Source organism: Paenibacillus sp. An7 (assembly GCF_009870785.1).
Classification (GTDB): domain Bacteria; phylum Bacillota; class Bacilli; order Paenibacillales; family Paenibacillaceae; genus Paenibacillus.
The window spans coordinates 1-57,671 of record NZ_WTWX01000014.1 but is presented as its reverse complement, the minus strand read 5'-3'; the positions used below and the strand labels follow the sequence as shown (position 1 = coordinate 57,671).

Here is a 57,671-nt window from a genome sequence, read left to right as displayed (position 1 = left end):
CGATGAAAACCGATGATAACCGTCCCCCTCTTACAAATAGGGAAAGAGAAATTTTGAACTGGGTTGCCTCTGGAAAAACAAACCGAGAGATAGCAGATGCGCTTGGGATATCCGATCAAACCGTTAAAAACCATTTGAAAAACATTTTACAAAAATTACAGCTAGAAAATCGGGTCCAGCTTACCCGTTATGCCATTGAACAAGGACTGGTGGAGCGAGATTTCCCCAGGTAAACCTTCAAAAAACACAATAAGAAAGCAGACCTCATTCATTCGTTGAGATCTGCTTTCTTTATGTTATCTATATAGCGGATCCTTGATCCTTCTCCGCTATCATAATATAAATTCCTTTTGAAGCCAGATTTTGCGTACATTCTTCCATATAGTCATCATTATGTTCTTCGTAACGACCATACTCATTCAGTGAAGCAATATACTCCTCTTCCCATCGCTCGCTCTGCTTTCCGCGATACAACGGGTCTTCCCATAGTATATCGACGTTGTACCCTCGGTTTTTCATTTCTTCAATGATAAGCAGATGGTATCTAACTAATTTCATGGGATGATATTCAAATACATAATTTACGGTAGCATGCTTCTTCCCCCAGCCCTTTCCGCGGAGAGCACAGCACTCACGATGCTGACCGAGCAGCTGAGCTCTGGGGAGTTTACTAATCAAGTCTTCATGCCATAGTCGCATAATATGGACCCCTTCCTTTATACTAGAAGGATTTGAAGAACGGTAAGTACAACACCAATCAAGAATCCAGTAACTGCCCCGTTTATTCGAATCCACTGCAAGTCCTGACCCACTTTATCTTCAATCATTTCAATCAGCGTTTCATTATCCATTCGATCAACATTTTCTCTTACCAATGTTCCGATCTTGGAATGATTGCGTTCTACAAGATGTGTGACGCTGTTTACGATTTTCTCATTAATACGCTGTATCAATTCATCGTTAGCCTTCACTTCGGAAATAAGGGATTCAATGATAGGCAGAACGTGCTCGGATACATATTTTCCATCTTCCATATATACAAGTGCCCGATCGCGCAGCTCCTGCATTTTATGTAACACGGTCATCTCCGCATCCCAATTTTCAAGAAGCGAGTCTTTCCAATCACTTAGTCCAGCGATTACTTTATCTGAGTGTGCCAGTCTGATCAGCTGGCCTCGTATACCGGCTAATACTTGATGACGATTCGGGTGTCCCTCATATTTCAGATCATGAACCTGTTCGTATAAGAAACGTTGCAGTATTCCGCCAAGGCGCTCTTCATTGAGATACCCCATAAGTGCATTCATGGCAAATTGCATAAGCCCGTTCACTTGCACAGAGTTCAGAGCCTTCATACCGATTTCACCAAGTGTATATAATGCTTCCGGTTTTGTAAGCCATGCCTCAGCTTGGTCCAGTCCGTAATCAAGTGCGATTTTATCATAACCCTTGCTGGTAATCTGCTGTTCTGCTTTGGCTAGCAATGAGGATACGTCGATTTCACCAATCTGACGTTTCATTTCATTTGCTACGAGTGGAGCAATACGTTCAAGAGGAAGTGTAGCTACAATCCGTTTAGCGATGATATCAATTGCACCCTTGGTTCCTTCTGACTGCAGCTCTTTCTCTGCCATTTCAAGGATCATTTCACTGATCGGCATCCCAGATATTTTAGCGGAGATACTTTCCTTGTTCAGTAAGTTATTCTCCACAGCGGACACCAGGCCATCGGTCATCTTGTCCCGGTTCTTGGGAAGCAGTGCAGTATGCGGGATCTTTAAACCGAGGGGATGACGAAATAATGCGGTGACTGCAAACCAGTCTGCCAGTCCCCCCACGAGGCCCGCTTCAAATGCCCCAATAAAGATCTTCCCAGCTAAGCTTCCATGAAAAGGCAAGGAGGCAGCAAACCCAGCTCCCATGATGACTAAGGACCATGTCGCTGCTTTTTTTGTCTGTTTAACCATATTTCTAGACTCCTTTATATATATCTTAACTTTCATTTACTGACATTATTTACTTAAATGATTCCACGATATGCTAAGGTTAGTATTCATCTTATCACCACAAACGTTATATTCCAAACCTGCAATAGTAAAGCTCAATAAAACGATGCTACTTTCAGCTCTATACGAAATTAATAATCCTACTTAAGCCCTCAGTTCCCATTTTGTTTTATGTATGTAAAGTACGATTTATCTAAAAAGACAACGCTTTCACTAGACGTGTAAAGGAGGGGAACCCTATAATAAGCTCAAGAAAGGATTCTTAAGAAAACTTTCCTTCTTTTCTCATTAAATTCTAATGTTGCTCTTTCTCTATTCTCATTTAGCAAAGGTAATATGAATTTGTAAGCAAATGAGACATGAAGAAACAAACGTGTTGTTGAATAGGATTCCTGATTCTTAGTGAATTCCTACATTTTCTGATTTGCGGCGATTCGTTGATCAGCATTTGGTGTTATGTGATTACATGAATTTTCATTGAGAGGGGAATATTATTATGCCTGATAATAAAATTGAAGAGTTTGAGGTAGAGAAAGTATTCGAAAACCGTTTGCATGAGCGTCTAGCCTTTACTTTTAAGGTGAAAGAACAAGAATTCAAAGGTCATTATCATAATGAAGAAATTCAGTGGCTTAACCCTAGCCCTATACAATTACTTGATGAAAGTACAGTAGAACGTATTGAAGCAACTGTACATTCCTTTATGCAGCATTATCTCGTTTTACATGACATTCAGGATATTGAAATTACACCTGTATTTGAGGATACTCCGCATGAACGTCATAAAATTTGCATTCATGTACAAGGTGAGGATTACAAAGGTTTGGTACATAATGGAGAGATTCAGTGGTTCCACCCACAACCATTGCAGAACCTCACTAAAGACACCGTTGAGGCCTTAGAGTCTGAAATCCATGAAATAGTAGAACAACATGAACAAGAAAAAAACGAAAAATAAATCAGATTCAATAGGATAAATATCAAAAGAGGAGACCTCTCTAGAGAGCCTCCTCTTTAATCATGTTATATAGTCTTAAGAAGCACAACTTTCGCACTCTTCAATATGGCCTGATGCATCCATTATTTTTAGGAGATTCCCTACAATCACATCTTCTATTTCCGTAAATTCGAGGTCAGCAATCCGATCACGAATCGCATCTCTTGCCTTCTCTTCTGATTCGGCAACCCAGCTGAATTCACTTATAAATCCAGTAGATATTAGTTCATATTCGAACAAATAACGGTTCATGTAAGTCCCTCCATTCTATATAATCCTACCCTGATTCACATCATGAATAAAAATAAGATAAGCTTCATTTTATATGGTTCACTCTACCTTGTCCACTTTTAAAAAGACCTCTTAATTATGCAATTATGCAGGAGGTCCTTTCGTTGTACTTTCTTTACTTATATGTTTTGGAATGATTCCTGCTGGGAGGGGTCCTTCCATACCCAGATAGTAGTGACGAATAGGCTTTAGCTTTTCATCTAGTTCATAAACCAGCGGTATTCCCGTTGGAATATTTAAATTGATTAGGCCATCCCCTTCTAGGTGATCTAAATGCTGAATTAAAGAACGCAGTGTGTTTCCATGAGCTGCAATAATAATATGCTTGCCGGAGCTTAGATCAGGCGCAATCCGTTCCTTCCAGTAATCCAGCACCCGCTCCTCGGTATCAAGTAAATTTTCGGTGCGTGGATATTCTCCTTCTTTCATTGCTCGGTACTGCGGAAGAGATGCTTCATATCTAGGATCATCAAGGGAAAGCTCAGGAGGACGCACATCAATCGATCGACGCCAGGATAATACCTGCTTCTCTCCATACTTCACGGCTGTTTCTGCTTTATTAAGTCCTTGTAAAGCTCCATAATGCCGTTCATTCAGTTTCCATGTCTTATAGACAGGAATCCACATCATATCCATTTCGTGAAGAATGATCCCTAATGTGCGAATCGCACGCTTGAGATAAGATGTATAGGCTTCATCAAATACATACCCGTTTTGCTTCAAAATGAGTCCTGCCTGCCTTGCCTCTTCAAGCCCAGCCTCCGATAAATCGACATCAGTCCATCCTGTAAAGCGATTCTCCAAATTCCATACACTTTGACCATGGCGGACCAGTACAATCTTAATCATTCCTTCCCCTTCTTTCTGGCTATACGTATATACTCTATACAAATTACCCTATTCAGATTCGTTCATAACTTACCCCGGATGATACGGTCGTATAAAATGAAAGGAAGCCCCCAACTATGTTTGATCATACTTGACATAAACATTGCTCTGATCCCAAAAGGTATTGTATGATCTTAGTTATATTTACTATATAATCCCTATTTGGTTCAGTACCTTTTCAAACAAAAAAATGATTTCGCTGGTTCCTGAGCCGGCTTATTTACGAAGCATAATCATAAGGAGCTGAATATCATGGTAAAGAACAAAATAACAGCACCATTCTTGTTCATGTTCCTGCTTTCTTTTACTATACTTCTCTCAGGATGCAATAACTCGGATTTATCTGATGAAACCATTGATCCAGCAGAAGTATATGACACCGTTGCCGTCATTAAAGAACGCGGAAAAGTAATTGCCGGGGTTCGATTCGATACACGCCTGTTCGGACTAAAAGATTCTAAGTCGGGTAAGGTAGAAGGTCTCGATATCGACATGGCGAGAATATTAGCCAAAAAGATTCTAGGGGATGAAACAAAAGTAGAATTAAAAGAGGTTACTTCCAGCACTCAAATCCCCCTGTTAAAGGACGAACAAATTGATGTCATCATTGCGGCAATGTCGGTTACAGAAGATCGTAAGAAGGAAGTCGATTTTAGCGATGTTTACTTCTATGCTGGTCAATCTCTCCTTGTACCAAAGGGCAGTCCGATTACGGGGTTAGAATCTTTGTCCTCCGATACTACGGTGATCGCTGTCAAGGGCTCTACTTCCGTGAAGAGCATAAAGGATAAGGCCCCTGAAGCAAAAGTTACCGAATATGATGACTATCAACAAGCATTTACTGCTCTCCAGTCTGAAGAAGGAGATGTACTCACAGCAGATAATTCTATTCTGCTTGGGATGATGCGCGAGGATGCTAATTATGAAATGGTTGGCGGGCTTTTTACAAACGAGTCTTACAGCATAGCCGTTCATAAAGGTGATCAAAAGATGGTGGATATCGTGAATGAAATGTTAAAGGAATTGAAAGAAAGTGGAGAGTATACGAAACTCTATGAGAAATGGATTGAATAGCCCTTAGTGAAGCCAATTAGTATGCTTATCCATGAATCTGTCCATACTTCTAACAAAAAGGAGGACTTAGTCACATGAACACACTTATGATTGCTGGCTTTATTCTTTTTCCCTTTGTACTGAGCGGACTTTCGTTACTATATAAACCGTTGCAACGCCTGCTGCACTTTATCGCGTTATTCTGCATTTATCTTGCGGGTATTTCACTTCTGCTTGCTGTTTATCATACCAATGCGAGCGGAACAACGTTTACTACTCAGGTCCATCATATACTGCTAGACCCAATGCTGCTTATTCCTGCTGCCTTTTTAGGAATCTACATTCCCTTTCTCATCATTACTTATTTACTTCTTCCTAAAAAAACAAGAAAAAATAACGATTAATGTTTGCATTTCCAAGGGAAACCGTGCATAATAAAATTATTGATAATGATTATCATTATTGCGAGTTATCTACCGTAGATAACCTGCACATTTTATTATAAAGGGGACTTAAGGACAGAATGAACATATCGGCAACCAAAACGGATTTGAAACTTGACGATTACTTGGACCTTCTCAATCTGGCAGTGTCCATTGGCGATGAAAAATGGCAAAAAGAAATTGTACGTAAGTTGTCCTATACTTATCCTTCCAGTAAGCTGGTCTCAAATAAATAATTCTTTTCTATTGTAGAAGAGCTAATGCTCTTTCTAGGATAAAACATAGAGAAAGACACCAGCTGGTGTCTTTTTTATTTGCGCTATGATTCGCTAAGTTACATCCGGCAAATTTTTGGCGAGCATAGATTTCCTGCCTGGCAGCCGCAAATCTGATGCAGCTCACTTATTTCACGAACAAGAATCCGTCCCTGCGATACTTCTACGATCCCTTGCTCTTTCCAGCCGCTAAGCGTCTTCGTTACATTCTCTCTCGTTGCTCCAATAAGCTCAGCTATATCTGCATGATTTAATTTTTTAGTAATCAGAATTCCTTCGGGTGTCATTTTTCCATAACTATTACATGCTCTTACGAGTACCGAAGCGAGCGCGCCCGCTTTACCATTCATTAAAAGGTCGCGCAGTTTATACTGGAGTATACGCTGTGCAGTTCCCATCAAGCGGATAAATTCGAGGGCCATCTCTCCATTTTGGCTGAGGTAGACCTCCAGATTCCGAACCATAATGACACCGACCATACCCGCTTCTACCACCTCTGCTTCAAATCCGTGAAATTCTCCTTCGATTCCTCCAAATTCACCTACTAGATCATCTGCCTGCATAAACGAAAGAATAATCTCTTTTCCGTCCTCATTCGTCTTTGTCAGCTTCACCCGGCCCGACTTCATGTAGTACAGCGCCTCTACCTCGTCACCTTCATAAAACAGTCGATCCCCGACATTGATCGATTTAAGCTGCATCAAACCTTGGAGACCCTTTTTCAGTTCAGCTTCCCCTTGGCTAGTCTCATTCCCTCCGCACATGGTCACCTCTACCTCACGTCCTCTTCTGGCTAATACTAATGTCATCTTAAATCGCCCCTCGCTCTTCTAATATCTCTATTGTACTTAATCCCCCCATATTAAGGATCAGGGAATTACCTGATAAAAGTGCTAAAATTCCCCTAACTTTCTAATTTAGCTAAGAACTAGTGACATATTTCACAGCCTGTTTCTCGAAAACGAGTAATCATAGTTGCATAAATCAAAATCAAAGGATGTGATGATGATGCAACGCTTATCCCCTGCAGAAGAGTATATTGTAGAGCGGCTGCAACATAGTCTACACGCAGACTTCACCGCCATCTTGCTCCTCTCCAAAACAGACGGAAAGCTGCATGTCATCTTTCAGATGGGAAGCCGCAGTAAGCGCACATCAAAACTCGCTTTTAAAACAAATGAAGGTATTGCAGCCCCTGTCTTTAAGTCAGGCCGCAGTTTTATCTCAAATATGAATTCAGAACCTGCATCTCTGCTGTTTCATACCTGTCCCCTCTTACTTGCAGAGCGGCTTACCAGCATTATTTCTGTTCCACTTCTGCAGGATCAAACCCCTGTTGGGATTCTCATTACCGGTCTAAGAAACCACTCTCGCACCTTTCATCCGAGTGAGATCCAGGCGGTACAACGAGAAGCCGATCAACTCTCCTCTTCTATGACAAACATACTGAATGTAATCTGACATGGTGAACCATTTATGTAAAAAAACCAATGCTTAGCTCTCTTTTTTCTTAAAGATCGGGTGCAGCCCTATTCTAACTGTAGTAAAATGTTAACTACATCACACCGGACCTTGAAGGAAAGGGAGGAAAACCATTTGATTCGTATTGTGATTGCTGACGACCATATTGTCGTACGATCAGGACTATCTGCTTTGCTGCAAGGAAAGAATGATATTGAAGTCATTGGAGATGCAGCAGACGGAGACGAAGCGATAGCCAAAGCAGAAGAATTAGACCCGGATGTTGTACTCATGGATTTCAGTATGCCTCCTGGCAAGGATGGACTTACTGCAACCGCTGAACTTAAACAAAAAATGCCTCATGTCGGCGTATTGATTCTAACAATGCATGATGATGAGGAATATTTGTTCCGAGCGATTCACGCAGGTGCTTCCGGCTACATACTTAAAAGTGCTCCTCATGAGGAGCTCATTGCGGCGATTCGCTCTGTGGCTGATGGGACTGCCTATTTATATCCAAGTGCAACAAAGAAGTTAATGAAGGAATACTCTGATATGATTCGCCGGGGAGAATCCGATGGTCCTTATGAAACACTATCTGATCGCGAAAAAGAAATTATGACCTGGATTGCCAAAGGGTATTCCAATAAGGAAATTGCAGAGCAACTTATTATCAGCGTCAAGACGGTTGAATCCCATAAGAGTAATCTCATGGATAAACTTGGTCTAAAGAGCAGACCTGAGCTCGTCAAACTTGCAATGAAGAAGGGGCTCATGACTTATGACTGATACACAAAGCTTTACGTCTCCTTTTCAGAACTATTCCATTGATAAACTCATAAATGAAGTAGAGCACCACATCGAGAACGATACGGTGAAGGATGAAGTGAAAAGTGCGCTCCAGGAGCTCACCGATCTTAAGATTGCTCTAGATGAATCCTCGATTGTCGCTATGACAGATACAAAGGGTAAAATTCAGTATGTGAATGATAAATTTTGCGAAATATCCAAGTACTCAAGAGAAGAACTGCTCGGACAGGATCATCGCATTATCAATTCAGGATATCACGATGTTGCTTTTATGAAGGAGCTCTGGACGACCATCCGTGAGGGGAAGGTTTGGCAAGGCGAAATTCGCAATACAACCAAAGATGGAAAGTTCTACTGGGTAAATACCACGATCGTGCCGCTGATGGATGAACAAGGAAAACCTAAAAAGTATTTGGCGATTCGTAACGAAGTAACGAGACTGAAGCAGACTGAAGCAGAGCTACAATCCATGATGACCAAAGTCATACGGATTCAAGAAGAGGAACGGAAACGATTCTCAAGAGAACTGCATGACGGGATTGGGCAAAGTCTCTACTCTCTCGTAATTCAGCTGGATCAGCTCACTTCAAATGAATCGGTTGATCAATCTGACTTACAACCTTTGCGTGAACAGGTGACTGCGATTATCGAGGAGGTAAGAGGTCTAGCCTGGCAGCTTCGTCCCTCGGTATTAGACGACCTTGGTATCGTTCCTGCGATCCGTACCTATATTGAGAAGTTCATAGGTTATTATGGAATTGATGTCTGCTTTGAGTGTCACTTACGTCGCAGATTGCCCCATAACCTGGAACTGGCGATCTATCGGATCATTCAAGAAGCACTGACTAACATTGCCAAACATGCCGATGCAGAGGAAGCAAAGGTAACCATTGACGACCGTGGAGCGAAACTGCTCGTCACGATTAGTGATAATGGAGAAGGCTTTACCATTGGAGCAGCTGGCAGTGAAGCTGGCGTCGGCCTTTTTAGTATGGAAGAAAGAGCAAGAAGTGTTGGCGGCACGCTGACCATCACATCTACTCCAGGAGAAGGAACAAGCATCACCATCATTTTTGCTAAAGAGTAATATCCATGCGATAAAAATAAAAAACCAAGGAGTCAACCGATTTTAGGTGACCCATTGGTTTTTTATTTTTTAAACAATATTTGTATTAATCCGTTCTATGATTTAAATACTCTTCAAATTCTTTAAACAGTTGATCTTTCATTGTTCTTGCTTTCACATTATCTAGGGAGCTAATATCCATATAATCCATAACTTTCTTTGTTTGTTCCATTAGAAATTCACGATCATCGGTCGTATTGAATCCATCATTAACCATTGAGTTAAAATTGATTTCAAGCCCTTCTAACATGGACCTTACGAATCTTCCATAATCCGCATATTTATCATTATTGGCCAAGCTAATTAAACCTTCGTTCAAGCCCAATAAATTAGTGATCGAACCGTATAATTGGTGCAATGGCTCCGTAGTATTATTCAGCTTAATCTGTATATTAGCCATGTATTCTTTTTGTTTATCAATTATCTCCTCTGCTTCAGAGCTGTTATTAAAGAAATGATACGATAATACCAGAGCTACTACTCCCACTAGAACAACAAAAACAATGGATCTTACATTTTTTCTAATCATCTATTTCTCCTTTATAAGGACTAACTGCCGGAAATATTTAGTTTTCAGCTCACTAATATTACATATTAATGTTAATTTTTCAAGAAATAATATGGGTTTTAAATTTGATTCCCAAATCTCTGCACTCCAAAACTCTAGCTCTTCGGTCCATTGGATCGGGGGGCTGATTTGCTTCACAGATGTTTAACTATACAAATAGAAAGAAATATATTATATAAATAGACAAATCGGTCTGAAATGATTGACTCATCTTACGAAAAGTTATAAATATAGATATATAAATTACGTAAAGTTTGTTTCGAAATAATGAAAGGTGGTCTAATGATGAGTGAAGATCGGATAGATCAGGTTTTCTCACCTGAGATCCCCCGCATGCATAACCTCGATGAGATTGATCGCAAAATACTAGCAGCCCTGCATCAGAACAGCCGTATATCCTATACAGAGCTTGGTCAGCAAATCGGCTTATCCCGCGTTGCCGTACAGGCACGAATTAACGCATTGTCCGAGAAGGAAGTCATCGAACGCTTTACGGTTGTGATTAATCCGGTGAAAGTGGGCTTATCTGTATCCGCCTTTTTTAATGTAGATATTGAGCCGCAGTATTTGGATGAAGTGGCAGAGAAGCTTGATCAAGAGCCGGCGGTTACCAGCCTGTATCACATGACAGGCCCGAGCACGTTACATATGCACGGTATTTTTGCAGATATTGAAGAGATGGAACATTTTCTACTAGAGAAAGTATATAAAATGCCCGGGATTGTAAAAGTAGAATCCCAGCTGCTGCTTAAACGCTACAAGAGCCGTATGGGCATGCGCTTATAGGAGGAGACATCAATAATGAACCTACAGCCTTACAAAGAACTGGCCATTGGGATGGTGAGAACCGGTATTTTGGGATATGGGGGCGGACCCTCTGTTATTCCCCTCATCCGCTATGAAGCAGTGATCCGCTATAAGTGGATGGAAGATGAAGAATTTGGAGAAACCCTCGCACTCGCCAACGCCCTTCCTGGTCCGATTGCAACGAAAATGGCAGCGTATCTTGGTTATAAGCAAAAAGGAGTCTCCGGTGCCATTGTCTCGGTGCTTGCTCATATCTTGCCATCGAGCATTGCCATTGTTGCTCTGCTCGGGGTGATGTACACCTTAAAAGACTCCAAATATATTGCAGGAATGATCGCGGCGGTAAGACCTGTCATCGTTGTCATGCTTGGTATTATGGCCTATGAATTTGCCCTAAAGGCCTGGAAAGGTCTTGGAAAAGGATTTGCTGTCTTATTTGGAATTCTTGCCTTTATCCTGCTTCAGTTGCTGCAAATCCACCCAGGAATTGTGGTGATGCTCTTCCTTGGTTATGGCATGTTCCATCTAAACCTCGTGCAGCGCTACAAACGGGACAAACAAAGCAATAAAGGGGTGTCATAAGCCGTGGAGCAACTACAAACATGGTGGGAACTTTTCTGGGGATTTTTCGTAGCTAATGTACTCGGTTACGGCGGCGGCCCTGCCTCTATTCCACTTATGCAGGAAGAAGTCGTAAATCATTACGCTTGGATGACGAATGAACAATTTGGTGATGTGCTCGCGGTAGCAAATGCTCTTCCTGGTCCGATTGCAACTAAAATTGCTGCGTTTGTCGGGTACCAAGTAGCCAGCTGGCCTGGATTCATCATCGCTACCATTGCTACTGTCGTTCCTTCTGCAACTGCACTCATTCTACTGCTTAGCTTACTTAATAAATACCGTACGTCCAACGTCGTAAAAGGAATGACACTGCTTGTTCAGCCTGTCATTGCTGTCCTCATGCTCCTATTGACATGGGAGATGGGAATTGTATCCATACAGATGATTAATGTGTGGCAGACTTTACTTATTTCAGCGATTGCACTCTTTATGCTCACGAAAACAAAGATTCATCCCGCATTTGTTATTCTCATCGCTTTTGCCTATGGAGCGATCGTCTTGTCTCATACATTTGTCTAAATGACATCTAAGATAGAAAAAGGCCGCTACACCCTTAATGGGATAGCGGCCTTCTTCTGCTCTTTATATTGTTAGGTGCTTACTCTGTAACGACAAGACTCACTTTTGATTTCTTACCGGCAAAGCTAACCGTAATCGTTGCTTTTCCTTTTCCAGTTGCCCGTATGGTACCGTCTTTTACGCTAGCCACCGTGATCCTCGAAGAAGTCCACATCGCTGGCTTCGATACGTCTGCCTCAGAACCATCCGCATAGGTTGCTTCTGCTGTAATCTTTACAGTTTGTCCTTTTTTCAGTGTCAGACTCACTTCATCCGTTTGCAAGTACTTGAGTGTATCTACATCAACGGGAACACTTACTGATTTACTGCCGTATTTCGCTGTAATCTTCGCTTTTCCGTAATCTACTGCTTTCACTTTCCCTTTGTTCACCGTAGCCACTTTGTAGCTATTCGTTTTCCATTCTGCAGCGCTTGTCACCTCACGTGTAGAACCATCACTGAGCATTACATTCAGCGCTAGATCTACGACATCGCCTGATTTCAGAGAAAGAGAGGACTCCGAAATTTCCATACGCTCAATAACGTCAACTTCTACTGCAATCGTCACCTTTTGGTCGCCGTACTCGGCTGTAATATTAGTCTTACCACTGCCGTAAGCGGTGATAAATCCTTTTTTCACATCTGCAACACGAGCACTGCTTGATTTCCACGTTGCATTGCTGCTTACATCCTGCTCATTTCCGTATTCATCAGATGCGGTCAACTTCAGTTGATACGTTTCTTTGGAGAGCAGCGCTACGATCGGAACGTCAGCTTGCAGGCCGCTCGCGAGTCCTACTTCTACCGCCATGGTAAGGGTTTTACCTTGATATTTTGCAGTAATGGTCGCTTTACCTGTCTTTATTCCAGTAATTAAACCACCTGATGTAACCTCAGCAATCTTCTCATTGCTTGAGCTCCATTCTGCTTTATCGGTTACGATTTCCTCGCGATCCTCTGTGTAAGTTGCGATTACATTCGCTTGAAGGGTTCCGTCTACAGGAACTACCCCTTTTTTGCTTGCCAGTGCTACTTTGGTCGGAATGTCTACGCTAACTGCTGCCTCAACCGTTTTACCGCCATAGGTTGCTTTTACCGTGGTCTTACCTGACTTATATGCCGTCAGATTTCCATTCTCTACATAAGCAACACTTTCCTCGCTTGATGTCCAGGTTGCCTTGCTCGTTACCTCTTCTGTTACACCGTTTGCGAAGGCTGCCATCACTTTAAACGTGTGCGTTCCGCCTACTTTGAGTCCGAGTTCTTCCTTATCGATATCCAGATGACGAGCAACTTCAACATCCACTGGAATTTCAACTGTCTGATTGCTGTATTTCGCTGTAATTGTCACCGATCCAGACGCATTCGCATACACCTTGCCATCAATGACATCTGCAATCTTTATATTACTGGAAGACCATACCGCTTTAGTGGTTACATCATCCTTGGAATCATCAGGATAAACAGCCGTTAAATCAATTTGTTTGGTTTCGTTTATATTCATGAAAAAGCTTTGTTCGCTCGCAACCAGCTTACGCGTCTTATCTACATCCACTTCAAGTGTGGTTGTCTTCGTACCGTATTCCGCTGTAATGGTTGCTGTACCTGCCTTGTAGGCTACAATATTCCCTTTAAACGCATCAGCGACTTTCTCATTACTCGAAGACCAGACGGCTTCTGCTGTAACATCTTTCGTCTCTCCATCTGGATACGTTGCTGTCAGGATTACTTTCTGTTCGTCCTTTTGTTTTCCATCTTTTAAGAGTAGAGATACCTGCGTATGGTCCATTTCAATTCGTCTTACGACCTCTACGCCAACTTCAATGGTCACACTTTGTTTGCCAAGCTTTGCTGTAACAATTGCTGTACCCGCTGACAAAGCACGTACAGAACCATTAACTACAGTAGCTACTTTATTGTCGGAAGAAGTCCACTCGGCGATGCTGGATACATCCTGTTCTGTGTTATCTGTATAAATCGCTTTGAGAGCAACACTTGCTTCATGTCCTATGCGCAGATCAAGTGCTTGTTTATCCTTCGTTAGTGCCTTTACTTTCTTTGTTACTTTTACATTCACAGCCTGTGACTCGCCATCAAATGCAGCGACAATTGTTGCCGTACCTTCGCCTTTCGCTGTAATTGTTCCGTTATATACGGAAGCTACCGAACTATCATTACTAGTCCAGTTTGTGCTAATGGTTACATTATTAGATTTACCATCACTATAGACGGCTGTTGCTGTCAGTGTACTGCTATCCCCGATCTCCAAACTTAGTGAATCTGTGGACAAAACTAGTTTGCTGATCTTCGCATCTGCAGCGGACACCACGTTTACGGAAACAAGCCCTGTTGTCGTCATGACGAGAACGAGAGCCATAAACGCTGCCATTACTTTTGCCAATCTTTGTTTTATCATGATTTCCCCCCATATCTGCCTCAGTAGTCTTCTTCTTTTGTCGGTTAGGGAACTATTGATGTTTAGATTTTAAGGTCTTTTTATTTATTAATTTGGTAAAAATGACGCAATATTTCCTCATTTTTTTCATAAAAAAATCTACGATCTTAAAAAAATCTAATAAAAATTATAATTTTGTTTCTTATATCTAACATTTGATGTGTATAATAGCTAATGGTGCCATTTATTAATATCGTAAAAAGGGAGTTTTAAAAACATGATTCAAAAACTGGTATTCTGGACTGTTGGGGCTGCTGTCCTTGTCAGTATCGTTATCTTGTCTATTATTTTCTCAAGCGGTGTTCTGCCACCTTTACGTTAAAGACAATTCATAACTAGATATAAGACATAAGTAAAGAGCAGCGATGAACTGCTCTTTTTTAAATGAATTCTTCTTTACCGCTATGTAGTCACCGGATGATGTACTTATCTTAATCCGTAAAAAAAATCAATATACGTTCAACACAAATACACATACATTTACGTATGTGTATTTGTGTTGAATAGATGAGCTGAAACTCTTATTTTCATCAGATGTGAATGACATATACTATCTTAATAGATAGTATATGTCATAAAAGTACATACTTGTCCGTATAACTATACCAACCATATAATACACTCAGTCCCCTGAAAAAAAGACATACAGAAAGGAGAGTGATATATAAGAAGAACTAGCATAAACCGGCTATGAGGTGGATGAGCGAGAGTTTCGCCTCTTATCTACTACATTCAGAACAGTTCCCCCCCATTGTGTCATGTTCTGAGTTTAGATGAAAAGTGATTATAAAAGTTTACTTACAATTTGAAATGAGGTTTTATGAAGATGAAAAAGTTTAAAAAGCCAGCTATGCTTACAATGACAGCGGTATTGATGAGTGCATTACTAGCTGCTTGCGGAACCACGCAGGAAGCTAAGCCTGTAGAGGACCAAAATACTTCTCAACAACAAGAATATGAACTGAATTTTCAACAAATCCGAAATGCGACAGTTACCTTAGAATACGGTGGTCAAAAGTTCTTAGTTGATCCGATGTTATCAAAAAAAGGGGAATTTGATCCTTTCCTTCCTGCAGCAAGAGATGATCGAAATCCGATCGTTGAATTACCAATGTCCGTTGATGAGATTCTTGATGAGGTAGATGCTGTCATCATCACTCATACACATGAGGATCACTTTGACCAAGCAGCAAAAGACCAGTTGCCTAAAGACATTAAGATGTTTATGCAAGATGAAGAGGATGCCAAAATGGCCAAAGAAGCAGGATTCACGAATATTGAAGTCATGGAAGAAGGAGTAGCCATTGACTTTAATGGCGTTGAACTTACTGAAGTTGATGGTCGCCACGGACATGGAGAAACGGCAGTAATCGCTGGAAATGTGATGGGAGTTGTGTTCCAACACTCGGAAGAAGAAACCGTGTATTTGGCTGGAGATACCGTTTGGTATGAAGAAGTAGAAGAAATCATTGAAACCTATACACCAGAAATTATTTTGCTAAATGGTGGCGCAAACCAATTTACTGAACCTGGCCCTGCCGGCGAACTTATTATGGGGAAAGAAGACATCTATGAAGTATACAAGGCTGCTCCTGAAGCAACCATCGTTGTTAGCCATCTAGAAGCAGTTAACCATTGGGGACTATCTAGAGAAGAATTAAAGAACTTTATTAACGTAAAAGGAATCCAGTCTAATGTGTTGGTACCCGATGATGGAGAATCCTACTCATTTGGAGAAGACGCAGTTAATAACTAGGCACTGCTAGTACATTCTAGTTGTTCCAATAGCAAGATAGGTATAGTAACTTCGAGTTATTATACCTATCTTTTTTATACTTGTAACATACTAGTCAGTGGATTGTGTTTCTTAATGTTTTGTATAGATAAATACATTTTGTAATTCCCATAATCAAGAATTTTAGTAAGAAGAACATTCAAATGTTCTTGAGAATTCACCTTTATTTTTAAATGGTAACAACCTTCACCCGATACTCGGTGAGCTTCTACTACCTCTTTTTGTTCATTAATAAAAGATATAAATGATTCGTGATCCGCTGTTTTCATATAAATAATGACAAATGCGGTATAAGAAAGCCCTAATTTCAATTCATCTACGATTAGAGAGTAGGCTTCAATTACACCACTTTGCTCCATTTTTTTAATGCGATTCCCTACAGCTTGTCCGGTCATATGGATTTGCGCTCCTAGGTCCTTCCATTGAATACGTGAGTTTTCGGATAATAAATGGAGAATCTGAACATCGATGTTATCAAGTTCCATAGTAACTTCCTTTCATCATGAAATGATTAGATGCCAAAGTCTTTCATCAAAGTATCGATAAAAATCATGAACTTATTTATCATTGATTATACTTAAACTATTAATGAGGTGGAAAAAATGAGCACAGCTTTAATTATTGTAGATATCCAAAATGACTATTTTCCAAATGGAAACATGGAATTAAGTAACCCTGAAAAAGCAGCAGCTAATGCAGCTGAAATCCTGGACTGGTTCAGACAGAATAACAAAGATCATATTTTTCATGTTCAACATATCGCAAGTGACCCAGCAATGGGCTTCTTTGTTAAGGATACAGAGGGAGTTAAGATAAATGAATCTGTTCAACCATTGGAACACGAAAGTATCATCATCAAACATTTCCCTAACAGCTTCTTAAATACAGAATTAGAGCAACAATTAAAAGAAAAAGGAATTACCAAGTTAGTCGTTGTAGGTATGATGACACATATGTGTATTGATGCAACAGTTAGAGCTGCCGTAGATCTAGGCTATGAAACTACACTTATTGAAGATGCTTGTGCAACAAAAGAATTATCTTATCAAGATAAAATCGTACCTGCTGAACAAGTTCATTATGCATTTGTCGGCGCTCTTCACGGTATGTACTGCAATGTAGTTTCGACTGCGGACTTCCTGCGACTGAACAACTAATTAAAAAGAGTGGTTAAAGAATGAACCCTCTCTATTAGGTAAACATAAGCCCCAACTGGACGATCGCTGTGAACAGCCAGTCCAGTTAGGGCTTTTTTTGTCCTTCAATTGCCATGAAAAATGTACCCTAATCACCCACTAGAATATGGGGTTAACCAGAGGGTTCCAATGTCTACTCTAACGGTTAGGTACACTGCAATATCTAGTTAGAGCTGCTATGTTCATTAATCTTCTTTATATTGTTCTCCCCATTGGCACATCTCCTGAATGAGCGGCCAAAGCGTTTGTCCCTTTTCAGTTAGACTATATTCCACTTTTGGAGGGATTTGTGGATATTCCTCCCGATGAATTAAACCATCATTTTGCATTTCTTTTAGGGTGGTACTAAGGGTTTTATAAGTAATTTTCCCTAACATACGTTGAAGTTCGTTATACCGAACAGCACCGTTTTGTGATAAATGATAGATAATAAGCAGTTTCCACTTACCACTAATAATCGATAAAGTGTATCCAAAAAACGGCTCCCTGGACTCATCGTTATTCGTAACTGAGTTATTTATATTCATATTCATATTCATGCTATCCTCCAAGATAGTATAAGTTAATAAGTTATATACACATTCTTTATTATGTATTAACTATATTATATGTCTATAGTCTAGTAAAGCGGGTCTCTTAAATGAAGATACATCTTATCCCCAGATTTTAGTATGTACATAGATAGCTTATCAATGCGTGGATTTGCCAGTAAAACTGTGATCATTTTATAGTGGTTATTTGTTAGTTGTACACTATCTTATTAGATAGTATATGTCTTAAAAGTGCATACTTGTTTATAAGAACATACGACTTATATAATACACATAAATCCCAGAACATCAGGATAAGAAATTGACGAAGCCTATTAGGAGGGCAAATTAAATTATGTTATTACAACAGAACAATATAGATATATTGCTACAAAAAATGGAAGAGGCTGACGCGATCGTGGTTGGCGGAGCTGCCGGTATGTCGGAAGCTGCTGGATACAGCTATTATGAGACCGGAGAGTTGTTCAATAAGCATTTTGGAGAATTCGCAAAAAAATACGGAATCAAAAATTTATTTTATGGATTTTATCATCCTTTCCCAACGAAAGAGGAACGCTGGGCTTACCTAGCTACATTATATCAGAAGGGTATATACGATCTCGAAGCTGGTCAACCCTACCTTGATTTAGAAAAATTGCTTGAAGGCAAAAATTATTTCATTGTGACAACGAATCAAGATGCACAGTTCTCCAAAGTTTTCCCTCAAGATAAAGTTGCACCGATTCAAGGGGATTCCCGTTATTTTCAATGTAACGATCGTTGTCATGACCAAGTTTATTTTAATAAAGATATGGTTGAAAAAATGTATGAAAACATCGAAGGAACAAGTATACCTACCGAGTTGATTCCAACCTGTCCAAAATGCGGAGGCGATATGGAGCCATGGGTTCGCTCTTATGTATTTTTAGAAGGTACCGCTTATCGAACCGAACTTAAAAAATATAATGAGTTTCTCATCAAAAACAAAGATAAGAAGGTACTGTTTTTAGAATTAGGTGTTGGAAAAATGACTCCGATGTTCATTAAAGAACCTTTCTGGAATATGACATATCACTGGCCGGATGCCTATTATATTACGATTAATCCAAACGATGCAATATTGCCAGTAGAGCTTATGGATAAAGGACTCGCGATTCATGAGGACATTGCTCAAGTATTGAAAACGGCGGTGAACAAACAAGAAAAACGAGCAGAAAACATCAAATAAGTACGGTTTTGTATCTATAATCAAGTATCTTAATTGGAGGAACGTATGAAAGAAACATATGCAACAGTTTTAAAAAAAATCGAAGAAGCTGACAGCATTGTCATCGGTGCCAGTAACGGCCTTGCTATTTCAGGAGGTTATAATATTTTCGCGGAGAATGCGGCGTTTTCAGAAAATTTTAGTGATTTTCGTGAAAAGTACGGCATTCGCAGTATCCTGCAAGGCGCTTTTTATCCCTTCCCTTCTCAAGAAGAAAAGTGGGCATTTTTTAGCCGGATGTACATGTACTTTTTAGAGAACGAGGAAGTTAGTCCTGCAATGAAAAATCTTTATGAACTAGTGAAAGATAAAAACTATTTTGTTATTACATCCAATACGGATGCTCATTTTGAATTGGCAGGTTTTTCAAAAGAACGTCTTTTCGAATTTGAAGGGAATTGTCGTAAGTTACAGTGTTCTAACCGCTGTCATGATGATATTTATTCGGGTGATCATATATTACGTGAAATGGGACAAAAACAGCAAAATGGAAAAGTACCTTCCGACCTGATTCCACAGTGTCCAAAATGTGGCGGTCCGATGCAAATGCATGTAGAAGTTGACCGTAATTTCTTAAGAGATCCATCTTGGCAAGCAAGCTATGAAGCGTATCAGAATTTTATTGAGACCGCTCATGGTAAAAAATTAGTGTTACTGGAACTAGGCGTAGGTTTTAGAAACCAGTTAATTAAAGCACCATTTATGAATATCACGAACAACGAGGAACACGCAACGTATATTACGCTGAATAAAGGAGAAATTTATATTCCGCAAGAAATTGCCTCCAAATCAATTGGAATCGATGGGGATATTTCCGCCGTATTAGAGCAATTAGTTCAGCTGAAATAAACCAATAGATGGGAGAATAAATATGCTGTTAGCAAATGTTCTAAACGAGCCAATTTTCCATCCAATTAAAGAGTATTACGAACGCTGGTATACATTCATGGAGGAAAAAGTCGAGTTTTGGTTACCAGATAGTGAATGGCATAAAACGAATTACCCTATGATGAAAAAGCAGTCAAAAATTTTACGGCGATCGATTTGCACGAAGTGATTTTGAAGAATGGCAAACTTGTGTATGAATGTCCAAAGGTCCAAGAAATCCAACTTTTTGCAAAACAACAGCTTGATCTTCTATGGGAAGAATACAAACGTTCCTTATATCCAGCCGAATATCCTGTGAATTTAAGTCAGACTTGCTGGAACAACAAAATGAAAAACATAGAAGAAGCCAAAAAATCAAGCAAAAAACCTGTAACGATATCCGTTTAACTCGTTTTAAACAGACCTTATCTAATGAGATAAGGTCTGTTTTTTTATTAATCTCAGGCCTATTTAAACGATTCTACTGACCAACCATCCAGCTACTTTTAAGAAGGACGCAATTAAATTTGGAGTTAACTACGAGAAGCAGCGAAGTTAGAACAGGTCAATCTTCCGTATCCAATCCCTCCAAGTTACATTTGATTGGTATCTCATGACTGCTCTGTGATGCCATATCTTCTATCTCAAACTGGAGCTGGCACTTGGTTTGTTTGCCCTCTTGCTCCTTGCTTACAAGTGAAGTCGTATAAAAAGTGTATGGTTCTCCTTCATGTGTGAAGTGTGCTGTTGCTATACATGATGCTGCCCAAAGGGCTGAATCATAGCGGAGGATCAGCCTTGCTCTGCTGCCGTTCCATATCACCGTACCTCGCTCAAAAATAGGTTCGATTCGGCTAATCAGCCTCTCTTCTATAGACTCTGCTCTCCCCCTCCACTCGAACACATCTTCCAGTTGTAATAAGGTTCTCTTTCCATCTTCGAGACATTGGAAGAGAACAGAGCGGGTAAAGCAGTGAATTGGAGCTTCACCATAAGCTTTCGTTAGATCAAGCACTACCTGAATTTCCTTCTCCCTGCTCTTTGTCTTAAGAACCTTTGCCGAATACGAAGGACCTGACTTCTGCATATGCCCACCGATCACTGGGACACTATGACCTCCCGAAGAGATATTAATAATCGACTCTCTGCCTTCTTGAAAATAAGCTTTGGAATACATCCCTGCACCTAAGTCGCAGAGAAGATTTTCCCCGCCGCCATGAATAATAAACTGTCCAAGATCATTGTGGTTATGTGGTTCTCCGTTATGTCCGCCTTTTAGTGCGAAACCGCTGGACTGCCCTCTACTCACCCACCAACTGAGATCTGGGAGTATAGCTGTTCGAAGACCCCCTTGCTCAGAAATGTCGGATATAGCTGCAATTTGATTCTCAATCTGCTTCTCACCCTTATTCTGATCCGTATCACTCCATAGGAAATTACGAATCAGATGCGCCCATCTCCGCACAGGATCATCCAGCATACCAGGAATAATAAAAGGAATATCATGAATGCATCCCGTTCGTTCTGCGATTCGGTTCAGAAGTCCTGACGGAAGCACCTCCCGCTCACTGCTATCCGAAAAGTTAACATACACTCCATCCGAAAGATGGATCGATGAGGGAAAGCGAGCGAGCGACCGCACATGCTCGGATGCAAGCAGATCTATTTTTCCATGCGAATATTCCCTCAACATCTCAGCAAAATAGGTATAATAACCAAATCCGTATACCCAATAACCCAGCCCTTCTGCACACCCTCCATCCGCTCCATAGCCGCTCAGAAAAGAGTTCATAGATTCCAGCGTCTGCATCATCGCATCTGTCTTCTCTTCCGAATCATTCATCAGAATAAGCGCAGCCATCCCGCTCCCGCCAGCACATACTGCCGACCAGTTATGATCTGCATATCGCCAAGAGAAGGGTCTTTTTTCAGTAAAAACCGGGGTAAGCACCCGTCTTCTCACCTCAGTTCGTATGCGCTCAGCAACCCTTGTATCTAGTACGTCTTGGTGCATCGCATAGATTTCGGCAAGCATCTGTGCTGTCTCGGCCGCAAACAAATCCACCTCTTGAGAAGGGTCTCCTTGCCTTGGAAGATGTGCGGTTAAGCACCACGTATACTCACCGCATATATCCCAGATCACATCTTCTAATGAAGCTAGATACCGTTGGTGCTCTTGCTTATCTGTAATAACGGCAGTTACCACTGCAAGTGCGTTCAACCTCGCTCTCCGTTCAAAATAAACATCCTCGTACGCTTTACGCTCTCCTGTCTCGGCAAATTGCCTGAAGATCTCAAAGGAAAGTTCAGGAAGTGTTTCATTTATAGCCTGAGAAGCTTTCCATCTAATCTGCTCCCAGCTCTTAGTGAAATGAGGATCTTCTTGAGTGCTGCATAACCTTTGTCTCCAATTTGTGATCCCAAAAGCAAAAGCGGCTGAATCTGTCTCAGATTCTTCAACCTTTGCTGACAAAGCCCATTTTACATATTGCCGATCCATATACGGGCTACTTCCTTTATCCTTGTCCGTTCTACTTATTTCCATGGGGGACTCAAACCACCTTCAAGAAATTTTATGTGCGCTTTCATTGTACCCTAAGTGTGGAATTTGTTGAGGTGTTTATTATCTTTTTTGAATAATAGGGAACAGAATCCATCTTAAATGCGTCAAAAGATTTATAGAGGTATATGAGAAGGAGCCATTGTCATGATGAAATCAAAGGTTATTATACTTGTATTTCTGGTACTTGCCATGATTACCGGATGTATATCAAATGAATCGACGACAAAAGTAGAAACTGACTCGGCACGAGATGTTCATGAATCCATATCTAAGTCCATTCATGCCCCCGTATACGATAACCTTTTCCATTTGCGATTTGAATTTGGTGTGGATAATGACACTCTATTAGATACCAAAGAAATGACGCTTCGCGTAAAAATGAGCAGTGATATTGCTACCCAAGTCAGTGATTTTCAGCTAAATGAAAAAGACATGTCTCTCATTTATGAAGAGGCTATCAATCAAGGCTTGCTGCGAGATCAAGACAAGATCGAGGAGTCCGTAACATGTAATAAAAAACCGCATGAGAATTATAAACTTTCACTTTACCATGAGGGCAGTACGTACCACTATGAATGGAATGAATGCGATAAAGACAAGCAGAACCTTACAATCTTGAAGGACGTTATCATGAATACTTTGCAGAAAAATGAGACTTACGTACAGCTTAAGGAGGATTTGCCCTATGCCGAATAACAATAGAGTCTTAAAACATAGAAAACAGCTGCTTTATTGGCTGCTTGTCACCGGGATCATGCTCCTGCTAGTCTCCTGTCAAAAGGACGTATCTACAACGGGTTCCGATATCAACTCTAGTGAATTCCAGCAAGGAAAAGAGTCTACCAACCCATCCTTCAAAGATCGAATCGAAGAAGCAGAAGGAGTCAGTCTTGGTGAGCCATCTACACTTACTCGTTCAGAACGAGAGGAACTTAAACTTAATCTCATAGGTTCAGAAATCGTGAAGTGCGGGTTGTCGGAAAAAGAGTATCTCGAGGGCAATGTGGTTTCATTCCATCTAAAAAATAATACAGACATGGAACTCTATTATGGTGCCCCTACAGGAGTTGAGGCCGACATCAATGGGGTGTGGACGAAAGTGTATGCTGACCTTAGCTACAATGACATGGCATATCTACTAGAACCGAATAAAAAAGTGGAACTTGATGCTTATATCATGGAGAAACTGCCGACCGGTAGATATCGTTTGACAAAGGAAATATCACTTGTTAACTCAACAGACAGTAATAATCAGGAGGAAGTTGTACTTATCAGCGATCCATTTATCATCAGGTAAAACAACCTTTATAGAAGATAACCCGCTCCCTATACATTAGACGTAAACTGTTCTTAGCGGTTAGAAGATGTTTGCTTAATTCATCTCATATGTACAGCAATCAAAAAAGAGCCTTTCTCTTATCCTGAGAAAGGCTCTATTTGCTTATACTAAAACACCGTTACTTATAAAATTAACCCTGATTTCGAATTGTGAATTGGAAAGACAATTCACCTGATGGATCAATTGTAAATTCGTCTAGCACAGGCGCTCCCCAGCTGTCATCTCCGCCTACACCCATTTGGCAGCCCGCAATCGTAACTACGGTATGATGCACATTTGGCAGTTCATAATGATGGGTTGCTTGTTCCAGTTCAAACGCCGTGTACGGCGATATTACTGCTTCGACTGGCTGAGTTGCCGGAGCCGTAATCAGAATTCCTTTTCCAGTATCATTCGTAATCGCAACCTGACGTACTCCCATACGATTACCTGATTCTTGCGGAACGAGATAAGCAGAGACATTGTCTTCGGCACGGTTTTTGAAACGTGTGAGTCTCGCTCCCTCCGCACGGTCTGCATAGTTCTCTTCTGGTCCTTTTGCATACCAATCCAGATTCGCATAATCTGCTGGCACTTTAAAGGACAATGCGAAGATTGGGAATTTCGGTAATCCAGACACCCCTTTATACGAGGAATCCACCTGAATACTTCCGTCTGTAAATACGGTATAGGCTACCTTCACCCTTACATCTTCATGAACACTCAGCTTATAGGTATACGTGATCGTTGCTTGTCCTTCTGATTCTGCTAATTCAAAGCTTAGTGTCCGGCGAGTAAGACTTGCTGCATACCAAGCAGAAGAATCAAAGTGGAACCCTGCTCCTTTATCGTTATCCGTCATCGCTCTCCAGAAGAGCGGAGCCGGCGGTGCCGAGATCATCTCACGACCTCCGTAGTTCACCGAGATGAGCGTTCCGGCCTGTTTAGAGAACATGATCGAGAAGTCACGGCCGTGTACGCCGATATTGACATCTCCTTCTACCACGCGGAAATCATTGGATAGCGCAGAGCCTTTTGCAGAAGAATTTCCTTTAGCTTCTTCCACAAGGAACACATGCTGTCCAAAGCACACTTCATACCCTGCTTCAGCCCATAGCGTTTCTTCCTTGAGCACGAGGGAGCAATCTACGCTATACTCGCCAGGCTGACCACTCACTTCCGGCAAAGTATACGCAATCTCTTTCTCTTCTCCCGCAGCCACATGAACGTCCATTCTTCCTGTGAACAACTGCTTTCCTTCTTTGTTCAGCGTGTATACGAGTTCATAAGCATCCGTGCTGACAAATAGATTCTCATTTCGAATCGTTACTCCTGTAAGGCTTGGTGTAAGCTTCACATTCTGATACACGAATTTCACTTCCTGCATCTTTGGAGACCAGCGGCGGTCTGCATATACAATCCCATTACCGGAGAAGTTGTAATCCGTAGAACGATCGTCAAAGTCACCGCCGTAGGCCATAAATTCCTTGCCATAACGATCTTTTTTAATCAGAACCTGATCCATGTAATCCCAGATAAAACCACCTTGATACATTGGATACTTCTGTTCAAGTTCCGTGTATTTATGGATACCGCCTAAAGAGTTCCCCATCGCGTGCATATATTCACAGCTGATATACGGTTTACCTGGATTGTCATTTAGATACTCTTCAATATCTGCTACCTTCGCATACATCCGGCTCTCCATGTCACTCGTTCTGTCATAATTCCGGTCGTAGAATACTCCTTCATAGTGTACGAGACGAGTGTTGTCTTTCTCCCGGAAATAATCCGATACATTCAGAATGACGTCCCCAGCGTAGGATTCGTTACCACATGACCATATGAGGATGGAAGGATGGTTTTTATCCCGTTCTACCATCGAAATCGCACGATCCATGACGATATCTTCCCATTCCATATTGTTTCCTGGTATGTTCCAAGATGGCTCAACTTCCCCCATCTTCTGCCATGATCCGTGGGTTTCCAGATTCATTTCATCAATGACGTATATCCCATACTCATCACATAGTTCATACCAGAGCGTCTGGTTCGGATAGTGGGAGGTACGAACCGCGTTCATATTCCCTTGCTTAATTGCTTTGATATCCCATAGCATATCTTCTTTCGTAATATTCCGTCCTTGACGGACATTGAATTCATGTCTATTTACCCCTTTGAAAATAATACGCTTTCCGTTTAGATGCATTACTTTGTCTATCATCTCAAATTTACGGAAGCCTACTTTTTGAGGTACCACTTCGACAAGTTCTCCTGCCTCATTATATAAAGAGATATAAAGAGTATATAAGTACGGCGCTTCTGCACTCCATAGATTTACATTTCCGGCTGCCAGACGAACCGAGGGATTGTCTTCGGGAGATACTACCGTCTGCTCTGCAATCACTTTATTTTCCGCATCTTTTAGTACAAGTACCATTTTTGAAGCTGACTTGCCTGTTAGCTGCAGATCGGCAAGAAGTGTACCCGCTTCATACTTTTCATCCAGATCTGTCTTTACAAATAGATCTTGAACATGTATTTCTGGAGTGGTGTACAGATATACTTCCCGGAAGATCCCTGAGAAACGCCAGAAATCTTGGTCCTCCAGCCAGCTGCCTGTGCTGCGTTGATACACCTCAACAGCCAGCTTGTTCTCTCCATCCGTTACATAGGGTGTAAGATCAAACTCACTTGGCGTAAAGCTGTCTTCACTGTAACCGACAAACTCCCCATTCAGCCATACATAGAAAGCCGTTTCAACCCCTTGAAAAGAAACATAGAGCGGACGGCCTTCCCATCCTTCCGGTACATTAAAATATTTTACATAGCTGCCAACTGGATTATGGTCTTCTGAAATCATAGGCGGTCTAAGATTCTCGTGTCCATCCCATGGATACATCGTATTTACATACTGCGGGTTTCCGTACCCTTGCAGCTGAATATGTCCAGGAACTTCAATCTGAGCCCAGCCTCGGCAAGAGACTTCTTTCTTATAAAAGCCTGCTTGGCGTGCTGCCGGCGAAGCAGCATAACTAAATTTCCAGCTTCCGTTCAGGCTGTGTCGAAGTGACATCTCTCCGCGCTGCTGTGCCTCTTCGGCTGTAGCATAATACTTATGATCGGAATGCGCAGGCACTCTGCCTACAGCGAATACGCTTACATCGGACAACCATGCTGTGCTCGGATTTGCTTTTTGCTCCATTACTTGTTTCATCATTCATCCTCCATTTCTATATGGGAAAGGACTGCCTGACATCAGTCTCTACTTGCTCTCAACTGATGCCAAGACAGCCTTTCCTGCCAAGCTTGAATCCATTTCATAATGCATGCAACAGATTCGATTACTATTTAAATTACTTAACGGACCCTGTCATTCCTGCTACAAAGTGTTTTTGCATTACAAAGAATACAAGTGCAGTTGGCAGCGTAGTGATGACAATCGCGGACATAATCATTCCATAATCCGGTGCATATCCTGATCCAAGGTTAGAAATCAAGAGTGGTACTGTCATATTCTCAGGCGACTGCAAGACGATGAGCGGCCACAGATAGTTATTCCAGCTGCTAAGGAATGTAATGATGGCAGCTGCTGCATATGTTGATTTCATTGTCGGCATGTAAATCTTAAAGAAGAGTCCAATTTCAGTCAGTCCATCCATACGCCCTGCTTCCAGTAAGTCTCTAGGAAACATCTTGGAACTTTGACGGAAGAAAAAGATCAAGAATGCCGTAGTGAATGTTGGTAAAATAACAGCCGATGCGGTATCGATACCGAGAAACGGAATCACACTTGATACCTTTGCGAACATTTGGTACAGCGGCACCATAATTGCTGCAAAAGGAATCATCATGGATGCGAGCAAAATGTTGAACACAATATCTTTGGCACGGCTGCGATAAATCTCGAATCCGTAACCTGCTGCGGATGCAACGAGTAAAGAAAGAATCGTTGTTACAATAGATATTTTGGCTGAGTTCCAAAGTGCCTGCCACATATCTACACTATTAAATAGGTTCCTTACATTATCGATCAGATGTGCTCCCGGAAGAAGTCTACCCTTCGTAACCTCTACTGACAAATTCGTCGAACTTGTGATCATCCACAAGAATGGAAAGATCGAAATTAGGGTAGCAAGGATAAGAAATGCATACGTAAAAAATTTCTTCGGTTTACTCATTTTTTATCGCCCCCAATTTTGTTCTGAATGAGTGTCAGTATGATGACCATAATCACGATCGAGTAAGAAACAGTTGCTGCATATCCAAAGTCTGGTGTGTACTCAAATGATAAGTTATAAATATACTGTGAAATCGACATGGTTGAGTTACCTGGTCCGCCTTTCGTAATGTTCACAACTTCATCAAATAACTGCAGGGTACCAATCGTCGATGTAATCGTCGTAAATAAGATCATCGGTTTTAGAAGAGGAATCGTAATTTTAAAGAATTGAGTAAAAGCATTTGCCCCGTCAATTCGAGCTGCTTCATATACTGATTTGTCGATATTTTGCAAAGAAGAAAGATAGAAAATCATGTTATAGCCTGTAAAACGCCAAGTAATCGCAATGATAATCGTAACTTTTGCCCAGAAAGGATCAGAAATCCATTGGATTGGATCAGATATAAGATGGAAATTCATGAGCATCTTGTTAACAATGCCATCTCCGCCAAACATGTATTTAAATACAACGGAGTATGCTACAAGTGACGTAACGGTAGGTAAGAAAATTGCAGTTCTAAAGAACCCTTTAAATTTCAAGTTATCATCATTAAGTAGAACGGCAATAAAGATCGCCAGGACCAGCATGACAGGAACTTGTACGATGAGATAAATAAATGTGTTTTTTACTGCGGTAATAAAGTTACTGTCCTGGAACAGACGAAGATAGTTATCGAATCCTACAAAATCAAGATTCATCCCCCGGCCTGATTTAAAGGAAAGAATCAGTGCCTGAACCATTGGATAAAAATAGAACAAACTGATTGCAAGAACCGGTACGAGAATAAATAACCAGCCTGTTATATTGATACGTCTCTGACTGCCCATGCCCTTAGGACTTCCGGTACTCGCCGCGCTCTTCGCAGTTTTCACACCACTCCACACCCTTCTCTACTGTTTTCTAAAGTATGTTTTTTTGTTTCTCTCTCTTTTTCTTCTTAAAAAGGACCCTTGCCCTTTTCCTCCATCCATAGAGTTTTCTCTAAAGGAGAAGCAGAAGGAACAAGGGCCCCTATTCATTCATGAATTAACGAATTTGAGTGTCTGCTTGAGATTGCGCATCCGTAAGTACAGAATCAATATCTTTACCGCCTAGATAGCTTTGCATGGCAACAACCAAGATATCCTCGACTGCGTACGTATTTAGACCATAATTCACGTTAGGAATTTGTTCTGTCCAAGCAGCAAAGTCAGATACCACTTTTTGCCCTTGGAAATACTCATCTTCTGCTTTATAAGCTTCACCCTCGGAAGCTGGTTTGAACGTACCGATTACTCCTACTTCTTTATTCAAAGTTTGGTACAGATCTACATCGCTACCGAAAGTTGCAGCCAAGAATTCTGCTGCAGCTTCTTTACCGTCTACATCTAGAACATACCAAGAGCTGCCGCCAAGGTTAGATGCGTTCACAGAACCTTCTACACCTGCCAATTTCGGAGTTGGTGCTACTGCCCATTTTCCGGACTGAGAAGCTTCCGCCTTGATCGATGGTGTTATCCAGTTACCCGTTGGATTACTTGCTACTTCTCCGCTGTTAAGTGCACCAACCATTTGACTCCAGTCAGAAACGACTTTAACAATACCAGAGTCCATCATCTTCTTATAGGTTTCAAAAGCAGCTTTCATTGCTGGGTTATTTGCAATGTTTGGCGTTTCACCATCTTCGGTGGTATACCAAGAACCCGCAGATTGAACCATCAGACGAGTGATCCCGAGGTCATTCGGATCTTGTGTCAGCATAGCTTTACCTGTTTTTTCTTTTACTTCTTTACCGATTTCAATATATTTGTCCCAATCAATATCTTGCAGGTCGTCAAGCGTATATCCTGCTTCCTCCAAGTAATCGGTTCTTACATACAATCCAGTAGCGCCAGAATCAAAAGGAACTCCATACTGTTTGCCATCTACGCTGGTAGGTCCCACTTTATAATCTGCAAAATTCGCTACATCAATGACATCAGTCATTTCAAAGAAAGAATCCGGATAGGACTGCAGGAAGCTTTGTGCCCGGTAATCCTCAATCAGTACGATGTTCGGAAGACCTTTCGTAGACCCAGAGTTAAGACCTGTGTTCAGTTTCTGTACAACATCCGCTTGTGCGTTCTCTACAACGTTAATCTTAAGATCAGGATTCGTCTTTGCATAAGCTTCTTTCGCTTTGTTCATCGCTGCAATGTTAAACGCCGGATCCCATGCCCAGACTGTAATCTCTTTTGTGTCGCTACTTGATCCTTCACTAGATTCCCCACTTGACCCCGTAGAACAAGCAGATAGGACAAGCGCACTAGCTAACAATACGGAAAGTACTTTTGGTAATTTGTTTCTCAATGAAATAACCCCCTCAAGGCTGAATAAAAAATAGATTTAAAAATAAATAAGATGGAAGCGTTTACTTTCTATGCTTCCATCTTATCACCCATGTATGCGGTTTCTTTAGGACTATATTTGTTAGCTTTGGTGCTTTTCTTAGTTCCATTGCTCAATTCACTGCTCTACACATGTACTATTTTTAGATTTTGGCTTTTTATTTAGATTAATTCCATATTTTTCAAACCATTTTAAGTCTTACTCTCCACTGTTTGTCTACTTTTCTCGTCTTCATCCTCCTGTTTTAAAAGAGGTATGGTAATCTTAATGCGAGTCCCCTCACCGATGACGCTGCTAATATCAACTCCATAGCTGTCCCCATACATGAATCTGAGCCTATGGTCCACATTCTGTATCCCAATCCCAGAAAATAACTTTCGATTCCTCTTTGTCTTCGGTAATATTTTTGCATCCGTCGTTTCAGCTGAATCGATGTCCATTCCGTCTCCGTTGTCATTTACTTCACAGACCAAGTGATCATCCTGAACCGAAATCATAATCAGAATTGTTCCCTCTTCTTTATGGTTGAACGCATGAAAAAAAGCATTTTCAATAAACGGCTGCAAAATAAGTTTAGGAATTTGGTAGTCCATACTCTCTGGTTCTATGAAATAATTGACTCGAATTCGATCACCATATCTTACATGATTGATAAACACATAATTTTTTAGTGTATCCAGTTCTTGGCGGACCGTAACGGCACTCTGTACATTGCTGACGGTATTTTGCAGCAAGGTAATTAAGGCATTAATCGTATCAGCAGCCTTTTCTTTATTTCCTTGTTGTACAAGAAATTTAACAGAAGCCAACGTATTATATAGAAAATGCGGATTAATCTGCATTTCGAGCGCTGCAAGTTCGGCTTTCCGCTGCTCTTTCTGAGTCTCTACCAATCGATCTACATACACATTTAATTCGTCAAGTACATAGTTAAAAGCATTGCCCAGCTCCTCCACCTCATATCCGCTTTTGGATACATCAACACGCTGATTAAATCCACTCGTTGGAATCTGTGACATATGATAGACAAGCTCTCTCATGGACTTTGTCATTTTCCTAGTAATGAGATAAACAATAATTAGTGATAGTAAAACAATGGACATGATCATAAGTGTCATTGTTTTTACATTGACCATATTACCCATCGCTGTTTCTCGGTCTAAGAGGTTCACCAGATAAAAATCAAATTCCGGTAAATACTCTGTTAATACCGTAATCTCGCTTCCCTCAAAAGAAAGGCTTTTACTGCCGAGTTCACTCTTTTCTTGCGTACCTACAGCATGCAACAGAGAAGGAACCTGCTGCCCGATCAACTCACTTCGATTACTGGAGATAATTTGTCCCTGTGAACTCATCAGCAGCACATCGTTGCCTTCACTTGTGAAATTCTCATAAAAAGACTGGAAATCCTGATTACGAAACGTGATATACAGTGTTCCATAAATTTTCCCAGTATACTGTTCATATAAAGCTTTAGAGGCAACGAGCACAGGTTTTTGTTCTGTACCTCCCTGATCTCGATCATAATAAAGCTGATACAGAATCTCTCGCGGATTCGCTTTTGTTCGTTTTGTTATCTCATGATTGTTTAATTCATCTACCGTAACCGTCCAATACCAAGGATCTGTCGTATAACTTCGCCCGTTGGCTCCAACAAGTGTTACACCTACATCATAAGCACTTAGGTTCGATATTATCGTCTTAATCCGCTGTGTCATCGCATAGGTTTGCATGGATAAAGATACGGAGTCTGTCTCACTGCTCGACAGATATTTACGGACACCACTGCTTTGAGCAACTAAGGTAGCACTCGTTGCAACCGCATTATTGTATGCTTCAAGATCGGATTTAACCTGTCCTAGTAACTTCTCATTCGTAATACTGAAGGTCTTAAGAAATAAATTCTCAGACATGCGAATGGTAATCGCAACAGATAACAACGAGACCGTAATTATACTGATTAAGGTGACTAAAAACAGCTTTACAAACAAACTTTTCTTGTTCAAATTTGCAAGCTCTCCCCTCATCATATGTTTTGGTTCTCCTGCACCTGTTCTTTACGATACTGACTTGGTGATACCCCGGTCATCTTCTTAAAAACTTTTGTAAAATAACTCTGATCAGAATAACCTACGCGGTCACTAATTTCAGAGATTGACTCTTCTGTTGCTACCAGCATTTCTTTTGCTTTCTCAACTCGCACCTTGTTTACATATTCACTGAAACCTTCATTATTGTTAGCAGAGAAATAACTGGATAGATAAGATGCGTTAAAATGAAATTTCTTTGCCACTTCCGTTAGGGTAATCGGCTCCGCATAATGCTCCTGTATATAGTTTAGCAGACGATAAAAGCTCGGATTCGTTGAAGTGTCCGTCTCTCTCGTAATGCTTTCCGCTTCTTGAATAAAATTCTCAATAAACTGGATTGCATCGCGAGCGTACACAGCCTGATCAATTTGTCTGAAATAATCATATTTTTTCTTTTCAAGTGGCTCGGTTTCAAATTTCAGTTTACTTAGTGTGTTTGTAACATTAAAAATAAAATTGCCAAGCAGAGATTTAAATTCAAATACATCCGTCTCATAATCTAATGATTTCTCATGTATATGTTCGAGGAAAGATGAAAAAGACTTTTGGAATTGTTTACGTTTTAATCCTTCAATCAGCTCTGCCATATCTATCTCTGGCGCCCTAGCAGGTAAAGCAGGTAAATGGTCTGCTTCAAGAACGGGATACGTCGGTAAATAAAATGAGTAACGTTTCAATCTCTCATATTGTTTAGTGTAGACGTTGCCCAATTGGCAGAAATCTTCAAATCGATCACTAATAATAAAATGCAGGCTTTCTATTTGCTCATGCTGCTGAGGAATACGGGAAAGATTCTGTATCAGCTGCTCTATACGATCAGTCCAGGGATCACTCGCATTGAGTAAATAGAGCAGCGTGCCTGGAACGGATTCTAGCTTCATGTACTCTGTTTGCTCTGATTCTGATCGTAAATCATGAAGATACTGATTCACAATTTTTTCGATCTGTCTCTTCTCTAATTTATCTTTTACGGGATTCAGATTTACACCCAGTAGAAGAAACTCTGGATAAGGGAACCGGCGGCAGATGATTTCCGTTGTGATCTCTGCCTCATAACCGGAGAGCATCTTATCGATTGCTTGCACGATCTGTGTCTCTTCCGATCGTTCTTCTTTTACCGGTGCCCCCAGTCCTTCTATTTTAGCTGCTGTTTTATGTAAAATAGAGAGCAAATATTCCGCCTCAAGTTTAGGTTTTAAAATATAGTCAGCTACTCCGTTCTGAAACGTAGAACGTACATAATCGAATTCGCTAAAGCTGCTCAGCACGATAACCTCGATAGCAGGATAGCGCTCTTTTACCAACCTTACGAGCTTCTCGCCATCCATAATAGGCATCACGATATCTGTAATCACAATGTGAGGTTGTAACTCTTCTACCAATTCTAGCGCTTCCAAACCATTCGAAGCTTCCCCAACAATAGAATAGCCAGCTTGTTCCCAGTCCAGAAGATGTTTGATCCCCTGTCTAACCAGCATCTCGTCATCGACGATTAGAACCTTGCATAATGATCTCATCCCTTGACCCCCCTGAACTCCGATTCTCTTTTTTCTTTTACTATACACTTTCGTTGATAATTAATAAATGCGTTTTATATTTACCATATTTAACCAATTTAAATCCATAAAATGAATAAAAAAGACGAAATCAGCGTACTTGCTGTTTCGTCTTCTTTTTTCTGGGACGCCGGATGCCCTTTTATATATTGCCGCCTTGATACTCTGTCTCATCTTGCCTCACCTGTTCTCCCTGGCGCTCGAACTGTTCCATGAGGTCTGCTGCATCATCCTGAGGTTCATATCCGATCAGCTGTTTAAGGTAACGAATATCATAGTAGTTATCTGTGTTGGCAGAAGTGCCATATAGACTTAAAAATTTATGTATCTCTGGTGCTTCTATGCATTTATCTGCAAGCTGTACTAAATCTCGCTCTGAGATCCATATATGCGCTGCACGCTCGGAATGCGGTTTGTTATCACCTGGGAAATTACCAATTCGGATATTAATAGAAGAAATTCCGTGTTTGTCCGAATACAGTCTGCCAAGAAGTTCGATATAACACTTGCTCAGTCCATAAAAACTATCTGGACGATAGGGGTCATTCCCGTCGACTTCTTCCCCTACTTTATAAAATCCCGTGGCGTGGTTTGAACTCGAAAAAATAACTCGCTTTACCCCATTACATCTTGCTGCTTCATATAAGTAATACGCTCCCGTTACATTCAACGGCAGTACTTTACCAAGGAAGTCTTCCTCATCTTTAGCCCATCCAATATGGAGGATTGTGTCCACTCCCTTGGTAAGTTCCAGTAACTGATCTGAATTTGTAACATCGAGTGGCAGTATCTTCTTCGTTTCGTCCCCCATTAGATCTGTTGCAATTACTTCGTATTTGCTCGTCTCTCGTAAACCTGCAGCAAGGCAGCTTCCAATTTTTCCGGCAGCACCCGTAATCAGTATTCTTTTACGTTCTGCGTCACGTCCCATGCCAATACCCCCTGTATTATGTCATCACAGAAAGTATTAACCAAAAACCGATAGACATATCACACGGTCAGGCTTCGACTTGCATCATTTTTTGTCTGTATTGGCCAGGCGTTATTCCTTCCTGTTTACGGAACGAACGAATAAAATTCTGCGAATTGTTGTAACGAAGCTTTGCTGCAATGTCTTTTACGGGAATATCCGTTTCGGCCAGCCACTTCTTCGCAATTTGAAATCGGTAAGCAGATAAATATTCACTGAAAAAGTAATTTGTTTCTTTTCGAAACACACTGCTTAAGTAATTAGCATTGTAGTGAAGCCTTGAGGCACATTCTTCCAGTGTCAGATCGGTATCATAATACCGATGAATAAGCTCAATTATTTTCTCCGATATGTTGTGATACTGTGCATCCTGACGATCTCGGAACACTTTAATCATCGGATGGATCACAGCTGTCCAGAACCAATCTTCAATTTCAGCTACAATATGGCAATCCAGCAATTCCTCAAATAACGTTCCTGTTCCATAATAAATCTGCTTCAAGCTAATACCGGATTCTTGCATCGTAATCAGCAGGTTATTCAGCAGACGTGATAACGGAACCTGGTACTCCTGCGGTGACATCTCCGTGGCAAACACATGCCTAAGCAGCTGTTCGAGCAGATCCTTTGCTTTCTCAGCATTTGCGAGCTTAACCGCATCCAGCAGCTCGTTTTCTAGATGATTGGGATAATTGAGTTTTAAATAAGGTTTCCCCGAGTTAATATTTTCAAATTGAATGATAATGCCGTCCCCAAGAGTCATGCGATGCTTTAACGCCTCTAACCCTTCTTTATAAGCGATGGAAAGGGTGCGGATATCATGGAACGGAAGACTCATGCCAATGCTGACCTGCACGCCTAAGTAACTTGTAATCTCACTCATTAGCTGCTCTGTTGCGGTATAGATTTTAGCTTGAAAAGCCGTCTTTTCACTCTCCTCGCTGCCAATAAGGGTGACAACCGTATGGTCAATCATCACGGGAGCCAGCTGTTCTTCCTCCGGAATAAGCTCTTCCACCATATTCTGCACAGCAAATAATAAAAGCTCTAAATCTTGCTTCTCATATCTCGTCTGCTCAAGTGTCCCTATTTGTATAGTAAGCACTGACATTGTCTTCCACTCCTCAAGCTGCCGGCTGTAATCAAACTGCTCTAGCTTGTCATGCAGCTCTTTTGCCTTCACCTTGCCTTGGAAAGCACGAATTAAAAAAAAGGTACGCACTTGCTTAAGCTGCTTTCTTACTTCATCTTCTAATCTCGATTTTGATTGAAATAAAGCATGAACCTGCTCTCCGATCAGTTGAAATTCGTTGCTCGTCTTCTCATCTACACTCCGGTGGCCAAATTGTTTCAGTAGCAATTTAATGGGCGAATACATCCGTTTTGAACCCAGCCAGGCAATCGTGACGCAAATAAGCAGAATGAGTAAACAGGCATAAAGCGTGTACGCTCCAATTTTTTTGGATTCACTGGTCATACTTTGAATAGAATCATAGCTGACATAAGTCCAGTCATTAAAATCAGAACGATAATAGGTTATGGAAAAAGGTTCATCCCCAATATGGGACTTATATTGCCCTGAAGCACCGTTCAATTGCGTGAGACTTTGAATGCCTGTTTTCTCCGCAGGCTGGCCGATTAATGATTCATCCGAGTGCAAAATAATCTTGCCCTGCTCATTCACAATCATCAGTCCGCTTAGATCGGAATGATTCGTACCCAGCAAGGACTGCACATCACAGGCAGGAATGCTCGCGATTGCCAGCCCATGCGGATCAAGTCCTCTTGAAGGGAGTTGTTTCACAAGACCTATGCTGTAGGAGCAAGCTGAATTATTGGCATTTTCTTCGCTGTAGAACCATGTAGATGGATTCAAAGACCAAGAGGTTGAGTCAGGAAGCTCCATCAGGCTCGCCAGCTGATCATGATAAGGGTACTCATCAAACTTATATAGACCGGAATTTTTAATCATCCAGTTATAACGCTCATTAATGAGAATGACATCTTCGAGCTTGGTATCGAATGATTGCATATAACGGATTTCAGTACGCAAGTCGTTATACATTATGAAATCGCTTTCAGTTATATTTAAATTAAGAGCTTTCTTCATGAAAGACGAATTAATTACCTGATTAAGTGTTTGGTTGACAGTCGTTAACTTTTGCTCTACATTGGATTTAATTTGCATGATTAACATTAACTTACTTTCATTTACGTTTTTCTGTATTTCATTGTAAGATGTTAAATAAGAAAATGTACCGATAAAAATAACCGGAAGCGTGCTTAATAAGAACCCGAATATCGTCATTTTTGATAGAAAACTTAAAGAACGCACTTAAGGATCACCTACACTTCAATTGTCATATTTATCGTACTGTTATTGTAGTGGAACAGCCCTTTTTCGAGCAATAATCATCTATCTGTCAGATAATCATGATCTTAGATTCAAGAGCAAGAATTGGGGGAACGAGCGATTCTCTCATTCTAAATAAGAAGGAGGCAGAATGCTGATGAAAGGGTTCCAATCAGGTAATCAATTATTTGTAAGCTCTTCCATTATTTTCATTATACTTCTATTTGTAAGCGCATGCAGTAATAATTCTTCAGAACAATCAAATGCTGCCTCGATCGAGGATTCACCCATCTCCATTATGCTCCCCCTTCACTTCCCTACACCCCCAAGTAATGAAATGCAGTCCATGCTGGAAGAATGGAGCGGCTTTAGCCTAGATATTAACTGGATTCCTGATGGAATCTATAGCGATAAGATGAATACTGCCTTAACAACGAATTCCTTAAAGAAAGTGACTTTTGTTAGAAATGTGGACTATCTTCTCCTGAAAAATACAATAAGATCCGGTGCATTCTGGGAGATCGGACCTTACTTAGAGGATTATCCTAACCTTAAATACTTAAATAAAGATATTCTGAAGCAAACATCTGTTGATAATCGCATTTATGGTTTATATACAGAGCGTCCATCGTCACGACAAGGCGTGATCATTCGGCAGGATTGGCTCGATCATCTAGAGCTTACCGTGCCGCGAACTCTTGAAGAATTGTATGAGGTTCTTCACGCTTTTACATATAATGACCCTGATGGAAACGGAAAGGCAGATACGATTGGCCTTGCGGACCGTAACGATCTAATCTATGGAGCGTTCAAGACCGTCAGCTCGTATTTCGGGACACCTAATAACTGGAGTATGGAGGAAGGCACATTTATACCAGAGTTTGAGACACAAGCTTATATGGAGACAATGAACTTTTTTAAAAAACTATATAATGAGCAGCTCATTAACCGTGATTTTGCTGTGACAAGCAAAGACGTGCAGCGAAATATGATCATAAGCGGCAAAGCCGGGGTCTATATTGGAAGCATGACCGATATTCAGCGCTTATATGAGGAAGCTAAAATAATAAATCCAGATGCTACATTTACTTTATCCAACCGGATTAAAGGCCCTGACGGATACCGGGTATGGTCCATACCGAATTTTAACGGATTATATTTATTTTCTAAAAAGGCAATCAAGACAGAAGAAGAACTAAAGCACATTTTAGCTTTCTTTGACCGCACAATGAATAAGGACATTGCAAATTTATTGAAATACGGCATAGAAGGTAAGCATTATACGCTAGAGAACGGTCAAGTTCGCCTGCCAGAGGAAACAACTCAGCTGCGCATTCAAGAAGTAAATGCCTTTTATATGTTGATGATTGCGGACATGAATAACCCAAGTGTTATGGAGGTGGCGGAGAAGGAGACCTTAACAGCTTTAGCAGACCAGCTTAGCGAGGATAATGAAAACTTTCTCGTTGCAGACCCGGCGGCTCATTTGGAATCAAAGACGTATGATGAGCGGAACGCAGAACTCAGTAAAATTATCACGGACGCTACTTACAATTATATTCTTGGCATCTTAACAGAGCAGGAATTTCAGCAGGAAACAAAGCGCTGGCGTATAAATGGCGGCAATACAATTATTAAAGAGTTGTCTGAAGCTTTATAAAACTAACAATTGGATTCACCCCAAGTAGATTCTGCTTGGGGTTCTTAGCATATTTTACATCATGCAAGTAAACTGCGGTCCCTCTTTTCCTGCACTCAAGCAGCACTCTTAGCGCGATTCCCCCTCTTTTTCTCTCTCTATCTGTCATACAAAACTAGTGCATCATTTCCCACGCAATAATCATTTCATCAGACTCTTGCTGTTATGCCTGCATATGAGCAAATGATTGTATACGATACATACGCCATTCGGTAGTGTTTAGTGTGTAAGCCAAATCTCATCGTTAAATGGAGGTCACAAAGGAATGAAAAAGAAAAAGCCTTTATCCTTGGCTCTAAGTGCTGTCATGTCCCTAACACTGCTTCTTTCTGCCTGCTCCGGCGGAAACGGTTCAGGCACAACATCTAACGGATCCGGTGATACGGGTTCCAACGCAAACGGCAGTACACCGAAGGATGACAGCCCAGCACAAATTACTATCATGCTGCCGCTGAATACGGCGGAGACTCCTACCGACACCATTAAAAATGAACTAGAGAAGCTGACAAACACAAAACTTACGTATCAATTTTTCCCAGCAGATACATACGAGGAGAAGCTAAACACCGCATTTGCTACCGGCTCGCTGCCGCAAGCGACTTATTTAAAAAATGCTACAACCTTCTTGCTCATGCGTGAAGCAATTAAGGAAGGACAGTTCTGGGAGATTGGCCCTTATTTAAGCGAGTTCCCCAATCTCAGCAAATTGAAGCCAGAAGTACTTGATAATACAAAGGTCGAAGGTAAATTATATTCTTTATATCTCGGCCGCCCGCTTGCCCGTCAAGGAATTATCTATCGTAAAGACTGGGCAGATAAGCTGAATATTGCTCCTCCTGAAACAACAGAAGAGCTGTTCGCTATGGCTAAAGCATTTACTGAGCAGGACCCTGACGGTAATGGTCAAAATGATACAACAGGTATCGCAGATCGTAATGAGCTCGTTTTTGGTGCTTTTAAGACCGTATCCTCCTGGTTCGGTACACCGAACAACTGGGGCGAGAAAGACGGCAAGCTGCTGCCTGAATTTATGTTCCCTGAATATATCGATACCATGAACTTTTTTAAATCTCTTCGTGATAACGGTTACATGAACCAAGATTTTGCTGCAACAAGTAAAACAGATGCTGTTAATTTATTCACGAGTGGTAAAGCAGGAATTTATATCGGCGGATCTATGCCGGATATTACAACCCTTGATAAGGACTTGGTCAAAAACGTACCAACCGCTGTTCTTGATGCACACAGTATGGTGAAAAGCCCAGACGGCAACATTCATCAATGGATGATTGCAGGTTATAACAACCTGGTATTGTTCCCAAAAACAGCAGTCAAGGATGAGGCAGAACTCAAGAAAATCCTTGGTTTCTTCGACAAAATGATGACACCAGAAGTAGCTAACCTCATGTTCTGGGGCATCGAAGGCACGCACTATACCGTTGTAGATGGAAAGGCGAAGCCATCCGAAGATAAAGAACTGACAGAACGTGAAGTGAAAGGCTATAAGGACAGTGTCATCGGTGAAGCAGAAACCAATGGCATGTATGAGAGCTTAAATGAGCTGCCAGGACGTATTCATGCGGAAGAGCTTATTAAGGAGAATGAGAAGTACGGCGTGAAAGACCCTACTGCTGCACTGGATTCAGCTACGTACGCATTGAAAGGCGTAGAGCTGCAACAGACCATTACCGATGCTACGTACAAGTTTATCTATGGACAAATCGACCAAGCCGGCTTTGAAAAGGAAATTGAGAAATGGAAGAAGCAAGGCGGCGAGCAAATGATCGAGGAGTTTAATGCAAGTTACAAAAATTAAAAGCAGGAGGCCCGTATAAATCGGCCTCTCACTTAGGCAGAAGGCAGTGCATGCAGATCGTTTCCTAGAGCTTGTATTCAAGGAACAGCAACTATAGCTCAATTAAGGAACACTCTGCTCGCACTGCTTATTATGCCAGAGCAGCTTCTTAGCCCCTAGGGGAGTCAACTTTGGAAGGATGAGGACTTATGGAGGAGATCGTGACCAGCCGACAAGTTGCCAAAACATATCCCGCATGGCGCAAGCGTTTTTGGCGGAATAAATGGCTGTATCTCATGATTGTGCCCGGCATTATTTATTTTCTTATCTTTAAATATATCCCGATGTTTGGACTTGTCATTTCGTTCCAAGATTATAAACCGTTCAAAGGCATACTAGGGAGCGAATGGGTAGGATTTAAGCATTTTGAGCGGCTGTTTACTGAGCCAGATTTCTGGAACATTTTATCTAATACATTACTATTGTTCGGCATGAACCTCCTATTTTACTTTCCCATACCTATTATCTTGGCCTTAATGCTTAATGAGGTACGAATTACGTTTTTTAAAAGGTTCTTTCAAACCCTGGTTTATCTGCCCCATTTCATGTCATGGGTCATCATCGTATCCATCAGTTATGTCATGCTGACCATGGACGGCGGCATTGTCAATGAACTGCTTGTTCAACTTGGCTTTAGCAAAATTAATTTCCTGCTTAGTCCTGAGTGGTTCCGTCCGACCTATATTATTCAAGTGATCTGGCGTGAAGCGGGATGGGGAACCATTATATATCTGGCGGCAATTGCAGCAGTAGATCCTCAGCTGTATGAAGCAGCAAGGATGGACGGTGCAGGACGGCTTCGTCAAGTGTGGCATATTACGCTTCCTGCCATTCGCAGTGTAATTATCGTCCTATTAATATTGAAAATTGGCGATGTTCTGGAGCTTGGCTTTGAGCACGTATACCTGCTGCTCAATTCAATGAATCGGGATGTTGCTGAAATAATTGACACCTATGTGTATACCGCTGGACTGAGACAAATGCAATTCAGTTATAGTGCTGCAGTTGGCTTCTTCAAGTCACTTGTTGGTTTAGTACTCGTTATGCTGGCAAATCACTTATCCAAAAAAATGGGTGAAGAAGGCATCTATTAATGCCAAGGGAGGATTCATTATGGTAGAAGATCGTACGCTTAGCGGTCGACTGTTCGTTGCGGTTAACTATACGCTGCTGACGATTATCGCACTTGTTACCGTGCTCCCGTTCATCCACGTGGTAGCGGGCTCGTTTACGACGAACGCCGAGATTGCAGCCAAGAAATTTGTTCTTATTCCAACGGTTTGGAGTCTCGAGGCCTATAAGTTTATTTTTTCAACGGATACCATTTTCAGAGCACTGAGTGTATCGATTGGTGTTACGGTGATAGGCACACTAATCAGTATGTTCGTCACATCGCTAATGGCCTATGGATTGTCGCGTCGCGATCTAGACGGACGAAATATAATTATGTTCCTCGTTGTATTTACGATGCTGTTTAGCGGCGGGATGATCCCCACTTTTTTGGTGGTTAAGGAGCTTGGCCTGATTGACAGCTACGCAGCACTTATACTGCCATCAACGATTGGTGCATTTAACATGATTATACTCAAGAACTTCTTTCAGAACATACCGGAAGGACTTGAAGAATCAGCTAAAATTGATGGCTGTAATGACTTTGGAATCTTATTTCGCATTGTTCTGCCGCTCTCTATGCCGGCAATTGCAACCATTTCCCTTTTTTACGCCGTTACCTACTGGAATACGTATTTGAGCGCTATTCTGTATTTGAACGACAGCCAAATGTGGCCGATTCAAGTACTACTTCGTCAGATCGTTGTTCTTGCATCGGGGATGGATTACAGCTCAAACCTGGATTCTGCCGTTCCTCCGCCTGATCAATCAGTCAAGATGGCGGTAATCGTCGTAGCTACTCTGCCGATTTTACTAGTGTATCCATTCCTGCAAAAGCATTTTGCCAAAGGAGCTATGCTTGGTTCTATTAAAGGCTAAAGAGATAGCCGCCTAAACTCGATTAGAGGAGAGTAGATCAGATGATTAAATCAGATGTGGCAAAAACACCTATGCAATGGGCTGCAGCTGCGGCAGATGCCATCATGGCAACGTATACACCAGGCGAACTTCCGCCAGCCCATCGCTGGCATTATCATCAGGGTGTCTTTTTATGTGGGGTTGAGCAGATTGCTGAGCAGTTGGGAGAGACTCGGTATGACGAATATATTCAAGGGTATATCGATGATCTAGTGGATGAGCAAGGAAACCTCCTCTTCGCACGGGACGAGCTGGATTCCATACAGGCAGGGCTTTTATTGTTCCGCCAAGCTGAGCAGACGGGGAAACCGCAATATAAAGTGGCAGCAGATAAGCTCCGAAGTTTATTTGGAACCTTAAACCGAACCGCGGAAGGCGGATTTTGGCACAAAGATAAATATCCTCATCAAATGTGGCTGGATGGGTTATATATGGGCGGTGTATTTGCTCTAAAGTATGCTGACACCTATGGGGATGAGGAACTACGGGAAGAAGTATTGCGGCAAGAACGGCTGATGCGTAAATACATGAAGGATGAGCGGACGGGGCTGCTTTATCACGCTTGGGATGAAAGCAAGCAGATGCCGTGGGCAGATCCTGATACAGGCTGTTCACCTGAGTTCTGGGGCCGATCGCTCGGTTGGTATGGATTGGCACTTGCTGAGTTTATCACACTGCTCCCCGAGGAGCATCCGAGCCATGCTGAGCTGAAAGAGGAGCTGCGGGCATTCGTAGAAGCAATTATTAGCTATCAAGATGAAGAGACAGGCCTATGGTATCAAGTTGTAGATAAAGGCAGCCAACCAGATAACTGGGTGGAAACCTCCTGCTCAAGCTTATTTGTTTACACGATTGCTAAAGCTGTTCAGCAGTCTGCTGCTGACGATTCCTGTATGTCCTCTGCCCGCAAAGGCTTCGCTGGGCTCGTTCAGATGATGGAAACCGACGATCTTGGACACTTGGTAATGCCGTCTATATGCATCGGTACCTCTGCAGGGGATTACGAGAATTATGTAACTCGCCCAGTTAGTAAAAACGATCTGCATGGCGTTGGCGCATTTATCATGGCGGCAGTTGCTATGCAGGATAAGATGACGAAATAGCATTACACAAAAATATAAAACGGCATATAATATAACTAACAGATCTCGCCCGCACCTCTGCTTATGCATGTGGAACAGGGCGAGACATTTTTGTTTTATGGACTTGGTTCAAGCCTCGTTATACCCATTCTCTCCATAAGGCTGAAGCTTCTCAAGCCAGCTTGCCTCTAATTTTTTTAATGCATCTTTTACATCAAAAAAGATATTGCCCTCTGGGATTTTTAATTTTTCCACAACTTCAATCGCAAAAGCTTCTTCCCCGCACTCTTTCCATTCTTCTTGAAGCCTGCGGTTACGATGACTTCCCATATTCAGCATAAATTGTTGACCATTCAGGCTTTTCAGGTTTGGTGTACTTGCTACATATCTTTTTCCATTTTCTTTATTGCGAATTTGATAAACGCCGGCCTCTGTCTTTATTTCTTTTGCCAGTTGTTTTAACTCTTCTCTGCGATTTGCCATTTTACGACTCTCTCCTTCCTGCGGGGTAAGCCAGTAACTGCTTCCATCCTCTTCCCGGCTGAGTATGCCATAGTCCACCATTGATCTGCGGAGCAATACATAGTCCTCATAAACTTGATCCAGAATCCCGTTCACTTCCGACTCGGAATATACTTTGCCCGGGTCAAAACGTTTTGCAATCTCATTCATAATAATGAGTCGATATTTCTCTTGCACTGCAAAAGTCTCGAGCGGTCCATCTGTACCAAAAGGAAAATATTTAGTCAGTACTTTCTCCTGCTCAGCGGTCAAATCAGTCTCCTTATTGGTAGCTTGGCCTGCTCTGTTATTAGGCGGAATCAAAGGCATGACAGGGGTATCGTGATCTCGCGAGTGCAACAGTTCCATTACAGCCAGCAGCACTTTTGCTTGTCTCTCCTTCTCCCTAAGTACAAACCGATGATTGCGAATCGTTGAAGTAGAGCCGATTCCTAATTCTTTTTGAATTTCCGCATCTTTTTTTCCTTCATAAAATTCTGCCAGCAGCCTGCGCTGTATATCAGAGAGTCCGCTCACTTTCTTGTCCTGTGAGATCAAGAACTGAAATACCGACCCATGTTCTTCTTGAATATGGATCTGTATATATCTGAAAGATTCATATAAGACTTCATTGTGAGGATAAATCACTCCTTTCTCAGCGGTATAACCACAGCAGACACAGATATATTCGGTCTCTGTCTCGATATATCCGCGCTTGATTTCCTCCAATGAGGCATCATATGCAAAATCATGGTGTTGTTCCGTCATAACACTTCCCCCTCTTTTGTTTATATAGATATATTATGTTCTTGTTTGTTAATTGTCAAACATAATAAATATTTGTTTGTTCAAATATAGACGTAGATGAGTTAAAGTCTATATTTTTCTACTGATGATATCCAAAGAACACCTTGTACACAGCAAAAAACCTCCGCCTAACATCGGGCGAAGGTTTCTATAGTATACGTTTATTTCTATGTTCCTATAGTTTAAAACGTTCGATAATTTCCTTCAACTCATCAGCAATGCTTGATAAAGCTGCAGCAGAAGAAGCGACCTCTTCCATCGCTGCAAGTTGCTCTTCTGAAGCAGCAGATCCTTCCTGTGCTCCAGCAGCGATCTCATCAGATATAGCAAGTGCAATCTCAAAGACTTCATTCACTTGATCCACAACAGAATCCATTTGCTTAGACGCGATGGATACTGCCCCCATCTCTGCTGCTACTTCCTGAATAGAGGCTAATATAGATCTAAAATGCTCGCCGGCTTCATTAACTGCAGTAATTCCCTTTCCAATTTCCTGCGAAGCAGAGGACATAGAAACAGACGCTTCCGTCGTACCCTGCTCCATTTCATGCGTGAGTTGTGCTATATCTGCTGCTGAAGCAGCGGACTGCTCCGCAAGCTCTTTGACCTCTTTAGCAACGACGGCAAAACCTCGTCCATGCTCTCCTGCTCTTGATGCTTCTATGGAAGCATTTAAAGATAGGATGTTGGTCTGTTTCGCTATATTCGTGATGATTTCAACGATCTGACGAATTTCCATCGTTTTGCTGCCAAGCCCTTCAATCACTTCATTCAAGTTTGATGCAGACGTACCGATATGCTTCATTTGTACGCTTGCCTGCTCAATCTGCTCCATCCCTGCTTGGGATTCAGCTGATACTTGTTTGGTAGCAGAGGTGACGTCCTCTGCTTGAAGACTAATCTCCTTTATACCCGCTGACATTTCAGCAACCTGCTGCTTTGCTTCTCCAAGCACTTGATTGGAGTGCAAGATACCGACAGCCGTTTGCTGCATAATACTCGCTACCTGCTCTGTAGCACTCGTCGTCTGCTCTGAGCTGGCAGCCAGCTCCTGAGAGGACGATGCTAGCTGCTGAGAAGTATCATTTACTTCACTCAGTACGGACCGCAGAGATTTAGTCATTTTATTGAATCCTTCTGCGAGCAGTCCGTACTCATCACGCTGTTTTACCGACAGGTCTATGGTTAAATCCCCGCTTCCTACTGTCTTTGACGCGTGGACTAGTCCTCTGATCGGCTTATATAGACTCCGAATAACAGGAATCATGATGAGAATTCCGACAATAGAGGAAAATAAAAGCACAAGCCCCACAGTTTTTAACATAGGGATAGATACTTGCTCATATTCATCGAGATCAAATTCCGCTACGATTTTCCATCCTGTTAATGGCTGATTTATAAAGTAACCACTTTTATTTTGACCTGATATCGAATAATTTAGTGTTCCTTCCTCACTGCTTACAATCTGATCAGATAGAAGTTCCGTGGTGCTCGAGCCTGCACCAAAATGGGTATGAACTAGGTAGTTCCCCTTCTGATCAACAAGATAGATAACCCCTTTTTCTCCAATCTTTATTTCGTTTACTGTAGAGGTGAGTGAATTTAGTCCCAGCTGAATACTAGCAACACTTTTCCCATCAGATAAACGTTTTGCTAGAGTCACTACCACATTACCTGTTGAAGCTGATTTATAGGGCATACTTATGACTGAATCGCTCGTTTCCAAAGCTTCTTTATACCAATCTTTCTCTTTTACTACCTCGTCGTTACTAAGTGATGGTGATTTCATTCGTAATCCGGTTGCATCCGTTACTATAAGTATCGATTCAATCTGCGGGTTACTGTCTCTCATGTTGTCTATCAGTTGCTGTACAGCAGGATTTCTATTCGCAATCTGGGCTGAACTCGTTTGCATGGAGATTAAGCTAAGATTTGCTTTTTGATTCTCTAACAATGAATCAATCTGCTTGCTGACGAGCAGCAAAGATTGTTTCCCCGTCTCCAAATCCGCTTGGCGGATCTCCTGATCTGCTGTTCGAAACGAAAATACAGCGGTAACGATACTTGGGATGAACAAGAAGAGGACAAACATAGTAATCAGTTTTACTCTTATTGACATCAAGCTTTTCTTTGGTTTTTCACTCAAAAAAACGACCCCCTTCTGCCTGAATAGTAGTTACAATGAAATGAGTTCAGATGGTTTATCTGACCGAACATAACAAAAGTAACTTATATATCGGCATATCGGGGGTTTATTTTTATGATTGATATCACTATCCGTATTCAACAGGAAGTCCTACGTTGTTCCAATTCTGACACCCATCTGGGTAATCCAGCGGCGGTAGGCTACAGATAAGAGATCTGCTTTGTGATTCAACTCTGCTTGTAAGTCAAGGGGCAGCAGCTAGCAGACCCGAGGATTGTCGGTGTTTAAGCCTATACTTATAAATTCTTCGCGTTAAATGTATCTCCACCTTGCAGCGTACCATTCTCAAAACCTTTGTAGAACCAGCGCTTCCGCTGCTCAGATGTGCCGTGTGTAAAACTCTCCGGCACAACGTAGCCTTGAGCTTTCTTCTGGATCGTATCGTCTCCTACAGCGCTTGCCGCCGTTAAAGCTTCTTCCAGGTCACCTTCCTCAAGCAGATTCATACCTTGCGCATGATTCGCCCACACACCGGCTAAATAATCGGCTTGCAGCTCAAATCGAACTTGATACTTGTTATATTCCTGCTTGCTTAGCTGCTCTCGGTATTGTGCCAGCTTGTCCGATGTACCTAACAGTGTCTGTACATGGTGACCCACCTCGTGAGCGATCACATAGGCCATTGCAAAGTCACCAGGCGCCTGAAATTCTTGACGCAGCTCGTCGTAGAAGCTTAGGTCAATATACAGTTTCCTATCGCCAGGACAGTAAAATGGCCCTACCGATGAGCCCGCTGTTCCGCAGGCCGACTGAACGCTTCCTGTATAGAGAACAAGAGTCGGATTCTCATACCTCTTTCCTTCTTTCTTGAAAACCTCTGTCCACACATCCTCTGTATCGGCCAGAACAACAGATACGAACTCAGCTAGTTCCTTCTCTTCCGCTGTTTCCGTGTAGGATGTTCCCGTGTCCGATCCTCCGCCCGCAAGACCACTCAGTATATCAGCAGTATTTCCGCCGCCAAGTAGTGTAACGATCAGCAGGATAACGATACCTCCAATCCCACCGCCGATTAGTCCCGTCCCTTTCCGTCCTCTCCGGTCCTCTACATTAGAGCTTGCCCTTCTCCCTTTCCACTGCATATTGTTCCCTCCTAGGTCTATTCGATATTAAAAATCTATACTCATCATGTGATATGTATATCGCTTCAAATAGGATTTACCCTAAAAAGGCCCAGTTATCTCAGCTAGTGACAAGACATAATAGTCTCTTGGATATGTCCTTAAAAAGAATAGCTAGTTATCACCGGCCGTTCTCTCCGAGCTCCAGCTAACAGCTTGCGCTTCCGTGCGGTTTTTCTTATGAGGGATATATTAAAATAAACATCCAGTATATGGGTTGTTTACCACTCTTACTTTCGTTAGAATAAATACCAGTATCTTCATACGAACTCTCATTCATTTTATTAGAAGACAAGTTACAAATTTGGACTACATTCCTGACAGGAGGATTTATTACTTCATGACTTTTACTAAACAATCATCAAAAACAACACAAAAACTGCTCACCGTACTCTTAGCTGCCGGTCTCGTTCTTGCCCCAGCTGGAGCTTTCACCGAAACCGCAAATGCTGCTTCAGCTATGATTACGAAACCTGCAAATATTGAAGTCGATTCACAGACAGTTACTTGGGAGTTCCCTCCTTTTGTACAGAATGGAACGACCTTTGCCCCGCTTAGACAAGCAGCAGTTGCCCTCAAAGGAAAAGTAAAGTGGAACCAAAGCACACAAACCGTGCAAATCGAGAATCACGGGGATCTCATCTTCCATAAGGCAGGAACCAACATCATCACGATAAATGATGTCAAACTTACCTTACCTGCGAATTCCAAAAATATGTCCGGAACGCTGATGATCCCGCTGCGCTCTCTATCTGATGCCATGAAATCAACGCTTCAGCTGACAAATACATCTACACTCATGAACATCGTACTGAAGTCCGACCAGGTCACGAAAATAAATAAAGACTTGGTATCCATTGACTCCTATTTACAGACATCTGGGTTCTCCGGCATTGCACTTGTCGCCAAGGACGGAGAAGTTACCCTTAGCAAGGGATATGGCCTATCTAAAGAAAATGCACTCGTAAGGCCGGATCAAAAATCACGAATTGCCTCTATAACAAAAGGATTTACATCAGCTGCCATCATGCAGCAAGTAGAAGCCGGCAAACTTTCGTTAACAGACAAGTTATCCAAGTACGTAACCGGTGTTGATCGCGGAGATGAAATTACACTGCATATGTTGCTGTCTCATACATCCGGCCTTCCTTCCAATTTCACAAGAGAAGAAGGAATAACGCTAGAGGATACCTTAAAAGAAATACGCACCAAAAAGCTGATGGCTGAACCTGGAGCAGAATATCGCTACAGCAACAATGGCTACATTTTATTAGCCCATATCCTTGAGAAAGTAACCGGTGAGGAGTACGGCTCTTACTTACAGAAACATATATTTACTCCGCTTGGAATGAAAGATACAGGTACGGCTGTTAAAGGGACCAACACAATTAAAGGATTCGTGGATCAGAGTGGAAAATGGGTCCCAGCAGATTATTACGTCTCCCAGTCGGGAACAGGTACGCTCTATTCCACTGTCGATGATCTTCTCAAATGGGATCAAGCACTCAAGGACGGAAAAGTAGTCAGCGAAGAATCTCTTAAGAACATGTTCACTCCGTATTCTGAAAAGAATTATGGATATGGATGGATGATCAGCGAAACTTCCAAAGGTCTTAACGTCTTCCATAATGGTTCTGGAACGGGCTATTCTACAGGCATTATGCGTGATCTAGGTAACGGAGTGACGATTGTTCTTCTTGGCAATCATGCCAGCATGGATACGATCGGGATGATGAATGAGATTCGTAAACAGGTAATCGCAGCAAAATAAACAAATGACATTCATGCTCATTAAAATAATCTACTCACATTACTAACTATTTTAAGGGAGGTTTACCGTTGTCACCATTTGAGGACTCCTTTATCAGAACGAATCATGAGCAGGATATGCTGATCCGTATTCGGACGGTGGCTAACCGGCACATCGAAGGAGCAAGACTTGCTGATGAAAAGAATGAGCTCAACTCCGCACTGATCTCTGATCTGCTTGAGGAAGGATATCATACCTATTCTGTACCGAACGAATACGGGGGTAACCCAATTTCGCTTCCTTTTTTCCTTATGTGTCAGGAGCAGATTGCTATGGTTGACGGGCCTGCTGCACTTGCTATCGGCTGGCATCACATCACGATGTTTAACCTTGCTTTTCATCGGCACTGGAATGAATCTGTCTTTCACTCCTTGTGCAAAGATGTGATAAAGAAACAAGCACTGATCAATGCAGCCGACTCGGAGTCCGCAACAGGCAGCCCTTCTCGTGGAGGAAAACCGCAGACGAAAGCACGTAGGGGCAGCCATGGATATATCCTAAACGGCCGAAAAACGTTCACTTCCTTATCTACTGCACTTAGCTATTTTATCGTCTCTGCGATGGATGAGGACACAGGCGAGGTCTCCGAGTATTTGATTCATAGAGATATGCGAGGGGTTTCTATTGAACCTACATGGAATATGGCTGGTATGAGGGGAACAGCAAGTCATGATCTGGTGCTAAAGGAAGTGCTGCTTCCTGAACATGCACTTGTCTTTCATCGCCCTCCGAAACCTACGGGGATACCGAATGTGTATCTACTTAATATTCCAGCTGTATATCTTGGAATAGCACAGGCAGCACGTAATGAAGCTGTTCGGTTTGCTGCGAGTTATCAGCCCAACAGTCTAACGCATCCTATTTTAGAACTCCCTCATATTCAGCAAAAACTAGGTCAGATTGAACTTGAACTGACCACAGCAAGGCATCTATTATACAGCGTTGCAGAACGTGTGGAGCGCCTGGGCCCTTCCCCTGCAAAAGATCATTTGCAGCAGATTGCACCCGATCTTGGAGCAGCTAAAGTGGTTGCCGTTCAGACAGCACTCTCCGTTGTAGATATAGCGATGCGCATCACTGGAGTTCATAGCCTTTCTATGAATAGTCCTTTGCAGCGTTATTACCGAGATGTTCGGTTTGGACTTCACAATCCGCCGATGGATGACGTAGTTCTTGGACAACTTGCAAAGCGGTCTATTACCAAACATTCTGCTGAATATTCATCTAAGAGTGAAGCGTAGCTCTGCTTCGTATAGCAGCCAGATAGACAATAGTCTATCTGCAAAAAACCTCCCATAATCCATAGTGGATCGGAAGGTTTTTTTATTCAAAATACACTCTCTTAATCTTATCCCTTATAGCTGTCCTGCCAGCGAAGCAGACGATTCTCTAATAACCGCACAACGGAGTCTGATAATTTACCCACTAGAGCGAAAATGGTAATCCCCACAAACATCACATCCGTTTGCATAAAAGACCGTGCTTCTTGAATCATATAGCCCACTCCTGTATCTGCCCCGAGTAACTCAGCAACGACAAGGCAAAGCCACGCGATACTTAACGATAACCGAATTCCAAGCAAGATATTAGGCAGTGCAGCAGGAATGACTAGTTTCACAACTTGTGAGAAACGGCTGAACTCCATGACACGGGCGACATCGAATAGTTTTGAATCCACATTGCGAACGCCAAGGAAAGTGTTCACATAGAGCGGGAAGAACGCACCCATCGAAATCAGCAATACTTTAGATAGTTCGCCAAAACCGAACCACATAATGAATAAGGGAGTAATCGCAAGCAGCGGGATCGTTCGAATCATTTGAACGGATGGATTCAGCACTTCTTCAACAGGTCTGTACATGCCGACAAGCATACCGAGTATTAACCCGCTGCTCGCTCCAAATAAAAAACCAAGCGAAGCCCTCACGACACTAATCCGCAGATGATGCGGTAACTCCCCAGAGCTTGTTAGATAAAAATACTGTTTTACAATCAGCCATGGCGATGAGAACATCTGCTGGGAGATGACGCCTGTTCCGCTAAGAATTTGCCAAAGTGCAATAATACCTACAGGAAGCAGTGCTCCTCGTAAAAAGAGTCTCCCTTTTCCTCCCATTCCTTTTCGAGTTTGCCTCTTACTTATTTGTACAGACGGATTTTTTCGTAATGTCAGTGGTAAAGCCATCTTCACTTCGCCCCTTTATATCTTATATTTGTATTGCTAACGCCTGCTTAAATACTGTACGCTTCCTGTTCCTCCCGATGATCAAGCTCTTCTAGTACATGCGTACGCAGCTCTGTGAAAGCACGGCTTGTTCTTTTGCGAGGATAAGGCAGGTCAATCGGGACAACTGATTTTATTCGTCCGGGGCGCCGGTCCATCACAACAACACGGGTTGATAAAAACACCGCTTCATCAATGTCATGCGTGACGAGGACCATTGCTGTTTTATTCGTTTGCCATATATCCAGCAGTGCCTCCTGCATATGCCCCCTCGTGAAAGCATCAAGCGCTCCAAATGGCTCATCTAGCAGCAGTACTTCAGGTTTACGAAGAAGGGCTCTCGCGATAGCTACTCGCTGAGACATCCCGCCTGATAGCTGCCGTGGATAGGATTTTTCAAAACCATTCAATTTAACCAGCTCGATCAGCCGCTGTACATCATTTCTTACATCTGGATTTTTGAGAGACAGATCAGCTGCGATATTTTTCTCTACATTCAGCCAAGGAAATAACCTCGGTTCTTGAAAAATAAATCCCTTCTCTTGAGAAGGACGCTCCACCCTTTTCCCCTTGAGCAGGACCTCTCCTTCATAATCGCGATCAAGCCCTGCTATAATTTTAAGCAAGGTACTTTTCCCGCATCCACTAGGTCCGATGACCGTAGTAAAGTCTCCTTCCTTCACAGACAAATCTATGGAATCCAGTACATGGGTATTGCCTTGCTCGCTTCGGAACGTTTTACTAACCTCATTAATCTCTAATATGTAGCGTAGTTCCTCATTTAACATCTACAGTCCCTCCGATTCATTATCAATGTTCTTGATCTTGCCGTACTGAACTTCTGACCATAAAAAAAGAGATCCGACAGCACTTAATGTGCTTGCCGAATCTCTGGTGGTTCCAGTCAATTCGTAGTTCCCAAATCTTTGGGTCAACGTATAGGATTTGGCTCATCTTATCAAGGGAAAAGAATCTTGTCAATACCCGATTATTTTAGTATGAATTAATTTTATTAATAGTACACACAAAGAATAGAGTTACATTAATTTCTATATGAATAAAAATAAGGGTTGACAAGGTGATTTGCAGACTGATAAGATTTGGTCCATCAAAGCAACACTATCTAGCTGAATCTACTGGACGACCAGAGATTTGGAGATCAAAGAAACTCTTTTACGATCTCCCAAATCCTGTCGTCCTTTTTTTTTGGCTAAATACTACTAAACAGGTGTGAATACATTGTTAAAGGAGGCTAGACCATCATGAATCAAACTGTCTATCTATCTCGTAGTTATGCGCCAAGCAGAGAGCTCAAAGCAGGTGCCAGGCAATTGCACCGCTTAGCAGAGGGAAGTCAACCAGAGCAACCGTACACATTATTTACGCTAAAACCTCTTGGTCCCTTGCTCGGAGCCGAAATTGAAGGTGTCGATTTAGCAGTTCCCCTCAGTTCAGAATTAAAAGCAGAACTTCATCATGCCTTTCTCGAATGGAAAGTTCTCTTCTTCCGTAATCAAGATATCACCAGTGAACAGCAAGTTGCTTTTGCCAAAGAGTGGGGTGAGCTCGAGAAACACCCTTTCTTGCCTCAAGGAAATGCAGAGGAGATTACTCGTTTTGAGAAAAATGCCAATATGACTGGTAACGAAAATATTTGGCATACGGATGTATCCTGGCGTCAAGAGCCTGCTCTTGGATCGGTTCTCCGCCTTTCTGAAGTTCCGGCTCTAGGTGGCGATACCTTATGGTGCGACATGGGAGCAGCCTACGATAATCTGCCCGACGAGATTAAAGAACGCATTGATGGTCTAACCGCTATACACGATTTCACCACTACTTTTGGCCGCTTTCTACCGCCTGATGTACTCAAAGTGAAGCAAGCTGAATTCCCGGCCGCAGAACACCCTATCGTACGTACACACCCCGAGACAGGCAGAAAAACATTATTCGTAAATGCCGTCTTCACAATCCGTATTGTTGGACTTGAAGAAGAGCAGAGCGAGCAACTCCTAAATTACCTGTTCAGCCAGGCTCATATTCCTGAATATCAGATCCGCTTCCGCTGGGAGCCTAATTCAGTAGCCTTCTGGGATAACAGAGCAACCCAGCATTATGCTGCATCCGATTATTTTCCTCACCGCCGGGTAGCAGAGCGAGTATCGATAGCGGGAGATCGTCCTTTTTAGATCTTACGCAACCTTGCTGCAGTATTTTGTTTTACCACAAACTTTGGATGGGAGCTAAAAAAAATGAAACGTCGTTCAAGCAATAAATCCAAAATGGTTACACTCGTAACCGTTCTACTCATGGTGCTTACCGCTTGCAGTAATGAAAATGGAGCTTCCCCATCCATAAGTGGTGGATCTGCAGAAGCTGCTGCGGGAAGTAAATCAGCCGAGGTAACTGTTCATATTGCTCGCCTTGGAGGAATCAGTCCTCTTATGATTGCAGAGGAAAAAGGATGGATTGATGAGGCCTTTGCAGAGAAAGGCGCCAAAGTAGAGTGGAGTAACTTTACGAGCGGTCCTCCTATACTAGAAGCCCTTGTATCTAATCGGATAGACCTCTCTTCCATGGGTGACGGAGCAGTGATCACAGGCTTGTCCAATCAGATACCCTTTGAAATTATCGGACTGTTAGGTGATGGAAAGGATCTAAATACGGTGATTGTTCCTGTGAATAGCACCATCTCCTCTGTTGCTGATTTAAAAGGAAAAACGATTGGTGTTGCCAAAGGGACGACAAGTCACGTGTACTTAATCAAAATATTGCAGTCCATCGGTCTATCCCAGGATGACGTTAAACAGATCAATCTGCAAGCAGATGATGCTTTAGCTGCTTTTGAGACAGGACAACTGGATGCCTGGATAACCCTTGATCCTTATGTAACCTTAAGTGTAGAGCAAAAAAAGGCGAAAATCATTGAAGTCGAGGGTGAATTCCTTGCTCCTTTATCCATGATCGCTAGAACTGGTTTTGTTAAAGAACATCCAGAGCTCGTTACAGAATACTTAAAAGTGTACCAAAAGACGCTCGATTGGCAGCGCGATAACCTCGACGAAGCGGCTGCTCTTTATGAGAAACATTCTAAAATGCCTGCTTCTGTCATCAAAACAGTACTAGAGCGAAGTGCCAATCAACTCTCTGCCTATACATCTCAGGCTATAGAAGCCTATGAAGCATCCTCGGAAATACTGCTAAACAATAAATTCTTAAAAAAGAAGCCTGACTTTGCAAAAGCAATTAACAATACGTTTGTTGAAGAACTGAATTAAATGAACTGCTACCCCCAATTGCTTTTAGTCCGAATGATTAGAGTATAAAAGGCACAAGAGTACTTACAGTTACTGTGCCTCTCTATCTGGTATTAACGCAAGTAAATTAGTACAGGTTCCGTTATTTATATACTGTTTTCTGTTTTCTGTTTTCTCTATACTGCAATTGCAGCCTCGCATGCTTCGTATTGTTTGTGTATTTCCTGTATGTAGGGCCATGCTTACGACATTACTCTACCTGCTCTGCTACTTATGGTAAGAGCATCGTATGACTGTAGGTTCGCCTCTATGTAGGGATTCTGAGTGTTCTCTGTTCTGACTTAGGGAAGCATTCTGCAATCTGCGTACTCTTTGGGTTCTGCTCCTTATGTCGTGCTTTATTTAGTACGTGTGCTCTCTCGGTTCCGCCTCTTGTCAGACATGATGCAATCTGCATACTCTCCATAATATACTGCCTTCCATATTTCTATTGTTTCTCTTGAATTGTGCTTATTACTTTTTTGTGTGAATTATGGATCGAATATCTACCAATATGGCGGGAGACCGCATACCTAAGGAGGAATTTATTCATGAATAATGTTACTCATAACCAGGTAGTTCAGCTTGAAATCGTACCGGTAGCCGGAAGAATTGGAGCGGAAGTGAAAGGTATTGATTTATCTGAGGATCTCTTCCCTGCGGTCGTTGATTCCATTCAAGAAGCTCTGCTTAAGTACAAAGTCCTCTTCTTCCGAAATCAACATCAACTAGATGATGAGGGTCAAGAGCGCTTTGCCAAACTTTTAGGAGAACTGTATGCACATCCCACTGTGCCCGTAAAAGATGGAACCCGAGCTGTACTTGAACTGGATTCTGCCCATGGAGGCCGTGCTAACGCTTGGCACACCGATGTTACCTTTGTTGAAGCATACCCCAAAGCGTCCATTCTGCGCTCAGTGGTTATTCCTCCTGCTGGAGGGGATACCGTATGGGCCAACACAGCAGCGGCATACGAAGATCTATCTCCTGAATTAAAAGAGCTCGCTGGCAGCCTTCGCGCAATCCACTCCAATGCTTTTGATTATGCAGCACCTGCCCAACAAGAAGCTGCAAGAGAGCAGACGCCGCGAAAAAATAATGCCTTTGTCTCAACGGTATATCAAACCGAGCATCCGGTAGTAAGAGTCCATCCCGAAACAGGAGAACGTCACTTGCTATTAGGACAATTTGTAAGAAGGATATCAGGACTCAGAACAGCAGATTCAAATCGAATCATCGATATTTTACAAGAGCATGTTACCAGACTTGAGAATACAGTTCGCTGGCGCTGGGCTGTAGGAGATGTGGTGGTTTGGGATAACCAGGCAACACAGCACTATGCAATTAATGACTATGGCGATGAGCACCGTGTAGTACGGCGTGTTACCATCGCTGGTGATATTCCGATTGGTACCGATGGCCGTAGAAGTATAACGCTCCAACCAAAAAGAGAACAGGCCAATTAATACAATCCCTGTTCTCTAATCCATATAGTAATATTAAAAAACCCCTTCGCGAAAGCGAAGGGGTTTACTGTGAAGCGGGTGATGGGAATCGAACCCACGCTATCAGCTTGGAAGGCTGAAGTTCT

Annotated in this window: 50 protein-coding genes and 1 pseudogene (1 of these 51 running past the window's edge); 28 read left to right on the top strand and 23 right to left on the bottom strand. The window is 42.0% G+C overall.

Going from position 1 to position 57,671, the window contains the following annotated elements; all coding sequences use genetic code 11:
- Positions 1–233 carry the 3' end of a response regulator gene (locus GQY27_RS15345; RefSeq protein ID WP_160035951.1) on the top strand. Its footprint begins 424 nt before the window's first position, so the window shows 233 of its 657 coding nt (coding positions 425–657); its start codon lies off the left edge, out of view; its stop codon occupies positions 231–233.
- A gap of 67 nt (positions 234–300) precedes the next feature.
- Here the strand turns inward: GQY27_RS15345 and GQY27_RS15340 are convergent, their stop codons facing one another.
- Both GQY27_RS15340 and GQY27_RS15335 read right to left on the bottom strand, forming a co-directional pair.
- Complete coding sequence (locus tag GQY27_RS15340; protein ID WP_160035949.1) at positions 301–699, bottom strand: TIGR02328 family protein; 399 nt, start codon at positions 697–699, stop codon at positions 301–303.
- 17 nt (positions 700–716) lie between these two features.
- Positions 717–1,967: a DUF445 domain-containing protein gene (locus GQY27_RS15335; protein ID WP_160035948.1), complete on the bottom strand. Its 1,251-nt coding sequence runs from the start codon at positions 1,965–1,967 to the stop codon at positions 717–719.
- Between the two features lie 535 nt (positions 1,968–2,502).
- On the opposite strand from GQY27_RS15335, the gene GQY27_RS15330 reads away from it, so the two are divergent.
- Positions 2,503–2,964, top strand: a complete 462-nt coding sequence (locus tag GQY27_RS15330) for a hypothetical protein (RefSeq protein WP_160035946.1) — start codon at positions 2,503–2,505, stop codon at positions 2,962–2,964.
- Positions 2,965–3,039: 75 nt separating this feature from the next.
- Here GQY27_RS15330 and GQY27_RS15325 read toward each other — a convergent pair whose 3' ends face one another.
- Entirely contained in the window at positions 3,040–3,255 is a 216-nt protein-coding gene (locus tag GQY27_RS15325) for a hypothetical protein (protein ID WP_160035944.1), read from the bottom strand.
- A 123-nt stretch (positions 3,256–3,378) separates the two neighbouring features.
- The gene (gene gpmA / locus GQY27_RS15320; RefSeq protein ID WP_160035942.1) at positions 3,379–4,143 is read right to left on the bottom strand and encodes a 2,3-diphosphoglycerate-dependent phosphoglycerate mutase; all 765 of its coding nucleotides are present in this window, start codon (positions 4,141–4,143) and stop codon (positions 3,379–3,381) included.
- A gap of 291 nt (positions 4,144–4,434) precedes the next feature.
- On the opposite strand from gpmA, the gene GQY27_RS15315 reads away from it, so the two are divergent.
- The 3 genes from GQY27_RS15315 to GQY27_RS21520 all read left to right on the top strand — a co-directional run bounded on the left by GQY27_RS15315 (position 4,435) and on the right by GQY27_RS21520 (position 5,914).
- Positions 4,435–5,256: a transporter substrate-binding domain-containing protein gene (locus GQY27_RS15315; protein WP_160035940.1), complete on the top strand. Its 822-nt coding sequence runs from the start codon at positions 4,435–4,437 to the stop codon at positions 5,254–5,256.
- Positions 5,257–5,330: 74 nt separating this feature from the next.
- Positions 5,331–5,639, top strand: a complete 309-nt coding sequence (locus GQY27_RS15310) for a hypothetical protein (protein ID WP_160035938.1) — start codon at positions 5,331–5,333, stop codon at positions 5,637–5,639.
- A 119-nt stretch (positions 5,640–5,758) separates the two neighbouring features.
- Positions 5,759–5,914 carry a hypothetical protein gene (locus GQY27_RS21520; RefSeq protein WP_201450736.1) on the top strand — a complete coding sequence of 52 codons (156 nt, stop codon included), beginning with the start codon at positions 5,759–5,761 and terminating at the stop codon, positions 5,912–5,914.
- Between the two features lie 98 nt (positions 5,915–6,012).
- On the opposite strand, the gene GQY27_RS15305 is transcribed toward GQY27_RS21520, so the two are convergent.
- On the bottom strand, positions 6,013–6,762 hold the full coding sequence (locus GQY27_RS15305) for a Crp/Fnr family transcriptional regulator (RefSeq protein ID WP_160035936.1): 750 nt from the start codon (positions 6,760–6,762) through the stop codon (positions 6,013–6,015).
- A gap of 199 nt (positions 6,763–6,961) precedes the next feature.
- Here GQY27_RS15305 and GQY27_RS15300 point away from each other — a divergent pair, with 199 nt between their 5' ends.
- From GQY27_RS15300 to GQY27_RS15290, 3 genes are all read left to right on the top strand, one after another.
- The gene (locus GQY27_RS15300; RefSeq protein ID WP_236570617.1) at positions 6,962–7,414 is read left to right on the top strand and encodes a GAF domain-containing protein; all 453 of its coding nucleotides are present in this window, start codon (positions 6,962–6,964) and stop codon (positions 7,412–7,414) included.
- 135 nt (positions 7,415–7,549) lie between these two features.
- The gene (locus GQY27_RS15295; RefSeq protein ID WP_160035932.1) at positions 7,550–8,203 is read left to right on the top strand and encodes a response regulator transcription factor; all 654 of its coding nucleotides are present in this window, start codon (positions 7,550–7,552) and stop codon (positions 8,201–8,203) included.
- Positions 8,196–9,311 (top strand): PAS domain-containing sensor histidine kinase, encoded by a 1,116-nt coding sequence (locus GQY27_RS15290; protein WP_160035930.1) that lies wholly within the window; start codon positions 8,196–8,198, stop codon positions 9,309–9,311. The genes GQY27_RS15295 and GQY27_RS15290 overlap by 8 nt, the downstream gene beginning before the upstream one ends.
- An 85-nt stretch (positions 9,312–9,396) precedes the next feature.
- Here GQY27_RS15290 and GQY27_RS15285 read toward each other — a convergent pair whose 3' ends face one another.
- The gene (locus tag GQY27_RS15285) at positions 9,397–9,879 is read right to left on the bottom strand and encodes a hypothetical protein (protein WP_160035928.1); all 483 of its coding nucleotides are present in this window, start codon (positions 9,877–9,879) and stop codon (positions 9,397–9,399) included.
- 321 nt (positions 9,880–10,200) lie between these two features.
- Here GQY27_RS15285 and chrS point away from each other — a divergent pair, with 321 nt between their 5' ends.
- The 3 genes from chrS to chrA are packed head-to-tail and all read left to right on the top strand — an operon-like array spanning position 10,201 to position 11,865.
- Positions 10,201–10,704, top strand: coding sequence for a chromate efflux transcriptional regulator ChrS (chrS, locus tag GQY27_RS15280; protein ID WP_328803008.1), 504 nt, complete (start codon positions 10,201–10,203; stop codon positions 10,702–10,704).
- A 15-nt stretch (positions 10,705–10,719) separates the two neighbouring features.
- Positions 10,720–11,307 carry a chromate efflux transporter ChrB gene (chrB, locus tag GQY27_RS15275; protein ID WP_160035926.1) on the top strand — a complete coding sequence of 196 codons (588 nt, stop codon included), beginning with the start codon at positions 10,720–10,722 and terminating at the stop codon, positions 11,305–11,307.
- A gap of 3 nt (positions 11,308–11,310) precedes the next feature.
- On the top strand, positions 11,311–11,865 hold the full coding sequence (chrA, locus tag GQY27_RS15270) for a chromate efflux transporter ChrA (RefSeq protein ID WP_160035924.1): 555 nt from the start codon (positions 11,311–11,313) through the stop codon (positions 11,863–11,865).
- 79 nt (positions 11,866–11,944) lie between these two features.
- Here the strand turns inward: chrA and GQY27_RS15265 are convergent, their stop codons facing one another.
- Positions 11,945–14,320, bottom strand: coding sequence for an Ig-like domain-containing protein (locus GQY27_RS15265; protein ID WP_160035922.1), 2,376 nt, complete (start codon positions 14,318–14,320; stop codon positions 11,945–11,947).
- Between the two features lie 1,000 nt (positions 14,321–15,320).
- Here GQY27_RS15265 and GQY27_RS15260 point away from each other — a divergent pair.
- Positions 15,321–16,115 (top strand): MBL fold metallo-hydrolase, encoded by a 795-nt coding sequence (locus GQY27_RS15260; RefSeq protein WP_160036039.1) that lies wholly within the window; start codon positions 15,321–15,323, stop codon positions 16,113–16,115.
- A 74-nt stretch (positions 16,116–16,189) separates the two neighbouring features.
- Here GQY27_RS15260 and GQY27_RS15255 read toward each other — a convergent pair whose 3' ends face one another.
- The gene (locus tag GQY27_RS15255) at positions 16,190–16,639 is read right to left on the bottom strand and encodes an Lrp/AsnC family transcriptional regulator (protein WP_160035920.1); all 450 of its coding nucleotides are present in this window, start codon (positions 16,637–16,639) and stop codon (positions 16,190–16,192) included.
- Positions 16,640–16,756: 117 nt separating this feature from the next.
- On the opposite strand from GQY27_RS15255, the gene GQY27_RS15250 reads away from it, so the two are divergent.
- The gene (locus GQY27_RS15250) at positions 16,757–17,311 is read left to right on the top strand and encodes a cysteine hydrolase family protein (protein WP_160035918.1); all 555 of its coding nucleotides are present in this window, start codon (positions 16,757–16,759) and stop codon (positions 17,309–17,311) included.
- Between the two features lie 224 nt (positions 17,312–17,535).
- Here the strand turns inward: GQY27_RS15250 and GQY27_RS15245 are convergent, their stop codons facing one another.
- Positions 17,536–17,877 (bottom strand): winged helix-turn-helix transcriptional regulator, encoded by a 342-nt coding sequence (locus GQY27_RS15245; protein ID WP_201450738.1) that lies wholly within the window; start codon positions 17,875–17,877, stop codon positions 17,536–17,538.
- Between the two features lie 358 nt (positions 17,878–18,235).
- Between GQY27_RS15245 and GQY27_RS15240 the strand changes: the two genes are divergently transcribed.
- The 3 genes and pseudogenes from GQY27_RS15240 to GQY27_RS15230 all read left to right on the top strand — a co-directional run.
- The gene (locus GQY27_RS15240; RefSeq protein WP_160035914.1) at positions 18,236–19,108 is read left to right on the top strand and encodes an SIR2 family NAD-dependent protein deacylase; all 873 of its coding nucleotides are present in this window, start codon (positions 18,236–18,238) and stop codon (positions 19,106–19,108) included.
- Between the two features lie 45 nt (positions 19,109–19,153).
- Positions 19,154–19,996: a Sir2 family NAD-dependent protein deacetylase gene (locus GQY27_RS15235; protein WP_160035912.1), complete on the top strand. Its 843-nt coding sequence runs from the start codon at positions 19,154–19,156 to the stop codon at positions 19,994–19,996.
- Between the two features lie 168 nt (positions 19,997–20,164).
- Positions 20,165–20,422 (top strand): annotated as a pseudogene (locus tag GQY27_RS15230) (nicotinate phosphoribosyltransferase); the annotation flags it as partial.
- 157 nt (positions 20,423–20,579) lie between these two features.
- On the opposite strand, the gene GQY27_RS15225 reads toward GQY27_RS15230, so the two are convergent.
- Positions 20,580–22,559, bottom strand: coding sequence for a heparinase II/III family protein (locus GQY27_RS15225; protein ID WP_160035910.1), 1,980 nt, complete (start codon positions 22,557–22,559; stop codon positions 20,580–20,582).
- Between the two features lie 162 nt (positions 22,560–22,721).
- Here GQY27_RS15225 and GQY27_RS15220 point away from each other — a divergent pair, with 162 nt between their 5' ends.
- Together GQY27_RS15220 and GQY27_RS15215 are read left to right on the top strand one after the other, a co-directional pair.
- Positions 22,722–23,273: a hypothetical protein gene (locus GQY27_RS15220; protein ID WP_160035908.1), complete on the top strand. Its 552-nt coding sequence runs from the start codon at positions 22,722–22,724 to the stop codon at positions 23,271–23,273.
- Positions 23,263–23,874 (top strand): immunoglobulin-like domain-containing protein, encoded by a 612-nt coding sequence (locus GQY27_RS15215; RefSeq protein ID WP_160035906.1) that lies wholly within the window; start codon positions 23,263–23,265, stop codon positions 23,872–23,874. The genes GQY27_RS15220 and GQY27_RS15215 overlap by 11 nt, the downstream gene beginning before the upstream one ends.
- A gap of 172 nt (positions 23,875–24,046) precedes the next feature.
- On the opposite strand, the gene lacZ is transcribed toward GQY27_RS15215, so the two are convergent.
- The 8 genes from lacZ to GQY27_RS15175 all read right to left on the bottom strand — a co-directional run bounded on the left by lacZ (position 24,047) and on the right by GQY27_RS15175 (position 37,166).
- Positions 24,047–27,112 carry a beta-galactosidase, LacZ type gene (gene lacZ, locus GQY27_RS15210; RefSeq protein WP_160036035.1) on the bottom strand — a complete coding sequence of 1,022 codons (3,066 nt, stop codon included), beginning with the start codon at positions 27,110–27,112 and terminating at the stop codon, positions 24,047–24,049.
- Between the two features lie 139 nt (positions 27,113–27,251).
- Positions 27,252–28,076 (bottom strand): carbohydrate ABC transporter permease, encoded by an 825-nt coding sequence (locus GQY27_RS15205; RefSeq protein ID WP_160035904.1) that lies wholly within the window; start codon positions 28,074–28,076, stop codon positions 27,252–27,254.
- Entirely contained in the window at positions 28,073–28,945 is an 873-nt protein-coding gene (locus tag GQY27_RS15200; RefSeq protein WP_160036033.1) for a carbohydrate ABC transporter permease, read from the bottom strand. The genes GQY27_RS15205 and GQY27_RS15200 overlap by 4 nt, the downstream gene beginning before the upstream one ends.
- A 199-nt stretch (positions 28,946–29,144) precedes the next feature.
- Positions 29,145–30,446, bottom strand: coding sequence for an ABC transporter substrate-binding protein (locus GQY27_RS15195; protein ID WP_160035902.1), 1,302 nt, complete (start codon positions 30,444–30,446; stop codon positions 29,145–29,147).
- Between the two features lie 230 nt (positions 30,447–30,676).
- Positions 30,677–32,515 carry a cache domain-containing sensor histidine kinase gene (locus tag GQY27_RS15190; RefSeq protein ID WP_328803007.1) on the bottom strand — a complete coding sequence of 613 codons (1,839 nt, stop codon included), beginning with the start codon at positions 32,513–32,515 and terminating at the stop codon, positions 30,677–30,679.
- The gene (locus GQY27_RS15185) at positions 32,512–34,092 is read right to left on the bottom strand and encodes a response regulator transcription factor (protein WP_160035900.1); all 1,581 of its coding nucleotides are present in this window, start codon (positions 34,090–34,092) and stop codon (positions 32,512–32,514) included. The genes GQY27_RS15190 and GQY27_RS15185 overlap by 4 nt, the downstream gene beginning before the upstream one ends.
- Positions 34,093–34,273: 181 nt before the next feature.
- Positions 34,274–35,062: an NAD-dependent epimerase/dehydratase family protein gene (locus tag GQY27_RS15180; RefSeq protein ID WP_160035898.1), complete on the bottom strand. Its 789-nt coding sequence runs from the start codon at positions 35,060–35,062 to the stop codon at positions 34,274–34,276.
- Positions 35,063–35,129: 67 nt separating this feature from the next.
- On the bottom strand, positions 35,130–37,166 hold the full coding sequence (locus GQY27_RS15175; protein ID WP_236570615.1) for an AraC family transcriptional regulator: 2,037 nt from the start codon (positions 37,164–37,166) through the stop codon (positions 35,130–35,132).
- Positions 37,167–37,611: 445 nt separating this feature from the next.
- On the opposite strand from GQY27_RS15175, the gene GQY27_RS15170 reads away from it, so the two are divergent.
- The 5 genes from GQY27_RS15170 (at position 37,612) to GQY27_RS15150 (ending at position 44,139) form a co-directional block, all read left to right on the top strand.
- Positions 37,612–39,114, top strand: a complete 1,503-nt coding sequence (locus GQY27_RS15170) for an extracellular solute-binding protein (protein WP_160035894.1) — start codon at positions 37,612–37,614, stop codon at positions 39,112–39,114.
- A gap of 304 nt (positions 39,115–39,418) precedes the next feature.
- The gene (locus GQY27_RS15165; protein WP_160035892.1) at positions 39,419–40,969 is read left to right on the top strand and encodes an extracellular solute-binding protein; all 1,551 of its coding nucleotides are present in this window, start codon (positions 39,419–39,421) and stop codon (positions 40,967–40,969) included.
- Between the two features lie 188 nt (positions 40,970–41,157).
- On the top strand, positions 41,158–42,102 hold the full coding sequence (locus GQY27_RS15160) for an ABC transporter permease (RefSeq protein ID WP_160035890.1): 945 nt from the start codon (positions 41,158–41,160) through the stop codon (positions 42,100–42,102).
- Between the two features lie 19 nt (positions 42,103–42,121).
- Positions 42,122–42,997 (top strand): carbohydrate ABC transporter permease, encoded by an 876-nt coding sequence (locus tag GQY27_RS15155; protein ID WP_160035888.1) that lies wholly within the window; start codon positions 42,122–42,124, stop codon positions 42,995–42,997.
- 41 nt (positions 42,998–43,038) lie between these two features.
- Positions 43,039–44,139, top strand: coding sequence for a glycoside hydrolase family 88/105 protein (locus GQY27_RS15150; RefSeq protein ID WP_160035886.1), 1,101 nt, complete (start codon positions 43,039–43,041; stop codon positions 44,137–44,139).
- A 108-nt stretch (positions 44,140–44,247) separates the two neighbouring features.
- Here GQY27_RS15150 and GQY27_RS15145 read toward each other — a convergent pair whose 3' ends face one another.
- The 3 genes from GQY27_RS15145 to ypfJ all read right to left on the bottom strand — a co-directional run bounded on the left by GQY27_RS15145 (position 44,248) and on the right by ypfJ (position 48,714).
- Positions 44,248–45,387 carry a DUF2087 domain-containing protein gene (locus GQY27_RS15145; protein WP_160035884.1) on the bottom strand — a complete coding sequence of 380 codons (1,140 nt, stop codon included), beginning with the start codon at positions 45,385–45,387 and terminating at the stop codon, positions 44,248–44,250.
- 214 nt (positions 45,388–45,601) lie between these two features.
- Positions 45,602–47,572 carry a methyl-accepting chemotaxis protein gene (locus tag GQY27_RS15140; RefSeq protein WP_160035882.1) on the bottom strand — a complete coding sequence of 657 codons (1,971 nt, stop codon included), beginning with the start codon at positions 47,570–47,572 and terminating at the stop codon, positions 45,602–45,604.
- Positions 47,573–47,868: 296 nt separating this feature from the next.
- Positions 47,869–48,714: a KPN_02809 family neutral zinc metallopeptidase gene (ypfJ, locus tag GQY27_RS15130; protein WP_160035880.1), complete on the bottom strand. Its 846-nt coding sequence runs from the start codon at positions 48,712–48,714 to the stop codon at positions 47,869–47,871.
- Between the two features lie 379 nt (positions 48,715–49,093).
- Here ypfJ and GQY27_RS15125 point away from each other — a divergent pair, with 379 nt between their 5' ends.
- The gene (locus tag GQY27_RS15125) at positions 49,094–50,524 is read left to right on the top strand and encodes a serine hydrolase domain-containing protein (protein WP_160035878.1); all 1,431 of its coding nucleotides are present in this window, start codon (positions 49,094–49,096) and stop codon (positions 50,522–50,524) included.
- A gap of 68 nt (positions 50,525–50,592) precedes the next feature.
- Positions 50,593–51,804 (top strand): acyl-CoA dehydrogenase family protein, encoded by a 1,212-nt coding sequence (locus GQY27_RS15120; protein WP_236570614.1) that lies wholly within the window; start codon positions 50,593–50,595, stop codon positions 51,802–51,804.
- A 107-nt stretch (positions 51,805–51,911) separates the two neighbouring features.
- Here the strand turns inward: GQY27_RS15120 and GQY27_RS15115 are convergent, their stop codons facing one another.
- Positions 51,912–52,679, bottom strand: a complete 768-nt coding sequence (locus GQY27_RS15115) for an ABC transporter permease (RefSeq protein ID WP_236570621.1) — start codon at positions 52,677–52,679, stop codon at positions 51,912–51,914.
- Positions 52,680–52,795: 116 nt separating this feature from the next.
- Positions 52,796–53,575 (bottom strand): ABC transporter ATP-binding protein, encoded by a 780-nt coding sequence (locus GQY27_RS15110; RefSeq protein ID WP_160035874.1) that lies wholly within the window; start codon positions 53,573–53,575, stop codon positions 52,796–52,798.
- Between the two features lie 474 nt (positions 53,576–54,049).
- On the opposite strand from GQY27_RS15110, the gene GQY27_RS15105 reads away from it, so the two are divergent.
- From GQY27_RS15105 to GQY27_RS15095, 3 genes are all read left to right on the top strand, one after another.
- The gene (locus GQY27_RS15105) at positions 54,050–54,973 is read left to right on the top strand and encodes a TauD/TfdA dioxygenase family protein (protein ID WP_160035872.1); all 924 of its coding nucleotides are present in this window, start codon (positions 54,050–54,052) and stop codon (positions 54,971–54,973) included.
- A gap of 63 nt (positions 54,974–55,036) precedes the next feature.
- Complete coding sequence (locus GQY27_RS15100; protein ID WP_160035870.1) at positions 55,037–56,062, top strand: ABC transporter substrate-binding protein; 1,026 nt, start codon at positions 55,037–55,039, stop codon at positions 56,060–56,062.
- Positions 56,063–56,631: 569 nt separating this feature from the next.
- Entirely contained in the window at positions 56,632–57,546 is a 915-nt protein-coding gene (locus GQY27_RS15095; RefSeq protein ID WP_160035867.1) for a TauD/TfdA dioxygenase family protein, read from the top strand.
- The last annotated feature ends 125 nt before the right edge of the window (positions 57,547–57,671 follow it).

What these genes read in the sequence shown, in the direction of transcription:
- GQY27_RS15340 (WP_160035949.1), bottom strand. Translation starts at nt 699, where the DNA reads ATGCGACTATGGCATGAAGACTTGATTAGTAAACTCCCCAGAGCTCAG.
- GQY27_RS15335 (WP_160035948.1), bottom strand. Translation starts at nt 1,967, where the DNA reads ATGGTTAAACAGACAAAAAAAGCAGCGACATGGTCCTTAGTCATCATG.
- GQY27_RS15330 (WP_160035946.1), top strand. Translation starts at nt 2,503, where the DNA reads ATGCCTGATAATAAAATTGAAGAGTTTGAGGTAGAGAAAGTATTCGAA.
- GQY27_RS15325 (WP_160035944.1), bottom strand. Translation starts at nt 3,255, where the DNA reads ATGAACCGTTATTTGTTCGAATATGAACTAATATCTACTGGATTTATA.
- gpmA (WP_160035942.1), bottom strand. Translation starts at nt 4,143, where the DNA reads ATGATTAAGATTGTACTGGTCCGCCATGGTCAAAGTGTATGGAATTTG.
- GQY27_RS15315 (WP_160035940.1), top strand. Translation starts at nt 4,435, where the DNA reads ATGGTAAAGAACAAAATAACAGCACCATTCTTGTTCATGTTCCTGCTT.
- GQY27_RS15310 (WP_160035938.1), top strand. Translation starts at nt 5,331, where the DNA reads ATGAACACACTTATGATTGCTGGCTTTATTCTTTTTCCCTTTGTACTG.
- GQY27_RS21520 (WP_201450736.1), top strand. Translation starts at nt 5,759, where the DNA reads ATGAACATATCGGCAACCAAAACGGATTTGAAACTTGACGATTACTTG.
- GQY27_RS15305 (WP_160035936.1), bottom strand. Translation starts at nt 6,762, where the DNA reads ATGACATTAGTATTAGCCAGAAGAGGACGTGAGGTAGAGGTGACCATG.
- GQY27_RS15300 (WP_236570617.1), top strand. Translation starts at nt 6,962, where the DNA reads ATGCAACGCTTATCCCCTGCAGAAGAGTATATTGTAGAGCGGCTGCAA.
- GQY27_RS15290 (WP_160035930.1), top strand. Translation starts at nt 8,196, where the DNA reads ATGACTGATACACAAAGCTTTACGTCTCCTTTTCAGAACTATTCCATT.
- GQY27_RS15285 (WP_160035928.1), bottom strand. Translation starts at nt 9,879, where the DNA reads ATGATTAGAAAAAATGTAAGATCCATTGTTTTTGTTGTTCTAGTGGGA.
- chrS (WP_328803008.1), top strand. Translation starts at nt 10,201, where the DNA reads ATGATGAGTGAAGATCGGATAGATCAGGTTTTCTCACCTGAGATCCCC.
- chrB (WP_160035926.1), top strand. Translation starts at nt 10,720, where the DNA reads ATGAACCTACAGCCTTACAAAGAACTGGCCATTGGGATGGTGAGAACC.
- GQY27_RS15265 (WP_160035922.1), bottom strand. Translation starts at nt 14,320, where the DNA reads ATGATAAAACAAAGATTGGCAAAAGTAATGGCAGCGTTTATGGCTCTC.
- GQY27_RS15255 (WP_160035920.1), bottom strand. Translation starts at nt 16,639, where the DNA reads ATGGAACTTGATAACATCGATGTTCAGATTCTCCATTTATTATCCGAA.
- GQY27_RS15250 (WP_160035918.1), top strand. Translation starts at nt 16,757, where the DNA reads ATGAGCACAGCTTTAATTATTGTAGATATCCAAAATGACTATTTTCCA.
- GQY27_RS15245 (WP_201450738.1), bottom strand. Translation starts at nt 17,877, where the DNA reads ATGAATATAAATAACTCAGTTACGAATAACGATGAGTCCAGGGAGCCG.
- GQY27_RS15240 (WP_160035914.1), top strand. Translation starts at nt 18,236, where the DNA reads ATGTTATTACAACAGAACAATATAGATATATTGCTACAAAAAATGGAA.
- GQY27_RS15235 (WP_160035912.1), top strand. Translation starts at nt 19,154, where the DNA reads ATGAAAGAAACATATGCAACAGTTTTAAAAAAAATCGAAGAAGCTGAC.
- GQY27_RS15225 (WP_160035910.1), bottom strand. Translation starts at nt 22,559, where the DNA reads ATGGAAATAAGTAGAACGGACAAGGATAAAGGAAGTAGCCCGTATATG.
- GQY27_RS15220 (WP_160035908.1), top strand. Translation starts at nt 22,722, where the DNA reads ATGATGAAATCAAAGGTTATTATACTTGTATTTCTGGTACTTGCCATG.
- GQY27_RS15215 (WP_160035906.1), top strand. Translation starts at nt 23,263, where the DNA reads ATGCCGAATAACAATAGAGTCTTAAAACATAGAAAACAGCTGCTTTAT.
- lacZ (WP_160036035.1), bottom strand. Translation starts at nt 27,112, where the DNA reads ATGAAACAAGTAATGGAGCAAAAAGCAAATCCGAGCACAGCATGGTTG.
- GQY27_RS15205 (WP_160035904.1), bottom strand. Translation starts at nt 28,076, where the DNA reads ATGAGTAAACCGAAGAAATTTTTTACGTATGCATTTCTTATCCTTGCT.
- GQY27_RS15200 (WP_160036033.1), bottom strand. Translation starts at nt 28,945, where the DNA reads ATGGGCAGTCAGAGACGTATCAATATAACAGGCTGGTTATTTATTCTC.
- GQY27_RS15190 (WP_328803007.1), bottom strand. Translation starts at nt 32,515, where the DNA reads ATGATGAGGGGAGAGCTTGCAAATTTGAACAAGAAAAGTTTGTTTGTA.
- GQY27_RS15185 (WP_160035900.1), bottom strand. Translation starts at nt 34,092, where the DNA reads ATGAGATCATTATGCAAGGTTCTAATCGTCGATGACGAGATGCTGGTT.
- GQY27_RS15180 (WP_160035898.1), bottom strand. Translation starts at nt 35,062, where the DNA reads ATGGGACGTGACGCAGAACGTAAAAGAATACTGATTACGGGTGCTGCC.
- GQY27_RS15175 (WP_236570615.1), bottom strand. Translation starts at nt 37,166, where the DNA reads ATGTATAACGACTTGCGTACTGAAATCCGTTATATGCAATCATTCGAT.
- GQY27_RS15170 (WP_160035894.1), top strand. Translation starts at nt 37,612, where the DNA reads ATGAAAGGGTTCCAATCAGGTAATCAATTATTTGTAAGCTCTTCCATT.
- GQY27_RS15165 (WP_160035892.1), top strand. Translation starts at nt 39,419, where the DNA reads ATGAAAAAGAAAAAGCCTTTATCCTTGGCTCTAAGTGCTGTCATGTCC.
- GQY27_RS15160 (WP_160035890.1), top strand. Translation starts at nt 41,158, where the DNA reads ATGGAGGAGATCGTGACCAGCCGACAAGTTGCCAAAACATATCCCGCA.
- GQY27_RS15155 (WP_160035888.1), top strand. Translation starts at nt 42,122, where the DNA reads ATGGTAGAAGATCGTACGCTTAGCGGTCGACTGTTCGTTGCGGTTAAC.
- GQY27_RS15150 (WP_160035886.1), top strand. Translation starts at nt 43,039, where the DNA reads ATGATTAAATCAGATGTGGCAAAAACACCTATGCAATGGGCTGCAGCT.
- GQY27_RS15145 (WP_160035884.1), bottom strand. Translation starts at nt 45,387, where the DNA reads ATGACGGAACAACACCATGATTTTGCATATGATGCCTCATTGGAGGAA.
- ypfJ (WP_160035880.1), bottom strand. Translation starts at nt 48,714, where the DNA reads ATGCAGTGGAAAGGGAGAAGGGCAAGCTCTAATGTAGAGGACCGGAGA.
- GQY27_RS15125 (WP_160035878.1), top strand. Translation starts at nt 49,094, where the DNA reads ATGACTTTTACTAAACAATCATCAAAAACAACACAAAAACTGCTCACC.
- GQY27_RS15115 (WP_236570621.1), bottom strand. Translation starts at nt 52,679, where the DNA reads ATGGGAGGAAAAGGGAGACTCTTTTTACGAGGAGCACTGCTTCCTGTA.
- GQY27_RS15110 (WP_160035874.1), bottom strand. Translation starts at nt 53,575, where the DNA reads ATGTTAAATGAGGAACTACGCTACATATTAGAGATTAATGAGGTTAGT.
- GQY27_RS15105 (WP_160035872.1), top strand. Translation starts at nt 54,050, where the DNA reads ATGAATCAAACTGTCTATCTATCTCGTAGTTATGCGCCAAGCAGAGAG.
- GQY27_RS15100 (WP_160035870.1), top strand. Translation starts at nt 55,037, where the DNA reads ATGAAACGTCGTTCAAGCAATAAATCCAAAATGGTTACACTCGTAACC.
- GQY27_RS15095 (WP_160035867.1), top strand. Translation starts at nt 56,632, where the DNA reads ATGAATAATGTTACTCATAACCAGGTAGTTCAGCTTGAAATCGTACCG.